This is a genomic window from Acinetobacter rudis (genome assembly GCF_031157835.1).
Taxonomy (GTDB): Bacteria; Pseudomonadota; Gammaproteobacteria; order Pseudomonadales; family Moraxellaceae; genus Acinetobacter; species Acinetobacter rudis_A.
Window position 1 is genome coordinate 57,672 of sequence record NZ_JAVIDR010000010.1, and the last position, 47,524, is coordinate 105,195.

Genomic DNA, 47,524 nt, shown 5'->3' on the forward strand with positions numbered 1-47,524 from the left:
GTCTTAATTTACGGTATTGTTATTTTCACTTTGGCTAGTTTTATTGGGGGAATTGCGAGGTCAGGGGAAATACTCATCTTTGCTCGAGCATTGCAAGGTCTAGGAGCTGCTGTTCTTGCAACATCCCCTTTAGCTATTATTGTTACCGTATACGATATTCCTGTCGAAAAAGAACGCGCAATTCGTTATTGGGCAGCTTGTACTGCAATGGGGTCTGCTTTTGGCGTGTTTATTGGTGGCGTGTTAACGACTTATTTAAGTTGGCATTGGGTTATGTTCATTAATCTCCCAATTGGGGTGGTATTGTTTGGTTTGGTGAGATCATCTTTCAATAGTTCTCAGCATAGAAGCAAAGCTTATAAACTCGATTGGATTGGTGCAATTTCAAGTACAGTTGCGCTTATAAGTTTTTTATATGCAATTACTTATTCTAGTCATTATGGTTTGAACTCAGAAATGACATTAATGATGCTTTTGGTGTCCTTTATTTCAGTTGTCATTTTTATAAGTGTCGAGAAAACTGCTGATAATCCATTAGTTAAATTCTCTATTTTTAGATATAAAAAGTTTTCAGTCGGACTTTTTGTTGTTGCTATGCTTGGTATTTCACTGAGTTCATCATTATATTTTTTGGCATTAATGCTACAAATTAAAGATGGTTTTACCCCAATACAAATAGGCTTAAAGATTTTACCTATGGCAATTAGTCTAGCAATTGCTGCTCTCTTATCGAGTAAGTTAAAGCAAATAGGATTTTCACAATTGGCTTTTATTGGGAATATTCTTTCTAGTATTGGGTTTTTATTGTTATTTTTATTACCAGAATCTTATTCTTATTATGAGCATTTATTATTACCCGTTGTTTTAATTGGTTGTGGAAATGGACTAATTATGATGAATGCAACAAATCTAATATTGAGTGATATTCCTAAAAAAGATTCTGGTTTAGCCGCAGGTCTGCAAAATACAACTCGACAATTAAGTGGGGCTATTGGTATTGCTTTATTGAGTGGATTCTCTCAAGTAGTGATTAATGACCTTAATACCTCAGTTGCAGATAAAACTCAGGCCATTTTCATAAGCTATCATTATGTTTTTTTCATTCTCTTTGTAGCAAGCTTGATCGCTGGATTCTTTTGTTATCAATTACAAAGCTCAATTAAAAATTCTTTGTTGAATTAAATATAGTCTAAGCAGAGAAAGTAATATGGCTGGCTATTTATAGGTCCGCAATTCCAGATGCAGTGACGATAAAACTGACATCGCACTGGGCCTTGTAACTGTAGTACGATCCTAGAGAATCCTTTATTTGATACAGGTAATGCGATAAGAGAAGTATCATTGAGTACTGTAGGTATGTAGGTGGTATTATATTCAGAACAATATCGTATGCTATTTTGATTTGAATCGTACTGTGTTTAGTTTATGAGAATGGTTGGAAATATTGCCTAAAATTCAAATCAGTTTAGGCAATATTTCACTAATTTAATCTATTAAAATTAAGTTTAATACGTATTAATGAGATTGGACTGTTTTAGCCTCTTCAAGCTTTTTCTGATGTATTGCACCAATTTTACGTGGCGCTGTTTCTTTGATAAAAGAACTGATTATCATGCCCACCACAGTACCAACTAGACTAAGATAAAAAATATTTTGAATCCCGTAATGGTTCGCAACTAAGCCAGACAATACAGGGGCGATGCCACCACCAAAAATTTCACCTGCACCAACGACTAAACCAATTGAAGATGCAACTAGTCCAGCAGGTGCTGATTCTGCTGCAATTGGTCCTGAAAGTAGTGCAATTAAACCTAAGCTGAAAAAAGATAAGGCAAAAAGTAAAATAAATAGACTTGAGATAGATGCTGCTGAATTTGCAAATAAAACGATAAAAATAGTAGAACTAAGAAAACTCAATACAGCACTTAAACGACGACCAAACCAATCGGAAAAAGCAGGTACGAGGAATTGACCGAGAAATCCACCAAAACCAATTGCAGACACCACAAACCCCATTTGTTGTACATTCAGTTTAAGGTAGTTTTCTAGGTATAACGGCACCATCGCACTGATTACAAAAACACAAGACATGGTACAGAATAAGCCGATCATACTTAACAGAATATTGCGAGTTTTAAGGATTACTGACCAATTGACTTTTTCTTGTTTGGTTGCTTTTCTTTCAGTGATAAGCAGTTTGCCACCCTGAGTTTGTTCAGGTTCTCGCAAAATGAAAAATAAAAAAATGACGAGAACAAAACCAGGGATCGCCACAACCCAAAATACCTCACGCCATGATGGCAAAATTAACATTAATTGTGTGGCGATAATGGGTCCTAAACCTAGACCAAACAATGCAAATCCACTTTGTTGTAAGCCTTGTAAAGTCCCACGGCGCGAAGGTTTTGCTGCCACAGCCGTTGCTGCAAAACTGGTTGGACAGAATGCACCCTCAGAAATACCCATTAAAGCACGGATCAGAATTAAACTGCTTAGACCCATTGCAGCACCTGAAAAACCAGAAGCCAACGAAAAAATCACTAAAGAAATTAGTAGAATTTTACGATGTCCAATTTTGTCAGAAAGATGCCCTGAGAAAATCGAGAAAATGCCCCAAGTAATACCCAATGCACCAAAGATTAAACCGACATGCTGATAATTAAGGGAGAGGTCTTTCATGATTGAAGGCAGGAGAGGTGCAATGATCCAACGATCTAAACCGACCAAACCAAAACCTAATGTCAGCAGTAAAACGATCTTCCATTCATAGGAAGTGTCCCATTTTTGAATATCCATATGTATTTCCTAATTATTATGAGTAAGTATTCCTGTTACTCATTTACGTTTTTCTCGGAAATCGATTATAGAAAGATATTTTGTGCTTGATTGTTTGAAAATAACGAACATTCATGTCGAAAAAGTGCTTATTGTTCATTCGTTAAACATCCCTTAATTTTGAAATAGGAAATTTGCAAAGGGAACAACAAATGACTGCCTACACAACAAAATTTGGTAGTTTGAAAGACTATGAAAAAGGATCAATTCAAATTGTTCAGGGTGAAGCAAGCAATTACGCTTTTTCAAATGTATTTGAAGTTGCTGAGCATGCAACAGCCTATGACAAAATTGTGGTGGGTCTCAATCAAAAATATGTGATTGAAACTGTGCGTGCTGAAGGTCAGTCAGTATGGTACACCGCTTCGCATGATGAGTTCGTGGTGGTGATGGATGGAGAAATTCGTGTTGATTTCCTTAAGCTTAAAAGCACAGTAAATGTTGAAATAGAAGGAACACAGCTTGCTGGTGAACAACCTGACGGTATACCGATGGGTTATGTTGTACTCAAAAAAGGTCATCAAGCAATTCTGCCCGCAGGTTCAGCTTATCGTTTTGAAGCAAATGATCCTTCAGTTTTATTAATCCAAACAATCAAGGGGCCATTATCGTTAGAAAAATGGTCAGAAATTTGTTTGAAATAATTATATTCAAGGAAGAACACTATGAATCAAATCGCACACATCGATCAAGTTGAAGTAATAGGCAAAGATGCTATTACGGGTTATCAGGCATTTAAACTTGGCAACTTCGCTATTACGCGTGATGAATATTTTGCCAAAGTCACATGGATGGCGAAAGGTCAGGAACATTCTCATCTTATGTCTGTAGATGCCTTTTTACGTGCCATTATGCGTGATGTTGCATGGGGTTTTTTCTATGGTTGGGTGAATTTTGATCATGTCATTGGCACACAAAACCACTATGGTAGTGTGGATTTTTACGCAGGGACTTTTAATGGTGTTTTAAAAGATGCTGGTGTGGATTATGTGGAAAACTTTGCCACACCTAAAATCATGGCAACTTTTAAAGCTATTTTACATGATTGGGTGAATGCGGGTTTTGATCCATTTGCTGCACCTGAAGAAACAGGTTCTGCTTTTGGTCGTAAAAATGGTGAAAATATTGAAGCCATTGATCGTTATCGTATTGCGACTAAACGTATGCCAAGTCTAGAAGGGGATTCGCCACTTCGTGATGATCTGGATATCAATCGCCAGTTTGCTGACGTAAATCAAGATGAGCCATTAATTCATTGTGAACCTGGTTTTGAAGGTCAATTGGGTGGTTTTAATTTATTTAAGTACTTGTCGCGTTCGGATGTAACTTGGAACCCATCGGTGACCTCTGTGTGTAAAGCAAGTTTGTTTTGCCCAACCACTGAAGAATATATTTTACCTATTTTCCATGGCAATGATCGCGTTGAATGGTTTATGCAGTTCTCTGACGAAATCACTTGGGATATCGGGGATAAAGTTGATGGCGCGCCAATCGCTCGTATTGTAATGAAGCCAGGTGATATTTGTGCAATGCCAGCGAATATTCGCCACCAAGGTTACTCAACCAAACGTTCAATGTTATTGGTTTGGGAAAATGCAACACCTGATTTACCAGAAAAATTTGCATCAGGTGAATTAGCACCTTATCCAGTGGCGTTCTAATCTCTCCATTCCAATTCAAAACAGGGCGTATTCTCGTCCTGTTCTCTCAAAATTTAGGTCAAATATGAATAATCAATTATTTATTAACGGGCAATTTGTGCCTGCAAAAAGTGGCAATACTATTGATGTATTAAACCCTGCCAATGGTGAGTTGATTACCAAAATTGCAGCAGCAGAAGCCGAAGATATTGATCTTGCTGTTGAAGCTGCTAAAAATGCATTTCCTGCATGGTCCGAAATGCCCGCTGCTGAGCGTGGACGTTTATTATTAAAACTGGCTGACTTAATTGAAGAAAACCTAGAAGAACTCGCGCAATTAGAGTCTTTGGATACAGGTCATCCAATTCGTGATTCACGCCGTCTGGATGTTCCACGTACTGCAGCATGTTTCCGTTATTTCGGTGGCATTGCCGATAAAATTGAAGGTTCGGTCATTCCAGTTGAACAAGGCTTCTTAAACTATGTGGTGCGTGAACCAATTGGTGTTGTTGGGCAAATTGTGCCTTGGAACTTTCCATTGATGTTTACCAGTTGGAAGCTTGGGCCTGCTTTGGCTGCTGGAAATACAGTGGTTTTAAAACCTTCTGAAATTACGCCACTTTCAACATTAAAAATTGCTGAACTGATTAAAAAAGCAGGTTTTCCTGATGGTGTGGTGAACGTCGTTCCTGGTTATGGGCAAACAGCAGGACAAAGCCTAGCCGAACACCCAGATGTTGGGAAAATTGCGTTTACAGGTTCAACTCGCACAGGGCAAGGCATTATCAATGCATCAGCTTCAAACTTAAAACGTGTTCAACTTGAGCTTGGTGGTAAAGGTGCAAACATTGTGTTTGAAGATGCCAATATTGATGCGGCTGTGAATGGTGCCGCATGGGCGATTTTCCACAATCAAGGACAGGCATGTATTGCAGGTTCACGTTTGGTATTACATGAAAATATTGCTGACGAATTCTTAGAAAAATTCATTAAGCTGGCAGCTTCTATTCGTTTGGGTAATCCAATGGATCCAAATACAGAAATGGGTCCTTTAACTTCTGAAGTGCACCGTAATAAAGTTTTGTCTTATACCCAGATTGCTAAAGAACAAGGCGGTAAAGTACTACTTGGTGGCGAAGCTCCAACTGATCCAGCCTTACAGAAAGGTTTCTATGTGATGCCAACAATTGTTGAAGCTCAACCTAATGACCGTGTGGCGCAAGAAGAAGTCTTTGGTCCATTTGTTACTGTACTTCGCTTTAAAGATGATGCGCAAGCACTCGAAATTGCTAACTGCACAGAATATGGTTTAGGTAGTGGTTTATGGACGCAGAACATTCACCGTGCGCATAGTTTTGCTCGCAAAATTAAAGCTGGAATGTGCTGGATTAACAGCTATAAACGTGTGAATCCAGGTAGTCCATTCGGTGGTATGGGCAAATCAGGTTACGGTCGTGAAATGGGCTTTGAAGCGATTCATGACTATACCGAAGCGAAATCAATTTGGGTCAATGTGGATGCCAGCATCCCGCCACATTTTCAGCGAGGTGAATAATGCAGATGTTTAATTACAAAGCATTGCCGGTTAATGTCCATTTTGGGCGCGGACGTGCCAAAGAAGTTCAAGGTATTCTCACAGAATTTAATTTTCGTTCTGTAATGGTTATTACCACGCCTGAACAACAATCAGATGGACAAAAGTTAGCTGAACAACTGGGAAGTCTTTGTGTCAGTGTTTATCCCAAAGCAGTTATGCATGTGCCTGTGGAAGTGGCTGAGCAAGCCATTCTTGAAGCCGAACGTTTAAATGTGGATTGTTGTCTGGCAATTGGTGGTGGTTCAACCATTGGTTTGGCAAAGGCGATTGCTTTGAAAACAGCTTTGCCAATTGTAGCGATTCCAACAACCTATGCAGGCAGCGAAATGACCACTGTGTATGGTATGACGGAAAATCGTTTAAAAACTACAGGTAAGGACATTAAAGTTCTGCCTAAAGTGGTGATTTATGATCCTGAGCTAACACTGACGCTACCTGCAAAAATTTCAGCTTGTTCAGGTATGAATGCTATGGCACATGCAGTGGAAGCATTGTATGCACAGGATAAAAACCCAATTATTAGTCTAATGGCATTGGATTCGATCCGTGCTTTGAAAGATGCTCTCCCAGCCATTGTGCAAGATCCGACTGATATGGCTGCACGTGAAAAAGCAACTTATGGTGCTTGGTTAGCGGGTATTTGTTTGGGGTCTGTTGGCATGGCGATTCATCACAAAATTTGCCATAGCTTGGGTGGAACTTATAACTTACCACATGCTGAAGCACATGCCATCACTTTGGCATATTCAGTTCATTACAACCGTAATGCAGATGTTAAAGCAATGACACAACTGGCACAGGCTTAAGGCGGTACAAGCCATGAGCAAGTGGGACAATTGATTTATGAGCTCAATCAAAAACTGAATATTCCAATGGCACTGAAAGACATTGGTTTGCCAGAAGAAGGTCCACAAACTGTAGCGAAAATCGTTTGTGATAGTCCGTACTACAACCCACGTGCATATGACTACGATGAGCTTGAGCAATTAATGCAACGTGCTTATTTAGGTTTACCACCAAATTAATTTGGTGGTCATGACAAGGAGAGTGTCATATGTATCAGTTAACGCAAGATGTGATTGATAGTTTTTCAAATATTGAAAATGAACGACAAAAATATTTAGTTACGACGTTGGTTAAAAAACTTCATGAATATATTGAAGATGTGCAATTGAGTCAGCACGAGTGGGAAACCGCGATTGATTTCCTCACACGTACTGGACAAATGTGTCATGGACAGCGTCAGGAATATATTCTGCTTTCTGATGTAATGGGGGTTTCTATGTTGGTGGATGAAATTAATCATCATCAACATGAAAGGCAAACACCAAGTACCGTTTTTGGTCCTTTCTTTATTGCAAAAATGCCAGTCCGTGACTACGGTGCTTCCATTGTTGAGCATGCAGATGCGGCACAGCTACCGTTACTCATTACAGGTCACGTTGTTGATTCAGATTTAAACCCGATTGAAAATGCCAAGATTGAAATTTGGCAGACTGCCGAAAATGGTATGTATTCAGGTCAGGATGTAGCACAGCAATTAGGTAATTTAAGAGGCATCTTCTACAGTCAATCTCAGGGAGAATATGCAATACAAAGCATTATTCCTGTGAGCTATCAGATCCCATCTGATGGGCCTGTAGGTGAGTTATTGAATTTTTCAAAACGGCATTTTTGGCGACCTGCACATATTCATTTCATGATTACGGCAGAAAATCATCACCGTTTAGTCACACATTTGTTTTTGAAAGATGATCCATATCTTGAGTCAGACACTGTATTTGGGGTGAAAGATGCATTGATTGTTGATTATAAGCGTTGTGAGTATTCAGCAGAAATGGAGCAAAAATTCAATATTAATTCGGCCTATTACAAAGTGGATTATCAGTTTGTATTGGCAAAGGAGCAGGGATGATGTCAGCAAAAATTGCATTATGCCAAGTGCAAGATTTTGAACATGAATCCGTCAAGAAAGTTGTACATCCCTCGAAAGAGGGGCTCTATCTTATCCTGATTAAAAATGATCAGGATTTTTATGCTTATCATAATATCTGTCCGCATTTTTCAGTGCAATTGGATAACGCCAAAGGGCAGTTTTTTACCTATGATAATCAATGGATTATGTGTGCCCATCATTCAGCGATGTTCGAGATCAAGACAGGTTTATGTATAGATGGGCCATGTAAGGCAAACAGTTTAGTACAAGAATCTGTTTATATTGAAGATGGGAATATTTATCTAAAAAATTGTTCGAAAAAGATGAACATTTAATTCGTTTCTTTGAGATTTTGTTCTGATTCAATTTTGATTACATTGACGTTTAGCAAGGATTTTGCTTAAACCTTACCCTTATCAAGGATATGCTATGGTCATTAAAAAGTTTGCATTAGCTGCTGTATTTGTTCCCACTTTATTGGGTACCACATTGGTTCAAGCTGAAGCTGTTAAAAAACCGAATGTATTGGTTATTGTAGCGGATGATTTAGGTTTTTCAGATACTGAACCATTCGGCAGTGAAATAAAAACCCCGAATCTTAAAAAATTGGCAAAAGATGGTGCGATCTTAACTAATTTTCATGCTGGTCCGACCTGTTCTGTTACTCGATCAATGTTATTGACCGGAAATGACAGTCATCAGGCTGGTCTAGGGACTATGGCCGAATATTTACAGCCTGAACAAAAAGGTAAGTCTGGATATGAAGGTAAACTGAACCAGCAAGTGATGACTATACCAGAGATTTTAAATGCTCAAGGTTATATCTCATTTATGGCAGGTAAGTGGCATTTAGGTGCAACAGAAGATAGTAATCCTAAAGCACGTGGATTTACTAAATCATTTAGTCTAATGCCAGGTGGTGCAAGCCATATGGATGCCAGCCCAATGTTCCCAGGCAATTATAAGGCACGTTATATGGAAGATGGTAAAGATGTAACATTGCCTAAAGAGTTTTACTCGACAGATTTCTATACAGACAAAATGCTGTCTTATCTGAAAAATGACCGTAAAAAAGATCAGCCATTTTTTGCTTATTTGGCATATACCGCACCACATTGGCCATTACAAGCACCAGATCAGTTTTTAGCAAAGTATAAAAACTCGTATAAAGAAGGTTATGAATATATTCGTAACCAACGCTTAAAACGCCAAATTGCTTTGGGTGTTATGCCTAAAGGCACTGAAATCAATAATCCGATTGCATCAGAGTTTCCAGCTTGGGATGAGTTAACCGCAGCACAGAAGGCGGATCAAATCAAGACTATGCAGGTGTATGCAGCCATGATTGATAGTTTGGACTATAATATTGGACGTGTTGTGAACTATCTGAAAGAAACGGGTGAGTTGGATAATACCTTTATTCTATTCATGTCTGATAATGGCGCTGAATCAGCAACACCTGAATCATTAGGAACCACAGAAGATAAAAATGGTATCCGTGAATGGGTCGATGCGAACTTTAATAACAGCATTGAAAACATGGGTAAAAAGGGCTCATATGTAAACTTAGGCCCTCAATGGGCTCAAGTTGCTTCAACACCACTTCCTTATTTCAAGAGCTTTGTTGCCAACGGCGGTATTCGAGTTCCTGCAATTGTCCGCTATCCAAAAATGGTGAAACATGGCCAGATTAAAACTGATTTGGTGCATGTGAAAGACTTTGTACCAAGTGTGTTGGAACTGACAAAGACGCAACGTCCTAACAGTTTTAATAATCATTCAATTTTACCTTTAGAAGGGATTTCATTTCTACCGATTTTCAATCAGCAAAAATTGCCTGAACGCTCATTAGGTTGGGAGTTTAATACGCGCCGTGCCTTGTATCGTGGAGATTGGGCTTTACAAATGCAAGCACCACCATATGGGACAGGGGATTGGGAGTTATATAATCGTACTCAAGATCAAAGTTTTATTAAAAATCTTGCGGACCAACATCCTGATATTGTGAAACACTTAGCCGATGAATGGGATAAATATGCTCAGCATGTGGGGGTGGTTGAAGCACCAGTGCGCTATAAATATGGTCAAATGAACTGTTTTTATGACACTTGTATCGGGCCTGAGTTCCTAAAAAACTTAGGTAAATAAGATGGAAAGTGGTCATTAAACTAAGCGTTTCAGAGATTAATGACCATTTATTTCTATTTATCAGAAATCTACGTTGTAGTCTAAATGATTGAAAATTGAGATCAAGGATGATGAATATTTTTAAATTTCTCATCGTACCAACGGTTGCATTGGTACTCAGCGCTTGTGGTGGAACACCAACCGAAACACAGGATGTGAAGTTAGGTGGAAAAACACAATGCCAGCAATACTCTGGCTTACCACACAATTGGTTGAAGCAATCGGAAGCCGGCATGGTGAAAATTTCAGGGGGGACTTTCCAGATTGGAAATAATCAAAGTTACCCGGAAGAACGTGCCTTGTATAAAAGTGAGCGTACAGTCGCTGATTTCTGGATGGATGCAACAGAAGTAAGCAATGCACAATTTGAAAGCTTTATTCAGGCTACAGGTTATATTACTGAAGCTGAAAAACAAGGTGAAGGTGCTGTATTTATACCCCCACAAGGGAAAGTCAAAGAGTTGGCATGGTGGTCATTGGTCAAAGGCGCATCTTGGAAAAAACCTTGGGGACCAAATGCAAGTCGCCAAATTTTACCGAATGAACCTGTACGTATGATTACCCTGAAAGATGCCATAGCATATGCAGATTGGCTTGGACATGAGCTTCCTACGGAAGAGCAATGGGAATATGCGGCGAAAGGCTTTACTCAGGCAAGAGATGTAAGTGCAGATATGGAACATATCGATGCTAATGTCTGGCAAGGAGAGTTTCCTTATCAGAATGATAACAAAGATGGTTTTATAGATGTTGCGCCTGTCGGATGTTTTAAAGCAAATGCCTTTGGTCTATACGATATGATTGGCAATGTCTGGGAATATACCAATAGCCCATTTACAGGCACGCATGATGATCATATGGGGATGCATCAGCTAAAGTCCGAAAAAGCGCCTGTATTTAATCAATACACCATCAAAGGTGGATCATTTCTGTGTGCATCAAATTACTGTATGCGTTACCGAGCTTCTGCAAGACATCCACAAGAAGCTGATTTAGCTATTAGTCATGTTGGTTTCAGAACTGTGAAAAATATCAAATAACTGTAAAAATAATTTAATGGATTAAACATGAACAAACAGATGACTGTGCTATTGCTCATTGCAATAGCTGCAGGGGCAAACTACGCCTCAGCAAAAGAGATTAACTTTGACGTGACCTTTAAAAATTTATATGCCAAACGTGACTTTGATGCAGCCTATCGAGCTTCGATTGGGAGTTGGAGTCAAGGTGTTATTGCTCGAGTAAATGGTCAGCATGAATTCAGCGATGAAACAGCACTATTGTATACGGGTTCATTGCAATACGCGCAGCGCCTCAGTGAAGATAAGCATAGCAACGATATGATTATTCCATTTGATACTCATCTTCAAGAGCAGGCATCTGAATACAAAAAAATAGCAGGATCAATAGGTTTAAAACACAAGCAACATCAAATCAGTTGGGGTGAACAATGGGTAGATACTCCTTTAGCTACGACTGATTATAGTCGACAGTTACTCACGATTTACCAGGGCTGGTTATATTCAGGGCAATTGAATCCACAGCTAAAAGTTGACCTGGGCTATTTAGACAAATTCTCACCAAGAAATGAAGAAAAGTTTAGAAAAATCACAGTAAACAATCAGGAATCAGATGGACTGACTTATCTGGATTTAAAGTTTAAAACATTGCAAGATAACTTACAGACGCAAATTTTCTTAAGCGAATTAGAAGATCTATATAATCAATATTCTCTTGGTCTGCAATATAAGACACAGGTGGGTGATTTAAGATTCAAGAGTAAATTCAGATATTACTATACGGCTGAAAATGGCGCTGAATATTTAGGAAAAATCGATAATCAATATTTTGGCGTATTGCAAGAAGTGGCTTATGGTCCGAATACTTTCGGAATCGGTATACAAAAAATAGAAGGTAAAAGTGACTTTCCAATGTTGGATGGAGCTGTACCTGTGCTCAGCTATGTTAACTGGACACAAGGTACTTTCAACAAAGCCAATGAATTGTCTTATCATTTCACTTTCAACCATGATGCCAGTTGGTTGCTTCCTGGCTTAAGCGTGATAGCACGTTATGTCGATGGGCAAAACTATATGATCAAAGGACAAAAAGGTTATGATGAAAGTGAATTTGATTTTATTGCAAATTATCGAGTGAATGAAGGTATGTTGAAAGGCTTAGGTTTTCAATGGCTAAATCTGAACTATAAAAATGATGTTCAGGGTAGTTATCAAGAAAATCGTTTCTTTACCACGTATACGCTGAAATTTTGAAGCATTGCTGTTTTTAAATAGAGGGGGACTCCCTCTATTTTTATTTGATTGGTGTTGGTTGATAGGCAAACAATTTAACGGCATTGGTCGTCTTGTTCCAAACAGATAAAGTCCGATTTTTTAACTGCATAGGTGAGCCTTGCAATAACAGGCTGGCTTCAAATACAGCAAAAACGAGCAGACTATCAGAATATTCCACAACATTTTCAATTTTATAATCAATGGCTTGATAAATATAAAACTGATTTTCTAATTTATCTATATAGCTTTGCAGTGTATCCACTCTAGCACTGCTGTGTACATAAGTTAGAGCAGGATCACAAAACTTTTGAAAAGCAGTATAGTCCTGATCGATCAATGCTTGGAAACGATCTTGTTCTGCTTTTTTAACCATCTCAATATAGTTCATTCCATTTCATCCTATATGTGAAAAAAGCGTATTTTATTGGAAATCAGCAGATTAATTTGTACTTAAAAAGGAAACAACTTGTTTGTAGAAACAGGATAATGAGAGTCGCTGAATTAAATATACTGATATTCAGTTTTAGATTGTAGACACATGGATATGATTGATAAAAGTGTAATGCCTTTAAAAAAGGTACTCTGCCAAATTAAAAATGGTTCAACCATCATGATTGGTGGTTTTGGTACGGCAGGACAACCTGCTGAACTGATTGATGGCTTAATCGAGCTAGGAATCAAAGACCTTGTGATTGTCAACAATAACGCCGGCAATGGCGACTACGGTCTGGCTAAACTGCTTAAAGCTGGTGCTGTAAGTAAAATCATTTGCTCTTTTCCACGTCAATCTGATTCTTGGGTGTTTGATGAGATTTATCGTGCTGGCAAAATTGAGCTGGAACTCGTACCACAAGGTAACTTGGCTTGTCGTATCCAAGCTGCAGGCATGGGCCTAGGACCCATCTATACACCTACAGGTTTTGGGACTTTGCTTGCTGAAGGCAAACCAACCTTAAACTATGAAGGTAAAGATTATGTTTTAGAAAATCCAATTAAAGCTGACTTTGCACTGATCAAAGCACAACAAGGTGACCGTTGGGGCAACCTGATTTATCGTAAATCTGCGCGTAACTTCGGTCCAATCATGGCAATGGCGGCAGATGTGACCATTGCACAAGTGTCAGAAGTTGTAGAGTTAGGTGCTTTAGACCCTGAACATATCATCACACCAGGCATCTTTGTACAACACGTTGTGCCAGTGAAACCTGCTCAATAATTGGCTATGGAGATTTAAACATGAATTATACCAAATTAAGCCGTGATCAAATTGCTGAGCGTGTGGCACAAGACATTCCTGATGGTGCTTATGTCAACTTAGGTATTGGCTTGCCAACAAAAATTTCAAGCTATTTACCAAGTGATAAAGATGTATTTTTACATTCTGAAAATGGTCTCTTAGCTTTTGGTCCATCGCCTGCTGAAGAAGATCGTGATCCTGAACTGATCAATGCAGGTAAAGAATTTGTCACTTTACTTGATGGTGGTGCTTTTTGCCATCACGGTGACTCATTTGCCATGATGCGTGGTGGTCACTTAGATATCGCGGTACTTGGTGCTTTCCAAGTCGCTGCAAATGGTGATTTGGCAAACTGGCATACAGGTGCACCTGATGCGATTCCTGCGGTTGGTGGTGCAATGGATTTGGCTGTAGGTGCGAAAAAAGTATTTATTACTACCGATCATGTGACGAAAAAAGGCGAAGCTAAAATTGTCGCTGAGCTGACTTATCCGGCCACAGGTTTGAAATGTGTAGACCGTATTTACACGGATCTATGTGTGATTGATGTCACTGCTGAAGGTATGAAAGTAATTGAAAAGGTTGCAGGTCTTTCATTTGAAGTGTTGCAGTCGATGACGAGTGCGAAACTGATTGATGCAACGACATAAATAAAAGAAAGTCTCCCTTTGTAAAGGTGGATTTATAGGCATTCAGGAATGAATTCTCATTGTTGAATCCTTCCTTACACAGTAATACTGCTTACCCTTTAAAAAAAGCAGGAACTTTCTTATAAGGATTTAAAAATGAAAAACGCATATATTATTGATGCCATTCGTACACCATTCGGTCGCTATGCAGGTGGACTCGCGTCTGTACGTGCAGATGACTTAGGCGCATTGCCAATCAAAGCTTTAATTGAACGTAATCCATCTGTGAATTGGGAAAAAGTCGATGATGTGATTTACGGTTGTGCTAACCAAGCTGGTGAAGATAACCGCAATGTCGGCCGTATGTCTGCACTCCTTGCTGGTGTGCCTTACCAAGTGCCTGCAACCACAATAAACCGTTTATGCGGTTCATCTCTAGATGCTGTGGCAATTGCAGCACGTGCAATTAAAGCAGGTGAAGCAGATTTAATTATTGCAGGTGGTGTAGAAAGCATGTCGCGTGCTCCACTTGTCATGGGTAAGTCTGAAGGTGCATATGGGCGTGCTCAAAAACTCGAAGATACCACCATGGGTTGGCGTTTTATCAATCCAAAGCTGAAAGAAATGTATGGTGTTGAAACCATGCCACAAACTGCGGAAAATGTGGCTGAGCAATTCAATATTAATCGTGCTGATCAAGATCAATTTGCATTAACCAGTCAGCAACGTACTGCTGCTGCACAGGCAAAAGGTTTCTTCGAAAAAGAAATTATTGCTGTCACCATTGCACAACGCAAAGGCGATGCGATTGTTATCGCAAAAGATGAACACCCACGTGCAACAACGATTGAAGCCTTAACTCAGTTAAAACCTGTGGTTAAAGCTGACGGTACAGTGACTGCGGGTAATGCTTCAGGAATTAACGATGGTGCAGCAGCGCTATTAATCGCTTCTGATGATGCTGTTGCAACCTATGGTTTAAAAGCTCGTGCCAAAGTAATCGGTGCAACAACTGTTGGGGTTGAACCTCGCATTATGGGCTTTGGTCCTGCACCTGCAATTAAGAAATTACTGGCTCAAACAGGTTTAAGCCTTGAGCAAATGGATGTGATTGAACTGAACGAAGCATTTGCCGCTCAAGCGTTGGCAGTCACTCGTGATTTAGGTATTGCCGATGGTTCAGAAAAAGTCAATCCAAATGGTGGTGCGATTGCCTTGGGTCATCCACTTGGTGCATCGGGTGCACGTTTGGTGACTACAGCACTGAATCAGCTTGAAACAACAGCTGGCAAATATGCGCTTTGCTCAATGTGTATTGGTGTTGGTCAAGGTATTGCGTTGATTATTGAAAGAGTTTAACTTTTTCAGACAAATGTTGGGCTTTAATCAACTCAATATCCCATGTAGGGATAGTGTCTAAACGAGCTAGTAAAAAGTCTAAAAGCTTCCTGATTTTAGATAAGTTTTTTGAGTTAGATGGGAAGACTGCGCGTAAGCTATAATTCAATAAAGGATATTCGGGTAAAATAGTGACTAGTTGTTGATTCATTATATGCTTATGTGAAACTAAGGTTGGGAGGCAGACCATGCCTCCTTCACTTAGAGCAAAATCACGTAATAAATGCACAGAAGATGAAAGAACATGGATATTGATTTCCATATCTTTAAATCCGCTACCTTCTAAATATTGAATACGATTACGTGTTGGATAGCCAGAATAATAACCTAATGGCTGGTCTTTTAATTGTTTAGGATGTTGGATTGGTTCAATATTTTTGAGATATTCAGGTGCACAACAAATAACTCGATTGACATTAAACAGTTTTCTTTCGACTAAGCTTTCACCTGTAGGTGGAAACATTTGAAAAACAATATCAAAACCTTCAGCAATTGGGTCAATAATTCGGTCATTTACTACGATATCGATATTTAACTCAGGGTATTCCTTTAAAAAAAAGGTCAGTAAGTGACCAAAATGATCAATCGCAAAACCTGGTGCCATATGAATGCGTAATCGACCTTGCATTTTAGAGGTGGCATGTGCCATTTCATCTGCTAAAATTTCAAAACGTTTAATAATATCAGCACATTCATGATAATAGCGCTCACCAATATCAGACAAACGTACAGAGCGTGTACTACGATGAAAAAGAGGGGCTTTAATAAAATTTTCTAGCTGTTGAATACGACTACTAATAACGGAACGAGTAACACCCAATTGTTCTGCTGCCTTTATAAAACTTCCACTTTCAGCCACTCGTACAAATGCATCCATGCATTGTAACTTATCCATTATTTATCCCTTGTAAATTAACATGTTATAATACACGATATTCAACTGAAAGTTGAAATGAATAGTATTTAAAATTTTATTGATTTGAATTGAAATTCTAATTTTTTTTAAATATTATATGTTATTAAAAGCAATTAAATTCAGGGGCTGTAGAGATTTGTTTGTTGCCTAAAAAGATGGCGAGATAATAAAATTAAATCTCCAAACCCGATTTTAGACTCACTATACCTTGAACAATGCTGAATGATCAACACTGCTTTAAATTACCTGTTATTTCCCGTAATTTTTATAGCTATTTCAAATTCTAATTTGAGAAATTTTATCGAAGCTTATACTTTATAGAATAAGAGCTGGCTGTCCTTGGCATGATTTTCTACAAGAATTTGGCTCATATGATTTAATATCCAGAGACTTACATGAGTAGATGACAGCAGATTTCGTTTGTAATACTGAGTATGGCAATTTGCAATCATAAGCCTTCTTAAGACTTTATTATTTAGCCTTTCTTTACGGAATTAGACCGAGCTCTTACCTAAGTTGAGTCTTAAATTTGGATGGTGTGGAAAAATTTTAACATTTAAATCTTTGTGCTACAAAGCCCCATCAAATACAAAATTTATGCTACAGAATTAAATAAATTAGTACAAAGCTTTATTTCAGGTGAGCTTGATGTTACGGATTTTGTTTCCAAAGAAGCTGTAATGTGACAGTCAGTATGAAATTATTTAAAAAAATATGGGGGATCAAAGAGCATCAAAAGTCGTAAATTCAGATTATTTTATAATTGTTGCAAAGAGTGATTGTAAATTATACAGTTTGGGCATATTTTACCATTTGTTAAAAAATAAGTAAGGTTGTGGCATAGCAATTGGAATAGGGATGTTACTTAAAAAATTACACAGGGAAGAGGTATGCGTAATTCAATGAGCCTAGGTGGGGCATTTATTGGTGTAATGGCTGGGGTAGGATTTGCTTCAGGCCAAGAGATACTACAATTTTTTGCAAGTTATGGTTGGAACGGTCTTGTAGGGCTAATCATTGCTACAGTATTAATGTCCTTTTTTGTAATGAACCTATATACGATAGGAAGTAAATTACAAACCAGCTCGCATCAAGAAGCAATATATTATATTTGTGGTCCAAAGTTGGGCAGTGTTGTAGATATTATTTTAACTTTCTTTTTATTTGGCATTATTGTGATCATGATTGCAGGTGCTGGTTCTTCTGCACAGCAGCAGCTTGGTATATCTGCATATTTTGCAAGTGCAATAGCAGCTGTCATTACAGTTTTATTGGTTTTTTTAGGTTTAAAACGGGTGATGGCAATTTTAAGTTGGGTTACACCTGTACTTGCATTGATGATTTTTATCATTGCCTTATATGCTTTTACTCATATTCAACGACCATTTTCTGACTTGATCCAAATTGTTCAGACACAACCACAAGCAAGTCATCATTGGTTGCTTAGTGCTTTACTTTATGTTTCTTATAATATTGCAGGTTTAACTGCAATGCTTGTTGTTATGGGGGGACGAATTAAAAATTTAAATGATGCAAAATTGGGGGGTATTTTAGGTGGACTGGGGGTGGGTATTTTAATTGCAATGATGACCTTAGTACTTATTGCATCTGCAGATCAAACTCAGCATGTTGATATTCCCACTTTGTTTTTGGGGAATGCTTTAGCACCATGGTTTGGCAATTTTGTTCTTGTTTTCCTACAGATTAAGTTGATTTTTACATGTATGGGGTTAGCTTATGCTCTTGCTGCACGCTGTGAAGCTTATGGTCTAAATTTTAAGGGCGCGATCATTGTTTGCATGATTATGGCATATATTGCTAGTCAGTTTGGTTTTGTCAGCTTAGTCAGTTATGTCTACCCAACGATGGGCTATTTAGGTTTTATTTTAATGATTTGTATTTCAATTGCTTGGTTCAGGTCAAAAAAATTGAGTTTATCCCAAGAGCCTGAAGAGTCATTGATGGTTCAAAAGTAAATTTGCTATTGTCCATTTAAAATCATCATCCAAACAAGTGTGAGGATGTTTCAACTACTGGGAAATAAAATGAAATTTGATGTTTTGGTATTGGGTGCAGGAATGGTCGGTGTAAGCTGTGCTCTACATCTACAACAGAAGGGTAAATCGGTTGCTCTATTTGATAAAGGTTTACCTGGTGAAGAAACATCATTTGGTAATGCAGGAATTATTCAACGTGAAGCGATAGAACCTTATGGTTTTCCTAGAGATTTTTCTACAATTTTTCAAACAGCATTTAATTCGAGATTAGATGTTAGATATCACTTTTCTGCTTTGACCAGTCTAATTAAACCACTTGCAACGTATTATCATAATTCATCGCAAAAATTTTATCCTAAAATCTGTAAAGAATATGAAAGCATCATTGCACGTTCAATTGAGACACATATTCCATTTATTGAGCAGGCTAATGTTGAGCATTTAGTAAATAATCAAGGCTTTATGGAGGTATATCGTACACAAAAAGCCTTAGACACCTCTGTAAAAGCGGCTGAAAGATTACAACAGCATGGCGTTCACCATAATGTTTTAAATGTAAAACAAATTCAAATGGAAGAGCCTGCTTTACGAGAAAATTTTGTTGGTGCAATTCATTGGACTGATCCAATATCAATCCGTAATCCTGGTGGATTAGTAAAAGCTTATGCAAAATTATTTGAGCAACGTGGTGGTCATTTTTATCAAGGGAATGCATTGGATTTACAACAGTCGGCAACAGCTGAATGGGAAATCTTAGATATCAAAAGCGATATGATTCAAGCAAAAGAAGTTATTATTGCTTTGGGACCATGGAGTACCAGTCTGACGAAACGTTTTGGATATACGCCTCCATTATTTGTTAAGCGTGGTTACCACATGCATTTTTCAAATTCGGGTAGTGTTCCATTAAATAAAACAGTATTAGATGCAGAGCGTGGCTATCTTGTTGCACCGATGGAACAGGGGTTAAGACTAGCAACGGGAGCAGAGCTTGCACATTTAGATGCACCATCAACACCAAATCAATTAGATGATGCAGAACAGATTGCTCGAAATGTCTTTCCATTGGGTAAAAGGTTGGATGCTGAAGCTTGGAAAGGGGCCCGTCCTTGTATGCCAGATATGAAACCTGTAATTGGAGCATTACCTCATACCAAGGGCCTCTGGTGTGCTTTTGGTCATGGACATCAGGGCTTTACTCTTGGGCCTGCTACTGGTGAATTACTTGCGGATATAATGGTTGGTGATCAACCTAAGATTGATCCTTTACCATTTAGCCCTTCACGTGAATTTTGGAATTCATAATTTTATTTTCAACACCTCTAAAAGGACATTACGATGCAATTACCATTTTCAAAGTCACTAGAAAGCAATGGCTTTATTTTCTTATCTGGCGAAATTCCATTTGATAAAAATGGAAATATTCCAGAGGGTATTGAAGCACAAACAGATTTAGTATTAGAAAATATTAAAGCAACGCTTGCAAAACACGGTGCTGGTATTGAAGACGTGGTGAGTGTAACTGTTTACTTAACAGATAAGGCTGATTTTCAGAAATTTAACCAAGTTTATGAAAAACACTTGGTTTCTCCTTATCCAGTGCGTAGTACAGTAATTGCTGATTTAGTCATTGATGCAAAGGTAGAGATTACTGTTATTGCGCAAAAGAAGTAATGAACTATATTTCATAGTCGTAAAGTGATTTGTGTTATAGCAAATTATTTTTAATTTAAGTGATTCATAGTCATTACATATTGAGCAATTAAAAGTTATTCGAACGACCTCAAATAGAGGTCTTTCGCTTATTTTTAAATTGCTTTTATTTGCCTATAAAAGCTTCTTTAATTTGGTTGATAAGCCAAGTTTGCGCGCTGTTGAGTTCTTGTTCTTTTAATGAAAAAACTTGAACTTCATATTCTGGAACATGAAAGGGTAATTCAAATAGTGTAATAGGATGAATCTCTTTAAGAATATTGGCTGCTTTATATGGTAATGTAATTATGAGATCTGAGTTTTCTATCATATAAGGACTACTCATAATATTGGGCAGCTCAATTACTATATTGCGCATGAGTCCAAGATTTTTCAAAGATTGATCAATAACTCCATTATGTTCGTGCCATGTACTAATTCTGATGTGATTTGCTTGTATATATTCATCTAAAGACATTGATGTATATTTTCCTTTTGGAGTAACAACAACATATCGATCAGTGAAACATACAAATGAATCTATATTTTTAGATAAAGTCTCCTCATACTCTGAATAACCAATTGTAAAATCAATTTTTCCTAATTGTATATTTTTAAAAGAATTATTTTTATTTTCATGAACGACTTTAAGGCTTACATGGGGAGCCAAATTTCTACATCGCTGTATGAGCAAGGGTAATACACTAAAGAGTGTGTATTCTGTTGCTGCGATTGAAAATTCATATGCAGCATTTTTATTATCAAATGGTGCATCGCTGAATAGTTCCAATGACAAAATTTCTAGACTTTTTATTATGGTTGGAGCTATTGCCTCTGCCTTCTTTGTTGGCTGCATTTTCCCGTCTATACGTATAAAGAGAGGGTCATTTAATACTGTTCTCAGACGATTTAAAGCATGGCTAAAAGCAGATGGACTGATATAGAGTGATTCAGCAGCTTGAGTTACATTGCGGAACTTATATATCGCATAAAACACAGAGATAAGGTTGAGATCAAAGCCATGAGGAATTAAATGCATTATATTCATTTTAAGATAGAATATATTGCATTATATACACTTAAAAAATAATTTAGAATTGTTGTTTTAGGCTTTAGTCCATAGGGAAATTCATATGAAGACATTAATACGTCAGGTAAAATTGAATGATGTCGATCGCTGCTTTGAAATAGAGTCAGCAGCTTATCCAGCTGATGAAGCCGCAACATTGGAAAAAATCCGTATACGAGCAGAGCAGTACCCAGAAGGTTTTATTGTTTTAGAATTAGAACAAAATATCATTGGCTTTATTAACAGTGGTTGTGCAGATCAGGTGGTTATGTCAGATGAAAATTTCAAAGCACTCGTAGGTCATTCATCTGATGCTTCAAATATTGTTATTATGTCAGTAGTGATTGATCCTCATTTTCAAGGTTTAGGGTATTCTTCCCAATTAATAAAAGCGTTTATCCAAGTAACAAAAGATCTCCACAAAAAAGAAATTCATCTAATGTGTAAAGACCAGTATCTAACGCTTTATGAAAAATTTGGCTTTAAATACAGTAAAATTTCTGAGTCTAGTCATGGTGGTGAAAAGTGGCATGAGATGTTTTTAGTTCACTCAGAATAATCAGTTTATCCAATAGATGATATTCGTTGAACGGTGGGGGAAGCTTTTAGTTCTTTGTCCTAAGAAAAATCTTCCCCAAAAGCTATCATTATTGACGTAATCCAATAGCTAAACGATTAAAAGCACTCATTAAACTTACTGCGATGGTTAAATCGGAAATTTCAGTATCTGTGAAGTGTTGTTTAAGTGGATTAAAAAGATGATCTGGAGCATAAGAGTAATGAATATTAACTAAAGACTCAGCCCAGGCCAAAGCCACTTGTTCTTTAGGGGAAAAATGATTGCTTACTCTCCAGCCAGCTAGCGTATCAATTTTTTATTACTCACACCACTTTTTCGTAATGAACTTGTATGCAGATCTAAACAAAACGCGCAGCCATTCATTTGTGAAATGCGAAGATAAATTAACTCTAGTAAATCTTTTCCTAAGCTACTTTCTTGCAAAGCATTTTTACAGTCAATTAAACCTTGATATGCTTGGGGGGAAAGTGTGCTATAGGGTAATCGAAGTGTGTGCATTAAAAACTCCTAATAAAATGATGAATAGCGGTAATTGCATTTTGTCGTTGAATAGAATTCTCTTTTAAACCTTCAAGATAGATAAATGTACTTTGTGTGATGCCTAGCCAAGTATTGTATTTCCACGATCATGATCTCTTTTAAATAATTAAATTTATTGTAAAAATCAGATGACATACAATAAAGAGGCAAAAAAATAAATTTTGACTAGGACAAGATATGGCGGATTTATCTTTTCAATTAGATGCTAAACTGGAAGAACCTTTATATATTCAGATTTATCAACGCTTTGTATCTGCAATACGTAATAAACACTTGTCTGCCTCACAACAAGTTCCTTCTATTCGCTCTTTGGCAAGCGAACTTAATATTTCTCGTGGAACCGTAGAGTTAGCGTATCAAATATTAATAAATGAGGGTTTATTTGAAGCCAAAGGATCTGCTGGTACATTTATTAGTTCAAAGGCAGGTGAACTTATTACGATACAATTAAGTAATTTACCAACTCAACAGAAAAATAATATACCTCAATCAACAGAGATAAATCCTTTGCAATTGGGTACACCTGCACTTGATGCTTTTCCTCTATCTTTATGGAATAAATTATCTGCTCAAACAATGAAGAGGCAAAATGCTCAAGATTTGAATATGCAAAGTCCACAGGGGGATGAAGATTTACGTCAATCATTAGTTGGATATTTAGCTATTGCTAGAGGTATACAGTGTTCAGCCGAGCAAGTGTTTATTACTTCAGGATATAGAGCCAGCCTATTCTTAATTTCAGCGTGTTTATTACAAAAAGGTGATCAGGGATGGTTTGAAAATCCGGGGTATTTTATAGCACGGCAGTTTTTAAAGCACTTAGGAATGCAGTTAACTCATATTCCGGTTGATCAAGAGGGGATCTGTGTAGCACAAGGAAAAGTATTCGCTCCGCAAGCAAAATTTGTTGTAGTGACCCCAACACATCAAAGTCCATTGAATGTCACACTAAGTTTAGAGCGTAGAATAGAGTTGTTAAAATGGGCAATACAAGCACAAGCATGGATCATAGAGGATGATTATGATAGTGAGTTTTATTATCAAGGACGTATACAGCCTACACTAAAAAGTTTAGACCACAAACAACGTGTGATTTATTGTGGCACATTTAGCAAGACATTATTTCCATCACTAAGATTATCGTATATCGTTGTACCCTCAACGCATGTTCAAGAATTTCAAAATATTGCAAAAATATTAGGGAGTTTTCCAGCGCATTTGCCACAGAAAATTACACATCAATTTATATGCGAAGGGCACTTTGCTAGACATTTACGAAAAATGCGCAACTTGTATCGAATACGCAGACAGTACTTGATTATGGCAATAGAACAAGAGTTATCAGGAATATTAGAAATAACTAAACATACTGGCGGTATGCATATCGTTGCAACACTATTAATATCCCTGCCAGTTGGGGAATTCATTAGTAGATTACGCACAATAGGTATAGAGATTCAATCTATGGATCATTGGTATGCAGAATTATCATTAGAAAAACATGTATTGTTGGGCTTTACCAATATAGTCACAGCAGAAATGGCATCCGATTTATGTCAGCAGATAAAAAAAGCAGTATTCAGTTAATTCTATTTTTTGGTCTTTAGATAAATTAAGTATGATGAGTGTTAGGTTTAATGCTTTGCTTTAAATATAAGGGGCCTTTGGAGTAGTTTTAATTTACTAATTTATGGAGAATAAAATATAGATGGTTGTTTATAAAAAACAGTGCATTATTTTAGTTATGAGTGCTTTATATGCTTTTTTAGTGCCTAATCGAGCATTAGCATGTATGCCACTGACTGCTAATGATGTATTCATTGCTCGTTTTGATTCAATTCAAACCCAACCATCTACTCATTCTATAAATGTATATGATGTAAAAATGAAGCATGTAACATTTCCTTTTAGAAGTTTTAAAACATGGTTTACTTATGCTGAGCCATATCAATGGGCAAGTAATTTTAATATTTCAAATATCCGTAGAGATGATTTAATTATTGGCTTAGCCTATACCTCAGATGGAAACAAAGTACATGATTATTCAGTAGAGACACTTTCATTATTAAAATGTCAAAATGATATACTGTTTATCGAGAAGCCAATTGTTTATTTTACTGCTTGGGATAGGTCAAAAGGACGTTGTCATGATATGTCTTCTCATGCTGTAGGTTTATTAGATGGGTTTATAGAACATGATCAAGTTTATTATTTAAAGAAGTTACAAGAAAAGTATCCTACATGTAATTCATTGTATTCAACATTTCCGCAGATAACTCCAAATCATCAAACGTATTGGGCACAAATTCATGATATTTTTATACGTATCAAAACCTGGTTGCTCAATATGATCTTCTGAAATGTATGCTATCGGACACGTTTGAATGCATTGCATGGAATGTGTTCTGATGCAGTCTTGCTATGGGTTGTTTCATTTAGATAAAAAAATACCCTTCAAATTGAAATGTTCAACTCGAAGGGTAGAGTTCAAAAAAGTAAAGTGAGCCCTAGTAATTTTGACTACTTACTTAAATCCATTTTCTAAAATATTAATTTTGACATCAATGACATCATTTTTAACTCTTTCATGATGATCTTGCATATGTGCTGTTAAAAGATGCTTATCTAAATGTTGCATACTTTGCCATTGTTCGATCATGATGATGGTATGAGGTAAGTGTGTTTGATAAGATGCTTGGCTGTCATGGTCAATAAGTAGATTGTAGGCTAAACAACCTTCCTCTCTTAGAACTATGGGTGTAGTCTTTTTAAAAGAGTTAATGACATTTTCAAAGTGGGAATGATCAGGTTTTATTTTAATCTGAGCAATAATCGTTAACATTTTATCCTCCCACTAAAAAGAAAAATTATTTATTAAATGCTCACGATATTGTTGTTCAACCAAATGAACATTGGGCGCTTTAATTACGTCTGTAGCTAGGAATGTTTTCATTGGTTGCATGCCTAGAAATTGATTCGCTTTATGAAATGGCAAGTACACTCCATCAATTCCGATTCCCTCAAAGAATTGGGTTTTATCTGTAAATGATTCTTCTGGAGCATTCCATGTTAAAGAAAGCATATATTTTTTATCTTTAATTAATCCGCCTGAACCATATTTCTTTGTTGAATCTGAGCGTGTACGCCCATCATTGGCATATAAAGACCCATGGCCCTCTGTAAATACATCATCTATATATTTTTTCACTGTCCATGGAGCACCCATCCACCATCCTGGCATTTGATAAATGATCACATCTGCCCAAAGAAATTTTTCAACCTCATTTTTAGCTATGTAGGCGCTATCAGCTAAAGAAACATCAATGGAATGTCCTAAGTCACTCAGTACTTTTTGAGCTAGTACTGTGAGCGTATTGTTTAATTCGCCTTTTGAATGTGCAAAATCTTTTGCGCCATTAATAATTAGGATATTACTCATATTGCACTCACTTATAAATTCATGACTGCAGTGTAGTTGAGGTTTTTCTTGAGATAAATGCAACTTTTATCAAATTATTAATGACTAAAAATCAATAATATTTAAATCAACTTGAGTATTTTATTGAAAATAATTTTCTAATTCTTCCCAGTCTGGTAATTCTAAATATTCTTTATTTGCAGAGATGAAAGGTGCCCAGCTGCTTTTTGAATTCAGGCAAAAATTTAGTCTTTGAGTAATGGTGGGTTGTTCATCTAATAAACCGAATGGAATCCAAATAAATGTGCTTTTTCCAACTTTGTTTGGAACTGGGGAGCCGCAGCTTTTGCAGAAACAAGAGGTAAAACCAGAGTCCTTTTTGTATGTGCTAATAAAATCTGTACCCGAGCACCAACCAAATACTTTTTCATCCACTAGGGTGGCAGCATTTGCACCAGTACCACTTTGCTTGCGGCATAAACTGCAATGACAGTGATATATGACCTGAATATTCTTGTGAACTAAAAAGTGAATTTTTCCACACAAGCAATGACCATTTATTGCCATAATTTTAAACCTATTGGAATAGATATCAGTTTCTAATCATAGTTAATATTTTGTTCAATACTGTAAAATAAACTATATAAAGCTTAATTAACGACTAACATTCCATCCTTACTAAAATAATTTCGACTTAAATTAGCTCTATTCATGCTCCAAATTCTATCAGGAAGGTAACATGGGCCAATAGCCAACTTGGTATTGCCATATTTTTTATGTATTGCCTCATAAGCTAACATTAATTTTTCATTTTTTTTAGTATGATGGGTTTCAATCAGTAAATCAGGAGTGTATGAGTTTTTATCAATAAGATGATTAAAAATCACCCCGCACTTTTTAAATTGAATACCTTCTTTGTAGATGGATTCAAGTAGTTTGAGTGCTATTTTAATCAAGTCCATTAAATTGTCGGTAGGTTCAAATAGCGTGATGCTTTTTGACGCGTTATAAAAAGGAATATTAGGGTTAAATGGACTCGACTGGGCAAATACAATGACACAAAAACAAAGTGTTTGATTGGCTCGCATACGTCTTACACCATCTTGTACATATTTTGCTAAGGCTTCTTTGAGGTCATTCAATTCGGTAATTCTTTCACCAAATGATCGACTAGCAATAATTTGTTTTTTAGGTGCAGGTTCATCCTCAATTTCAATACATGATGTTCCTTGTAATTCCATGATGGTTCTAGCCATGACCACAGAAAATAGCTTTTTCATATAATAATGATCTGTGTAAACTAAGTCTAAAACAGAGCTGATCCCCATGTTTTTAAGTTTTTTAGCATGCTTCCTACCCACGCCCCAGACTTCACCTACATCTATATGTTGGTAGTAAAGTTCAGTTGAACAGGGGTCCATATCAACCAGATTGCATACACCATTTAGGTGTGTATTTTTTTTGGCAAGATAGTTTGCAATTTTGGCTTCCGTTTTACTTCTTCCAATACCCACACAAATCGGTAAGCCTAGCCATTTTAAAATACGTATTCGCATTTCTTGGGTATAGCTTGTTAAATCGAATGATTCATAAAATGTAGATAAATCTAAAAAACATTCATCGATGCTGTAAATCTCTTGATCATCAGGACCAACAAATTCCGCTAAAATCGAGTGAAAGCGCATAGACATTTCAGCATAAAGGGCATAATTACTTGATAAAACCTGCACATTGTATTTTTGTACAATTTCTTTGATATTAAAAAAAGGTACAGCCATCTTAATACCTAAATCTTTTGCTTCCTGAGATCTAGCAATTACACAACCGTCATTATTGGATAGTACAATGACGGGGATATTGTTGAGTTTTGGATTAAATACACGTTCACAGCTTACATAGCAGTTATTTACATCTATGAGGGCAAAGATTTTATTTTTTTGTTTCATCGGAAATTTTTTATGACACGTGTAACAACACCCCAAATAATGAGTTCTTGCCCATCATTAAAGTGTAAATCATCAAAGTCCGGATTTTCTGCTTTAAGCCAATATACACCAGCTTCAATCATTAAACGCTTAACAGTAAAGTCATTATCAATTACAGCAATCACAATATCACGATGCTTTGCTTCTAGGCTTCGGTCAACAATAAGTTCATCATTAACATCTAAACCAGCATTTATCATAGATAGAGAATTGACACGAACAATAAAGCTTGCATGAATATTACGAATTAAATGTTCATTGAGATCAAGTTTGTTATCAATATAATCTTGTGCGGGGGAAGGAAAGCCTGCCTGAATACGTTCTAAGGCTAATGGAATTTCAATTTGAGTCGTGGGTTCAATTTGTCGAATATTCATAACTTCCATGGTTTTTTTTGTTTTATGAAGGAATTCTTTAATTTCTAAAACACGTGACTCAGGTACACGTATAGTTTTCGTGGCTTCATTGTATTTAAACTTTCTACCTGCACCTTCACGTTTACCACCATGAGTGTTTTTGGGCATACCTATTACTCGAATATGTTGCAAAATCAAATTGTATGTTTATTGTTCATAGTAGTCAATCAAAAGATAGTTATGAGTTTAATTAAAAATGTCTTAAATAGGTAATAGATAAGTTAGAATTTGATAATGATTTTTAAAAATTGAATAGAGTCTCATTTGTTTTAATCAATTATATGGAATATAAAAACCCTATATTTAATATTGAACGATTAATTATAGGGTGAGAGTTTAGTATAAGGCTTATTATTGTATCTATCTGTATAAAGCTATAGATCGTAGATATTTTTAAATATCATCTTTTGTGGTCATATATTAATACTCTCTATTGGCTATCTCCATTTGTACTGCAATTTGATTATATGACCAGTTTTTATTGTAGCTAATATTACGTTTTTCAAAATATTTAATAATTGCCTCCTTAGTTTTTGGTCCAATTTTTCCATCTACAATAATTTCAGGATTATCATTTCTAAGAAAAGTTTGAATTCTACTTTTAGGGTCCATGATAAAATATGTGCGATCTGAAAATTGATTCATATCAACAAAGTATTTGGATCTACAAATAAGCTTTTCATTACTATAGTAGGAGTATGTGTTGTCACGTTGACAGTATTTATGCACTAATTGATTGGGTATAATGTAACTTGCTGATTTAAACAAAAAATTTAAGAGCGTAGGGCCAGCATGTGGTAACCATGTTTTATTGTATGCAGTATAGCCGTAGACGCCCATTATGATAACAAGAAATGAGCCAGCAAAAGCGGTAGTAAAAAAAGGTTCTTTATTTCTTATTTTTTGACGAAACTCAGTAGGGACATTTCGACTTTTATAAGTACATACAGCGACACTAAGAAGAAAGGTTACAATACTGTATAGACAGTAATATAGTAAAGTGAAAAATAGAAAAGAAATAATTCCGAGAATTAAACTCCAGACTCCATTAATAACGGATGTCTCAAACAGATATTCAATATATATACCTGCTGATATGAAGTAAATGAATGCAGCAATGCTCCAAACAATTCCGCTATATGCAGGTGATACTTTATCTAAAATAGCATTAATCCCATTCGATAATCGTTGGGCTGAAAGCTGAGTAATAAAATAAGAACATAGCTCTTGAATCATTGCCGTATGATCTTGTGATGTTGAAGTACGATGTTTCGCTACACCACGAAGAGAGCGTTCGAGTACAGGCTGTCCAGAAAACTCGTTAAAAAATTTTAGCGCTTTTTCTTTTGAAATCTTTTTTCCTGTATCTTGATATTGCTCAAGAGCAGTAATTTCTTCGATAAATAATTGATCAAATATTCCAGAGCGAATAAACGGCAATGGTGGGTTACTATAGCCAACTATATGGTGTTGAGTGGAACGTAAGTTAGCAAAAATTTCTGTGATAAAGCTATCACCATAATATGTAAACCTTTCATAAGATTGACCATTTGGCTCATAATTAAAACCATTAAAATATATTTGTTGATATAAATGTTCATGATTACATTCTGAAAGATAATCGATTAACTCTTGTGCATGTTTTTGGCAGTTAACACTATACTGATTATAAGGAATAGCAACTAAATAAGAGCTACGATAATAAGTAAAATAGCCATATCCAGAACAAGTCGAACATTGTTGGCGCCCAGAACCACTACAGTTGTAGCATGTAGTTCTTCCTCCGCCGTGGCAATGACCACATGATACATATCTTAAACGTTGTTCATAGTTCCTATTTGAATAATTATATTCCGTATAAGTTTCTTGGACTTGTCCTGTACCCCAGCAATGATTGCATTGTTTTTTCCCACTTCCTGTGCAATTTGAACAGTTATATTCACCATGTCCTCTACATTGATCACAATGATATTGATAAGAATGGGTAGGGTACTCATGAATTGTTTTATTTTGATTGTAAACTAACCCTCTAGATCCAGCATTTTTATAATCATTAATAAAATCTAAACGTCTAATCTTATTATTTGTAGCATCATCAACATGATTTTCGTGTATAGCTTCAAAATGGTTTAAGTCTTTACCGCTATGTACTGCCGCAGGCTTTCCTCCTGCAATCCACTCATTGTTCCATTTTAAAATAAAATTCCAATCTATCGTTACTGTCAGCTTGAAAGGAAAAACTGCTGAGTGATCAAGAGTAAGTTCTTTACCCTTAACATGATTTCCATGAATGATGTTCTGTACAGATGTCAATAAAATTTGAGGAAGTTCTTTTTCTAACTGCTCTTTCAACATTATATTAAGGGGGTAGCTTTAAAAATATTATAATCATTATATATTAACCAACATTTATCAATGGCTTAAATTTCCACTTTATTTTAAATTAAAATAATAAGTTAAGTTAAATTAATATAATTTTAATAATATTTTTAGATGAGTTGTATTGTTACGTGCATTTTTGTTTGGTATTAATGTTATATAAGTACAGGGACTATTCTGATTTTTAATCTATATGATATTTCCTAAAAATGAAAATAGCCAAATAACTTTAGAGAGCGTATCTTCTATGCAAAACATAAGAGTTCAACCTGTTGTCAATCCGCCAGGTGAGAATGCTGTATTTATTACTTTAACTATTAATAGTGATGTTGCTGCATTAGATACAATACGCAGCTTTGCTGGTAATTTCACAGCACTAATTAGAAGTCTTACGAAGCGATTTTTAAATAGTCACTTTAATGCCATTATGGGGTTTAGCTCAAGTGCTTGGGACCGACTTTTTCCTAATCAACCAAAGCCTAAGGAATTAGTTCCTTTTGAAGAAATCAGAGGTGAAAAACATACTGCGGTATCAACACCTGGCGATATCTTTTTTCATATACGTGCAGATAGTCAGGATGTTTGTTTTGAGCTTACATCGATAATCCATCAACAATTGAGCGATTGTACAACGACTATTGATGAAACCCATGGTTTCCGCTATTTAGATGGTCGTGCAATTATTGGTTTTGTTGATGGTACTGAAAATCCAGAAAGTATGATTGCCTCCGAATATGCCGTTATAGGAGATGAAGATCCAAACTTTAAATATGGAAGCTATGCTTTTTCCCAAAAGTACCTACATGACATGCAAAAGTGGCAAGCATTATCTACGGAAGAACAAGAAAAAGTAATTGGGCGTCGTAAATTTAATGATATGGAATTGGGAGATCATGAAAAGCCGGCTACTGCACATAACAATGTAAGCAAGGCCTATGATAAAGATGGCAATGAAATGAAAATTTTACGTGCTAATATTGCTTTTGCTCACCCTTTAAAAAATGAATATGGTACTTATTTTATTGGTTATGCACGTTCTTTTAGTGTGACAAAACAAATGCTCAAAAATATGTTTCTTGGTAATGAAGATGGCTATATAGATCATCTTTTAAATTTTAGTACGCCAATATCAGGAACGTTATTTTTTATACCGACTTATGATTTTCTTGATAGTCTGACTGCCGATTAACACATTATTATATTTGATTAAACTGTATTGGAAATATGGTTTTAAAACTAATATTTAACAATTTGAAGTTTAGGTAAATTAATTCTAGTAGTGGTGTGATTAATATGGGAGTAAAATCTCCCATTTAAAATTTTAATGAATTGTTTTTATTGAAAATTTATCTTTTTTCCATAAGAAGATCAATGGTGATCATTAATTTTGGATTTTTCTAAATTTAGTAAGTGAAAAGATTAAATACCATTCATATAGGTTTAAATAGCTTGCTTTAACTTAGCATTTTAACATCTCATCGACTTATCGATGAGATGTTAGGGAAAGTGATTGCTGTAAAGTATTTAGTGCCATTTTCCATTCATCACTCTGATTTAAAGAAAATCCATTTTGATCTAATGGTGGATTTTTAATAATAAAATCATATAACTTCTTTTTTGCTGTAAAATCTAATAGTTCAAGTGTGAGTGGGTTCGCCACAATATTTACATTAATAGCGGTTAAAACTTCATTTTTATCTTCTGTATTTTTTTGATTAAGTAACTTAATTATATTATCTATTTCTTTACCATTTAGAACTGTGGATGCTAAATACCCAGCCGTATTATGGCTAATTGAACTACTGTTCATTAATGATTGCACCATGTTATGTGTATCTTCTATAGAGGGATTTGTTGTGGCATAACAGCTTAGAATGACATCTTGAGTATTGGAAGATAATTGGGGATTTTGAAGTAAATTTCTAATTGCAGGGGCAATTTTTTTTCGTTGGGTGTCATTTTTAGATATGAATCTTTTTTGAATTAACTCTGAATCAGTTAGTATCATTGCATTATTTAATGCTCCAATAGTTGCTATTTGGACACTTTCATCTTCATGATTTAAAAAAGGCAGTATTTCTTCAATCACCTCAACAGGATTAAGTTGGCCTAAATTAACCATAATTTCACGAACAGCAATAGGATCATTTTTATTTTTTTCTAATAAATTGGAAAGTTCTATAATTTTTCTATCACGATTAAGTTGAAGGTTGGAATTGATATGAAAAAGAGAGTTGAGCCATTGCACGGTATTTGTATTGTCTACATATTTAACATCCATATCTACCTGATCTTTATTATTTATGATTTTTTGATTGGTGACTAAAAAATCATTTTTTACTTCTGTGGGTGTTGGGTTTTGGATTGATTTTGTAAGAATATAGCTTAAAGAACTAAGAATAAACAGACTAGCTAGAAATAAGACAAGTTTATTTTTTTGCATTTAAAATTACCTTTGGACTACTATGCTAGAGGAATATGACTTTGATTATATTAAGAATATGATGACATATTTATATTGTAATACTATTTGGAAAATATCCAAAATGTAGATAATGAGGATCAGATTTGCTGTGAGCTACCTGAGCTATAGATATTGATCTAGTTGGGATAAATATCATTTTATCAAGATATTAGATGATTATAAAATAAATTTAAATTTATTAAGATCTTAGTCTTGAAGTAAATATGAGTTGACTCTGTAACATTTAAAATAGTTTTGGACTGAATGAATAGAAATAAGATATTTATATATCAATATATTGAATTCAGATGACTTATATTAAGAATATGGTCATAATTATTTAGTATAATTACTCTAAAAGTTGGAGGTTGGCATATGAATAACAAGGCACTTTTAGAAAAATTAGAGCGCGCAGATAAAGAGCTTAAAAGATTACATGTTGAAGAAGAGCTTAGTCGACTACGCAATGAGAATGAACAATTATCTAAGACTGTAATTGATGCTACTGATAAAATTAAAGCGGCAGATGATACTGCTGAAAACTATCATAAAATGTTTGATCAATTACTGCATGTTATCAGGTCTAGATATGATGCAGATTTCAAAATTGAAGATTTATTAGCAAAATGAAGCTGAATTATAAACTTGACAGATTCTAAATTGCAGTCATATTTTTTGCATTATGGTTTGACTTTTTCGAATCACTGTAGCAAATGAAATTTAGATAATATTGTTAAGAAGGATTGAGAATTTAATTAAAATTGATATTAAATATGCACAAATTTGTTAAATGATTGAAAATGAAATTCGCTTTATTATTTTTTTTACTTATTTTTCCTTTAACAGTGTATGCATTTGAAGATACAGAGCAATATAGGCAATGTTTTGATTCGAATGAAAAGAAGCATCAAAGACCTTGTCTCGTATCTTACGGAACGAGTATTTATGGTACATACTTAGAGTTGAGTTTTAGCAATAGAACGTATCGTATTAAACAGTCTGCGAAGTGTAATAGAGGGGGCTGTGGCTTTGAGATGGGAGAAAACTTAGATAATCTTACTGGAGTACACATGTATTTTTTGAGTAGTGAACTTAATAAGGTAGATAAGAAATCTAAGGTAAAAACATGGACATGCTTTAAGAAAATTCATAGTAAACATAGAGTTTGTTTCAAATCTATTTAGTATTTAACCCACTTCAGTGAGTTTTTTAATGCACTATATTATTTTCACTCTAATCAATGTGTTTTATGCAGCGATTATTATAAGTCCTGACAATATTAACCTTTTAACTGGTTTTTATGGGCTAATTTTATCTGTAAATATGCTCTTTGCTAGAATTATGAGTAAATTATCAACTTTTTTTAAAAAAATTAGACGATACAATATAATGAGTATTTCATTTAACGCGCCATACTATGACCAATACAGTATCTAGGAAAATACAATTGGGTGGTTGCATAAACTCAATTTAAATAAGGTATGGGCAAAATGAAGCAAGCAGTAATTTTTATATTGGATGAATATGCAGATTGGGAAGCAAGTTACATTGCGAGTAGATTGAATGTAAATCCTGAATGGCAAATGAAAATAGCTTCACTGCAACAAGGAGTTTGTACATCTATTGGTGGATTTCGAACGCTTGTGGATTGTGACTTAGATGAAATTTCTCAAGAAAATGTGGATTTATTTATTTTAATTGGCGGAAATAGTTGGAACATAGAAAATAAGAAACTAAACAACTTAATTCACCAACTACTTGAACAAAATATTCTAGTGGCAGCCATATGTGGAGCCGTTGATTTTCTTGCGAGGCATGGACATTTAAAAGGATATAAACATACGGGCAATGCTTTAGATATTTGGAAGGATTATCAAGGCTATAAAAATCATAATGATTTTTTATTTCAACAAGTGGTGGTGGATAAAAATTTGATTACAGCAAATGGAACAGCAGCGATTGAATTTTCTGAAAATATATTGAAATTGTTAAACTTTTCTGCAAAAAATGAAATTGAAAAAGAGCATAGATTATTCTCAATAGGATATTACGCCTACGTTGAGAAATATGGAAATCCTTTTGCTTGAGTCACATTTTTTCATGGTAATAAATAATTATTAATTGTATGAGCCTAACCTTAATTTGACACAAATTGTGAAGAGGAGAGGTTGCTGATTTTGATTAAAGCTATTCTAAGTTTAATCACTAAAAGTCCTGATTTTTTAATCAAGACTTTTAGTGTGAAAGTAAATCTTTATTTACGACAAATCATTAATAGCTACTGAAGGAGTGGAGCTGAAATTTTTACGAATTTTATGATAACCATATGCTTGAATGATGAACCATAAAACCTCTAATACGGCAAAAAGTACAAGAACTGGGTGGGCTTGGTAAAAAACAATGTTGTAGAAAAACCAGGTTGAAAATAGAAGTCTACCTATTGAATCATAAAATCCATACAATGGTAGTGGTGAGCGAATTCTTAATATTGACCATACAATGACTATTGAACCGAATAGATTCACAAATAAAATATGTATTGGGTCAAAATGAGGGACTGGTGATATTGTATTTAATGTCTTATGTAGTACTAAAAATGTCCATGGTGTTAAAAATGGTAATGTAAAAATAAAATCATAAAGTGCAGATACCCTTACGATCTTCTGATATTGCATAATATTCATAGATATTCTCCAAGATAGAAATTTGTTTAACTAATGAAAAACTTATCCTAAACTTTGGAGTTAACTCTAAAGTCAATATTAATCTAGATCGGAGTCGGGTATGAATATTGGTGAATTAGCCAAAAAGTGTGAAGTATCAACTGATACAATACGTTATTACGAAAAAGAAGGGTTGATGCATAGCGTATTGCGCCAAGATAACGGGTATCGGCTATATTCTGAGATAGATGTTGCTCGACTTCAGTTCATTCGAACTGCAAAAAAACTTGGCTTTACATTAACTGAAATTCGTCTCTTTTTACCGGAAATTCAGGGAGGGCAGTTTTATAAGGGAGACTTAGAAAGTAAACTAAAACAAAAAATTATCCAAATTGATAAAAAAGTTAATGATCTACAAGCACTTAGGTTAAGTATAGTAGATATATTTCAGCTGCTTAAGTGTGGCTCTGATGCACCTCTAAATTTAAATAAATTAAGAGATTAAATTTATGAGTATGAGACCTAAACCTTGGATCGAAGATAGTGATCCCTTAAAACCCTATTATGGGAAATGGAGTAATCAAGAATATACTAATATTTCTCAGATATTTACTTTATGGATCAATCATCGTCCTTATCTTGATCCTTTAGTCATTTCTAAAAATAAAAAAGTAAATTTATTAGACTATTCAAATTATTACAACCAGCAATGTAGTCAAAGCCTATATAAGTTGTTATGTGAAACTTTAGAGCAAACAGATGGTTTTCTATATTGGATGCCTATAGATAATAATGAAAAAACTGCAAATGTCTTTGCAGCTTATTCTCCAGCAATGATTGCTAAGACTCCCATTGGAGTTGAGTATTTAGACTATACGTCTCGATCTTTCTTACAAATGCTAAATGGTAGTTATGTCATCATTGAAAATAACCAAAATTTTATAGCTTTGGTTGTTGATGGTTATTATATGCAAGTAGCATTAGATTCAAACCTCATTAATAGTCAATTTCAAAAATATATAAGGAATTGGAATGATATAGAAAAAAATCTCGATAAAATTACAGCACAATGCATTAATTTTGTGGTCACTTAATACAGTGATTAAATATTAAATACAGCGAATGTCAGGAGAAGCATAAGGCTATTGTGAGTACTTTCGAATAAGGGCCAGTTAAAAATTAAGAAAATATTCTTTAGTTTTGTATGGAAGAGTTAATGTGTAAAAAATTTTAGATTTAAAGTGAATGATCTAATTTGATTCATCTTGGAAGATAACCTCAATTGATAGGTTAAAAACTTTTGAAAGCTTAAATGCCAAGGGGAGACTTGGGTCATAACGACCTTTCTCAATAGCATTTACAGTTTGACGAGAGACATGTAATAGCTCAGCAAGTTGCTGCTGTGACCATCCTTGTTTAGCTCTTAACTCAGAAATAATATTTTTCATCTATATCGCCAAATCCCAATTGCAACACCTACACCCCATAAAGTTGCCATTACAGGCCATACCATAAAAATAGGAAAGTGAGGAAATCCAATATTTTCTAAAAAACCATAGCTAAAAGTAGTTAATGCTGTTCCTGTGAATGCAAAAGCAAGTGCATATAACTGAATTTGGCGCTGTAATTCATCTAATTGAGTGATAAGTCTAATAACACTCATAACAGTAAGCAAGCAGGGTATTACTGGTAATAAAGTAACAATAATTTGGAAAGTGTAATCAATATTATCTTTCTTAAGATAGGCTAAGGATAATGTAAGTACTATAAAATATAGTATTAGGCTTATAGCTATTTCTAACGGATAACGAAAATTTTTCATATGATTTATATGTCAAGGAAACTTTACATACACTAGTTTGTTTTGCATTTAATGTAAAGGAAACTTTACATTTTTGAAGACTTCTATTTATACAGCCAAAAGCCGTATGTCCACAGCTCCCCGTGAGACCATTATTAAGTACGTCAATACCAGCTCAGACATACTCAAAGAGTGCATCGCTGAATATCGAGAAATGGCAGAAGCAGCTGATGGACACGCAGTTGATGTCGGACGATTAAGTGATGGATGGCCTGAGTAGATTTTTATAAAGAAAAGCCTTACTCAATGGAATAAGGCTTTTAAAACCAACTGTATGATTTTAAATAATTGAATATTATAAATTTATAATATAAGTATAATATGAACTTAGTTTTAAGTGAACATAAGTTAAATTCAGGAAAGCTTAAATAGATATTATTTGGTATTATTGATAATTATTCTTACTTATAATTTTTTGATGAAAATATTAAACAAACTCCTTAGTCTTGAATTAGCAATTGGTTCTTCATTAAGTCAGAAGACTAATTTAATTCTCTCTTTTTTATTTGCTTTAATTTTTACAGGAATTGCTCTTTCTATTGAGAATAAAACTTACATATGTATTTTTGCAGGAATGCTACTTTTTTGGCAAAGATACGTTGTTTTAAGATTAAGAAATAAAGAGCTAAAGTAAATGAAATTAGTAAAAAATATTCCTTACCCTGATTTGCAGCAATTAGAATCAGGGCAGGCTCGAAATCGTGTGATTTGAGCCATATTCAGCATATCAAGAAAGAATTGCAGCAGTCTATTCTAGCTTTGAATCAGATACGTTTAGTCGAGAGCAGGTAATATTGGGAAGAATTTAGAAGGGATAGATCATCCATTATTTGGTCTAGGATCAATCTTTTCTAAAAGAAAATACAAAAAAATTATAAAATAGGTTGAAAAAAATACTTTTATAAAGATATGTCTTAAACTTTCTTCAAAAAATATGGGATAGGCTATTCTTATAGAAAAAGCAAAAAATAGTGAAAAAGACATAAAAATTAAAATGAAAAATAATTTTGAAAACATGATGTGGTTTTGAGAGGTATGTTCTTTATTAAAAAAACCCAAAAAAAAGCTTGTTATTTTTTTTGTGAAAAAAATAGAGGACAGTGAGGAAAATATACCATAAATAAAACTAAACAATAGTACATTAAACATTTAATAATCCTGCTTTATAAATAATTCAATTTTGGTACACCATTACTAAATTATGAAGTACCAAAACAATATAATTTATTTCTTTATTACCACCAAGTATTGTTATCTATGTGATTTTGGAAATTTGAGCTACGGTCTGAATGGATCTGTATAAAGTGAAATCATTATCAACCAATGCAATAACCACATCGCGATGCTTAGCTTCAAGACTTCGATCAACAATCAATTCGTCATTAACATCTAAGCCAGCATTAATCATGGAAAGGGAATTAACGCGAACAATAAAGGTGGCATTTACATTACGGATTAAGTGTTCATTCAAATCTAGTTTCTTATCAATATAATCCTGAGCAGGAGAAGGGAAGCCTGCTTGAATACGCTCAGATGCTAAGGGTATTTCAATTTGAGTAACTGGATCAACTTGGCGAATATCTGAAATCTCAGTCGATTTCTTTCGTTTGTTAAGAAAGTCTCGTATTTCTAAAATACTGGATTCAGGAACACGAATAGTTTTGGTGGCTTCATCATATTTTTGTTTTCTGCCAGCACCTTCACGTTTGCCACCATGGGTGTTTTTCATCATTGTTACTCGAAATTGTTACGCAATCAAATTGTATATTTATTAGTCACCTGTTTCAATGAAATTATATTTATAGGCTTTAATGAAACTTGGATACTATTGGAATGAAAGATTAAGGCTTTAATAGATTTTTTAGCACTTATTTCGTTTGCTTACATAGTGCTTACATGGAGAGCAGAAACAAAAAAGGACTTTCCGCATTTTAACGTAAGTCCTTGATATATATGGTGGGCCCACCGTGACTTGAACACGGGACCAACGGATTATGAGTCCGCTGCTCTAACCAACTGAGCTATAGGCCCTTATTGCATGAAAGCATTTAATATCAATGCCTTTAGTGCGAAGCAATACTAACTAATATTTAATAAAGTATCAAGTATTTTCTTCAAGTAGACGCATAGTAGACTGTAGAAAATAGTGTGATATATTGTCATGTATCGCAATACGTAGTGATTCTATATATGTCAGCCCAAAGAGTAAAGCTCACAAAGTCATTTATTGATCAACTGGAATTAACCCCTGCGATCTATAGAGACAGTGACTTAATTGGATTTGCTGTACGTGTAAATAACTCATATAAGACATATATAGTTGAAAAAAAAGTCTTAGGCCGTGCTGTACGGTCTACTTTGGGTCTACACGGAAATATCACCCTTGCTCAAGCTAGGGAAATGGCACGTGAAAGACTTCTAGAGATGTCAAAGGGGATTAATCCTAATGATGCGAAGAGACAGAAAATTTCCGATAATGAACAGCAATTAAATGCCAAGAAACAAAAACCAACGGTTAAAGAAGCATTTGATAACTACATGGTGCATAAAACACTTAAACCTAAAACAGTTAGTGATTATACGATAGTCATTGATAAGTATTTTGATGACTGGCATAGCATTAAGTTGGATGAAGTTTCTCGGAAAATGATTCAAGAGAAGCATCAATTACTTTCAGAAAGCTCTAAAGCTCAAGCAAATATGGCTATGCGTGTATTTCGGGCTGTGTATAATTTTTCAATAGAACATTATTTAGATCATGATGATCAACCAATTCTAATCCCATATAACCCTGTAAAGACATTAAGTGCAAAAAAAGCATGGAATAAAATTAAAAGAAGAAAGACGTATATTAATGAAGACCAGATACCTGATTGGATTAATGCAATTTTTACTTATGAGGATCGTGGGCAATCACTAGAAACCAATAGGGACTTTTTGCTTACTTTGGTTTTAACAGGATTTAGGCGAGAGGAGTGTGAGACGTTATCCTGGGGAAATATAGATTTGAAATATGGAACCATTACATCTCTAGACACTAAAAATGGGGAATCACACACATTGCCAATGGGGGATTTTCTTCTTGCGTTAATGAAAAAGAGAAGACGTCAAATTCATGGTGAGTGGGTCTTTCCATCGGCAAAATCAGCATCTGGTCACATTGTAAATATTTCAAAGGTTAGATCCAAGATTAACGCTATCTGTAAAATCAGATTTACATTCCATGATCTTCGCAGAACATTCGGATCTGTTGCTGAAAACCTAGATTATGGACATTACACAATTAAAAGATTGCTTAATCATAAGAATGATGATGATTCAGGCGATGTAACATCAGGATATATTCAAATCAGCGATAAGAAGTTACGTGAAGCAATGAATTTAATTGAGGACACTATATTAGGTGAACATAAGGCTATCCATATTGCACAAATGGAAAGCCAATAATATGCCCACACAGTGGTGGGCAGGTGCAACTTAAGCTGTATGAGATAAGCGGTTGTCATTTACATAGTTAATGACATCGCATTTTTTATATAAAACCATTTTAGATGTTGGTTTAAAGAAAGGTATACCGTTTCCCTCACACCGTTTTTTCTGTAACCATGGTAATGAGAAGCCATAAACTAAAGCTAATGCTTCTGGTGGAAAATCCGCATCATCAGGAGCGTTACGGAAGTCATTAATTAGACGAGATTTTTCATCGTCAGTCATGCGATCTAATTTTGTTAATCTTGACATCTATTTACCCTCCGCAGCTTCGATCATGGTTTTATAGTCAACCTTAAATTTATTTGCCATGTTCTTGCAGTAATTAAGGCGTACCTTTTCAAACTCAAAAGTATTTAAATCACTATACTGAAACAACAGGAGTGTTTTATTTACTTCCCATTGATTCAAGGCTAGATTGTCTGCAGCGCCGTCACTCAATTCTTTCGGCACCAAAACAAAACCTTTTGGTGCGACTTGGGCAACATGCTGCCAAATTTCCCATTTTTCCTGCATTTCAGCGCAATAGTATTTACCTTCATTGCTATCACAGTCACCAATTCGTGCAGGATCGTATTTTTGAAAAAGGACTTTCTTGCTAGCAAAAGGTCTTTTTTGAAATTCAAATTCCTCAAAAGCCTCACGACCATGTTCTTTCTGAATATTCATCACACCACCTCACTGAGCAATATCATAATTAACAACATCTATTCCAAGCTCTCGCTCTATGCACTCCATTTCATGCGAGTAAAAGTGTGTAAGCAGGGCATGCGTGTTTAATAAAACAGATTCAACACCTTTTTTATTTAATGCTTGGTTTCTGCAAAATAGAGCATCCGCATCTGTGAAAAATTCAACAACACCAATTTGATAATGTTTACCAGCAATGATGATGTGTGTTTCTTCAGCTGCATCAGTTAGGGTAATTAAGGCAAATGGTTTTTGATTTTTAAATTTAGACATCACTTCACCCCAACTAACTTAATATCAAAGTTAAATCGATATTGTTTGGCTAAAGCCTCTATCCAATCCTTACCGTTCTTCAACCACAGTTTTAAAAACAGATTCCAACGCTTTTTAAGTGATTGGTTAAAAGACCCATCAAAATTAAGCTGTAGAGTAGGAGAACCATCACGAACATATGAAACACCTTGTTTAGTTTCCACTGGTTGATAACCATCATTCAGCAGGAAAACTACGAATGCTTTTTGAGATTTCATCTTTAACTGTTCTCCAACTCAAAGCGGCGTTTTACAACTTCTGCCATTAATACTTTTTGCATATCAGGGGCACGTGAACTCACATCAATTTCAAGTGCATCAAGCTCTGTTAAATCTTGGGCATTTTGAATGTCACGCATGAGAGAAGGTGCTGGATCCGTAACGCTATCTTTATTCAATTCAGTTAGGCGTTTGCTGATTGCTCTATGTAGTGGTGCAAGTTGCGCCTCAGTCCAGCCCTTTGTATATCTGATTTGTGCATTTGCTTCTGCTGGTGTTTCAGCAATTGATGCTCGATACATTAGATTTTCAAGCTTTTCATTGTACTCAGCATTAACAATATCTTTTTTACGAAGATCACCCAATTTAAGAAGGTCTGCTTTATCTTCTTGTGTTAAATCTTTATTTTTATTAATTGAGCTTATGACATTTTCAACGGTTAAAACATTTTGAGACCTGGATAGTTCAGTCTGAAAGGAAGCTTTTAAGGCCTTTGATTTAACCTGATTTTCAGTTAATGCTTCTTCTGCAGCTAAAGTTAGATCTTTAAGTTTATCTATATCGAGACTTTCAGAAGCTTTAAGCTTTTGTGACTTTTGCTCATAAGCAGTCATTACTGTATGACCAGATTCACCATGTAACTTTTTAAGCTCAGGTAATAGGGCTTCTAAATCTTCAATTTTTTCAGCTGCAGCAATTCGATCACGTAAAGACTTTTCAGTCTTCATGTCAGCTTTTACAGAATCAAATGAAACGATATTGTCTTCACTGGCAGTCGTCTTACCAACGGCAGTAATTTGAATATTGCTTTGAGATGTCTTTTCCACAACATCATTTGATGTTGAGTTATGGGCATCTGTCTCTACAACAGTAGTGGTTTCCTTTTTAACCCTTGGTTTGCGTGTCGATTTTGGTTTTTCATCACCAGTCATGTATGAGTTAAAATCAACGGTTTGATGTGTAATATCATGGGTAACACCAAGCATCGAATGTATAGCTTTCATTTGCTTTTCAGCATTATCTGCATCGCGTTGTACAAAGCCATTTTGAATACACAAAATTAAATCAGCATATTCAGGGATAAACTTACCTTGAGTAATCTTTCCTGTATTGCTTACCAAGAAGATTTCTTGATCCTTTACCACTTCATCCAGCGCCAAAGGCTTAGTAAAAGTAATACCAGCCACTTCAATAGTTTCAATCTTGATGCAGAATTCATAACCAGGCTTAGCAAAGATAGTTGCAGGGAATTGATCAAGATCGTCAAAGTCCATCAATTCACCTACAGCACGGCAAAGCACATGCTTGCCGGCTACAACTGCGTTAAATGCTTCTTGAGCAGAAATTAGATTTTGCATTAACTATTTCCTCAATGACGTACTTGGCTACTGGCTTGGTTTTGATTTTGGTTTACTGGTGGGGTAGACCAACCCATCTGATCTGCACGAGCGTTACATGCTCGTTGGATGGCAGCAGCATATTGAGTAGGTCCAAATGTACTAATCGCCTTATTTAAAGTGTCTATCTTTTTAGCCGAAGCAATTGCTTTAAGGGCATCTTGATAGCGTTGAGCTATGGGCTTTTCTTGATTAGCAACTGGTTGTTGTACTTGTTGCTGATTTCCTTGGTTATGATGTTCAGCAGCATATTCTCGATACTTACAGTCATCCCAAAGTCCTGAGAAGATATCACCAGCAAAGCCCAAGAAACTCATTGCTTTAACCATGGCATCTGTTACGGATTTTTTAGGAGCATCTTCATCATATGAGAGACCACTTTTTGTTTTATACATAGCTTTGGTGCCACCCATGTGCTCAGTTGAACACTTAACCCCATCTTTCATATACCAGAAAATGACAGTAGCCCAATGCATGATGTTTTCAGCATCAAGTTGCTGATACCCTTGAGCTTTAACCTCAATTCCCCAACCTTGACCACAAGGGCCGAATTGCTCAGTAGCTCGCTGTACAAGCCAATACGGTTGTGGTGAATTGCCTTTATATTGCTTTCCAGTAATTGGTTTTACTTTGCTAGGATCTGTAATACTCAACTCAGACCATAATTTCATGTTTGGGTTGTTTGAATTAACCATTTGAGCTCACTCCTACGCAAAGAAACGATTTTGTTTACGACGTCTAGATTCAATTGCAGAGCGCGCATTAGATGCAGCATTTCTGCGAATAGCTTGAAAAATATTGCTTCGAATCCAAGGGTATTTGGCATGAACTTCATCAGAAACTAGGCTTAGCTTTTTGTTAAAACCTAATTTGAAAATTTGATGATTTTCATCCATGACATAAGTAACAGGGTGATCTTTACCAAGACTAACCATATGGCGGTTTTCATCATCTCGACCGCGGTGCATAGCGAAAAATAGTTGAGCCATTTACACGCCCTCCACTAAATGATGCTGCAAGATATAACCAACGATCATTGCGTTGATTTGCTGGTGGTCATTTGCATTTGTGAAGTCACGGAACTCTGTGCCATCAAGAGTTCTGATCTTAATTTCTTTAAGTTCTGAGACTTCAACGTTAGTGAACTCAGTACCATGAGAGCCATAGCTATCAGGTACAGTTATATAGTCGAAATCAACATTTAGAATGAAGTCATCAAGCGTGATGATCGCCGTGCCAGTTGTAGGGCTAGTTAGCTTTAATGACTCAAGGCCATAAGTTGAAGGTGTATAAGCCGAGATAGCAGGAGCACTGACTTGCTGATTAACCTTACCGCTGTAAATGAAAAGAGCTGTAGTTGGCAGCGCAAGGGCTAAAACAACCATGCTAAACGGTCTGCGTAACATAAGACCTATAGTACTGGGATTGATTGATGGGTTTTTTACGTTCATAATTCACCTGTTGTTGAGAAAAAAGCACATTTGATTTGACCGTCGGGTGTGCTTTTTTGTTGTTCGGTGAGTTGATAGTAAACACCATGTTTACTAATGTCAATATTTTATGTTTATTTTGTTTGCTTTAATGTTTTTCCACAAATTAAAAAAGGCCGCTATTAGCGGCCTAGTTTTCATTTTGTTTACTTTTATGGTAAAGGGTTTTGCACATTAAATGCGTAAGCTACGACACTAAATTCTTGATCTCTCATATCTTCAAATGTAAGCACCTCTTCTGGATACTCTTCTTTATTTGCACTAACAATGCGAACTCCACCTTTAGGCATTCTGTATAGGTATTTAAATTTAAACAATCCACCATGGCTTATCGCATAAATACGACCATCAATTATACTGGTTTTACCCATATCAACAAATACAGTAGCTCCATTATTGATCACAGGCGCCATGGAATCACCAAATGCTGTTAAAGCATAGGCATTTGATTCGTAAACCCCATATTTACGCAGGGTTGATTTGCTTAGCCGTAGCTTTCTTGTTTCTTTACCTACAATTTCTACGAGGCTGCCATTACCACATGAGATTAGAGTATCTTTATAAAATGGAATCTCAACATCTTCGTCATCAAGGTCAGTATCATCTGTCCAACTATCAACCTTTGCAACTTCAATTTTCTGATTATCATCATGCCCACTAAGTATCCAGTTTGCAGATACTCCAAAAAGAGCAGCACCCTTTAGGGCTCCTGATTTAGATACACCTCTACGCTTCCAGTTAGTAATAGTTTGGGGGAGTTCATCTAATTTTCGCGCTAATTCTTCCTGATTTAATCCACCGCTAACTTTGAGCAGTCTCTCTAGTGACGCATGCATTTCCATAACTCTGTTTAGATATCCTGAATATTATCTCAAAAGTAAACAAACTGTGTTAAACATGATGATTGACACAAGAAAACACAGTGTTTACTATGTGTTAAACATTTGTTTACTGGGGTTAATATGTCTGTAGCAAAAGATAAAGAAATAATCTTAGCTCTTGGTGGCTCAACCAAGGTGGCTGAATTATTAGGTTTTAAGAATAAACAACGTGTCCAGAATTGGACTACTAGGGGCATTCCAGCAGGAATAAAGCTGAAATATCCTCATTTATTTTTAAATCCAAATATTCATAACAGTAAATTTACTGCGGCCTAGGAATAACCATGAGTAGAGTATCTATTGAATTGTCTGCAAGCGCACGCAATAACGAATCGTTGATATTGCATGCGCTTGATTCAAGTAGTCAAAAAATAATTGCAGAGTCACTTGGTGTGGATGCAAGTACTGTATCCAGAATGAAGACTGATAAAAGAGATAACAATAACTTAACGCAGGTTGAGTTTATAAGTGCATTTATAGATGCACTCCGATTGAAGATTGTTCCTGAGAACGATGTTTATTGCTCACCAGAAATTGCGGAAGCAACAAGAGTGATGTTAGCTCACGCCTTTACATCACCTGAATACATGAGAATTTTATTCAAATAAAAACCGCTTTTCACTGGCATGAAAAGCGGTCAGTAATTCATTAATTTTAGGACCAATGAATATGCAATCAAATATACCAAAACAGCCCACACTAGGCAATCAACAAGACACCACTGATCAGGATTATGCGATTGGTGATGTGGTTGTCTATGTGGATGGAATCATAGCCTCATTCTCACTTCAAACAATTGAAGCCTACCAACCAAATGATCATTACTGGCTGGCAGGTGGACAATTGGTTCATGTAAGCCATATCCGTCCAGCCACTACAGCCGAACTTAAAGCCAAACGTCGCCTTTCTGAAACTGAGCAATCATTAGCGGAGGTTTCATGAGCGCAGATAAACAAAGTATCCAGTCTTTCTTTGAGCCTGCTTTGCAGGTTCTTAATCAATTACACGACCACAAGCGTAAAAACTTACGCTCTAAGGGTTATGACGAAAATAATGCAGCAGCTACACGTGAAGAATTTTCACAAGCCATGGCACAGCGTTTTCGTATCAATCAATGGTTAGCAGGGCAGATCGTTACTGGTTTGGTTAATGCTGGTTTAGTTCAAGCATTTGGCGGGTATGTTAAGCCTAAGGTGGTGACAGTATGAGTTTATTTAGTACTGGTCACGATGTTGTGGATCAGGTTGGTAGTGTCCATCTAGAGGGCAATATTTTGCCTACAAATTGGTTTAGCACTTTCGTTTTGGATAGTGG

Annotated in this window: 57 protein-coding genes, 1 tRNA gene and 1 pseudogene (1 of these 59 running past the window's edge); 32 read left to right on the forward strand and 27 right to left on the reverse strand. The window is 35.6% G+C overall.

Annotated features, from left to right (window positions below):
* On the forward strand, positions 1 to 1,182 hold the 3' portion of the coding sequence (locus RFH42_RS10300) for an MFS transporter (RefSeq protein ID WP_308975505.1). The gene continues 261 nt to the left of window position 1, outside the view; 1,182 of the gene's 1,443 nt are visible here — the last part of the coding sequence; its start codon lies beyond the left edge, outside the window; its stop codon occupies positions 1,180 to 1,182.
* 333 nt (positions 1,183 to 1,515) lie between these two features.
* Here RFH42_RS10300 and RFH42_RS10305 read toward each other — a convergent pair whose 3' ends face one another.
* Entirely contained in the window at positions 1,516 to 2,796 is a 1,281-nt protein-coding gene (locus RFH42_RS10305) for an MFS transporter (RefSeq protein ID WP_308975506.1), read from the reverse strand.
* 191 nt (positions 2,797 to 2,987) lie between these two features.
* Here RFH42_RS10305 and RFH42_RS10310 point away from each other — a divergent pair, with 191 nt between their 5' ends.
* From RFH42_RS10310 to RFH42_RS10355, 10 genes are all read left to right on the forward strand, one after another.
* Positions 2,988 to 3,479: a hydroxyquinol 1,2-dioxygenase gene (locus RFH42_RS10310; RefSeq protein ID WP_308975507.1), complete on the forward strand. Its 492-nt coding sequence runs from the start codon at positions 2,988 to 2,990 to the stop codon at positions 3,477 to 3,479.
* A gap of 21 nt (positions 3,480 to 3,500) precedes the next feature.
* Entirely contained in the window at positions 3,501 to 4,496 is a 996-nt protein-coding gene (locus tag RFH42_RS10315) for a hydroxyquinol 1,2-dioxygenase (protein WP_308975508.1), read from the forward strand.
* Between the two features lie 64 nt (positions 4,497 to 4,560).
* Positions 4,561 to 6,030 (forward strand): aldehyde dehydrogenase family protein, encoded by a 1,470-nt coding sequence (locus RFH42_RS10320; RefSeq protein WP_308975509.1) that lies wholly within the window; start codon positions 4,561 to 4,563, stop codon positions 6,028 to 6,030.
* Between the two features lie 5 nt (positions 6,031 to 6,035).
* Entirely contained in the window at positions 6,036 to 6,878 is an 843-nt protein-coding gene (locus tag RFH42_RS10325; protein WP_308975510.1) for a maleylacetate reductase, read from the forward strand.
* 21 nt (positions 6,879 to 6,899) lie between these two features.
* Entirely contained in the window at positions 6,900 to 7,097 is a 198-nt protein-coding gene (locus RFH42_RS10330) for a hypothetical protein (RefSeq protein ID WP_308975511.1), read from the forward strand.
* Between the two features lie 29 nt (positions 7,098 to 7,126).
* Positions 7,127 to 7,987 (forward strand): dioxygenase family protein, encoded by an 861-nt coding sequence (locus RFH42_RS10335; RefSeq protein WP_308975512.1) that lies wholly within the window; start codon positions 7,127 to 7,129, stop codon positions 7,985 to 7,987.
* Positions 7,984 to 8,343: a Rieske (2Fe-2S) protein gene (locus RFH42_RS10340; protein WP_308975513.1), complete on the forward strand. Its 360-nt coding sequence runs from the start codon at positions 7,984 to 7,986 to the stop codon at positions 8,341 to 8,343. The genes RFH42_RS10335 and RFH42_RS10340 overlap by 4 nt, the downstream gene beginning before the upstream one ends.
* 94 nt (positions 8,344 to 8,437) lie before the next feature.
* Positions 8,438 to 10,156, forward strand: coding sequence for an arylsulfatase (locus tag RFH42_RS10345; RefSeq protein ID WP_308975514.1), 1,719 nt, complete (start codon positions 8,438 to 8,440; stop codon positions 10,154 to 10,156).
* Positions 10,157 to 10,263: 107 nt separating this feature from the next.
* Positions 10,264 to 11,235 (forward strand): formylglycine-generating enzyme family protein, encoded by a 972-nt coding sequence (locus RFH42_RS10350; RefSeq protein WP_374990829.1) that lies wholly within the window; start codon positions 10,264 to 10,266, stop codon positions 11,233 to 11,235.
* A 27-nt stretch (positions 11,236 to 11,262) separates the two neighbouring features.
* On the forward strand, positions 11,263 to 12,468 hold the full coding sequence (locus RFH42_RS10355; RefSeq protein ID WP_308975515.1) for an OprD family outer membrane porin: 1,206 nt from the start codon (positions 11,263 to 11,265) through the stop codon (positions 12,466 to 12,468).
* Positions 12,469 to 12,508: 40 nt separating this feature from the next.
* On the opposite strand, the gene RFH42_RS10360 is transcribed toward RFH42_RS10355, so the two are convergent.
* Positions 12,509 to 12,877, reverse strand: a complete 369-nt coding sequence (locus RFH42_RS10360; protein ID WP_308975516.1) for a nuclear transport factor 2 family protein — start codon at positions 12,875 to 12,877, stop codon at positions 12,509 to 12,511.
* 156 nt (positions 12,878 to 13,033) lie between these two features.
* Here RFH42_RS10360 and RFH42_RS10365 point away from each other — a divergent pair, with 156 nt between their 5' ends.
* The 3 genes from RFH42_RS10365 to pcaF all read left to right on the forward strand — a co-directional run bounded on the left by RFH42_RS10365 (position 13,034) and on the right by pcaF (position 15,714).
* A complete protein-coding gene (locus RFH42_RS10365) occupies positions 13,034 to 13,705 on the forward strand; it encodes a 3-oxoacid CoA-transferase subunit A (protein WP_308975562.1) in 672 nt (223 codons plus the stop codon).
* Between the two features lie 20 nt (positions 13,706 to 13,725).
* Positions 13,726 to 14,376 carry a 3-oxoacid CoA-transferase subunit B gene (locus RFH42_RS10370; protein WP_308975517.1) on the forward strand — a complete coding sequence of 217 codons (651 nt, stop codon included), beginning with the start codon at positions 13,726 to 13,728 and terminating at the stop codon, positions 14,374 to 14,376.
* Between the two features lie 135 nt (positions 14,377 to 14,511).
* The gene (gene pcaF, locus RFH42_RS10375; protein ID WP_308975518.1) at positions 14,512 to 15,714 is read left to right on the forward strand and encodes a 3-oxoadipyl-CoA thiolase; all 1,203 of its coding nucleotides are present in this window, start codon (positions 14,512 to 14,514) and stop codon (positions 15,712 to 15,714) included.
* On the opposite strand, the gene RFH42_RS10380 is transcribed toward pcaF, so the two are convergent.
* Positions 15,698 to 16,648 (reverse strand): LysR family transcriptional regulator, encoded by a 951-nt coding sequence (locus RFH42_RS10380; RefSeq protein WP_308975519.1) that lies wholly within the window; start codon positions 16,646 to 16,648, stop codon positions 15,698 to 15,700. The genes pcaF and RFH42_RS10380 overlap by 17 nt on opposite strands.
* 236 nt (positions 16,649 to 16,884) lie before the next feature.
* Between RFH42_RS10380 and RFH42_RS10385 the strand changes: the two are divergent.
* The 4 genes and pseudogenes from RFH42_RS10385 to RFH42_RS10400 form a co-directional block, all read left to right on the forward strand.
* A pseudogene (locus tag RFH42_RS10385) lies at positions 16,885 to 17,036 on the forward strand (IS5/IS1182 family transposase); the annotation flags it as partial.
* A 523-nt stretch (positions 17,037 to 17,559) separates the two neighbouring features.
* The gene (locus tag RFH42_RS10390; protein WP_308975520.1) at positions 17,560 to 18,645 is read left to right on the forward strand and encodes a YkvI family membrane protein; all 1,086 of its coding nucleotides are present in this window, start codon (positions 17,560 to 17,562) and stop codon (positions 18,643 to 18,645) included.
* Positions 18,646 to 18,714: 69 nt separating this feature from the next.
* The gene (locus RFH42_RS10395) at positions 18,715 to 19,971 is read left to right on the forward strand and encodes an NAD(P)/FAD-dependent oxidoreductase (RefSeq protein WP_308975521.1); all 1,257 of its coding nucleotides are present in this window, start codon (positions 18,715 to 18,717) and stop codon (positions 19,969 to 19,971) included.
* A 33-nt stretch (positions 19,972 to 20,004) separates the two neighbouring features.
* A complete protein-coding gene (locus RFH42_RS10400) occupies positions 20,005 to 20,340 on the forward strand; it encodes a RidA family protein (protein WP_308975522.1) in 336 nt (111 codons plus the stop codon).
* 145 nt (positions 20,341 to 20,485) lie between these two features.
* On the opposite strand, the gene RFH42_RS10405 is transcribed toward RFH42_RS10400, so the two are convergent.
* Positions 20,486 to 21,397, reverse strand: a complete 912-nt coding sequence (locus RFH42_RS10405) for a LysR family transcriptional regulator (RefSeq protein WP_308975523.1) — start codon at positions 21,395 to 21,397, stop codon at positions 20,486 to 20,488.
* Positions 21,398 to 21,491: 94 nt separating this feature from the next.
* Between RFH42_RS10405 and RFH42_RS10410 the strand changes: the two genes are divergently transcribed.
* Positions 21,492 to 21,986: a GNAT family N-acetyltransferase gene (locus tag RFH42_RS10410; RefSeq protein ID WP_308975524.1), complete on the forward strand. Its 495-nt coding sequence runs from the start codon at positions 21,492 to 21,494 to the stop codon at positions 21,984 to 21,986.
* Positions 21,987 to 22,074: 88 nt separating this feature from the next.
* Here RFH42_RS10410 and RFH42_RS10415 read toward each other — a convergent pair whose 3' ends face one another.
* Positions 22,075 to 22,245, reverse strand: coding sequence for a hypothetical protein (locus tag RFH42_RS10415; RefSeq protein ID WP_308975525.1), 171 nt, complete (start codon positions 22,243 to 22,245; stop codon positions 22,075 to 22,077).
* Between the two features lie 41 nt (positions 22,246 to 22,286).
* Positions 22,287 to 22,505, reverse strand: coding sequence for a carboxymuconolactone decarboxylase family protein (locus RFH42_RS10420; RefSeq protein WP_308975526.1), 219 nt, complete (start codon positions 22,503 to 22,505; stop codon positions 22,287 to 22,289).
* A gap of 219 nt (positions 22,506 to 22,724) precedes the next feature.
* On the opposite strand from RFH42_RS10420, the gene pdxR reads away from it, so the two are divergent.
* Both pdxR and RFH42_RS10430 read left to right on the forward strand, forming a co-directional pair.
* A complete protein-coding gene (pdxR, locus tag RFH42_RS10425) occupies positions 22,725 to 24,134 on the forward strand; it encodes a MocR-like pyridoxine biosynthesis transcription factor PdxR (RefSeq protein WP_308975527.1) in 1,410 nt (469 codons plus the stop codon).
* Positions 24,135 to 24,255: 121 nt separating this feature from the next.
* The gene (locus tag RFH42_RS10430; RefSeq protein WP_308975528.1) at positions 24,256 to 24,906 is read left to right on the forward strand and encodes a hypothetical protein; all 651 of its coding nucleotides are present in this window, start codon (positions 24,256 to 24,258) and stop codon (positions 24,904 to 24,906) included.
* A 165-nt stretch (positions 24,907 to 25,071) separates the two neighbouring features.
* Here RFH42_RS10430 and RFH42_RS10435 read toward each other — a convergent pair whose 3' ends face one another.
* From RFH42_RS10435 to RFH42_RS10460, 6 genes are all read right to left on the reverse strand, one after another.
* Positions 25,072 to 25,389, reverse strand: coding sequence for a putative quinol monooxygenase (locus RFH42_RS10435; protein WP_308975529.1), 318 nt, complete (start codon positions 25,387 to 25,389; stop codon positions 25,072 to 25,074).
* A 12-nt stretch (positions 25,390 to 25,401) separates the two neighbouring features.
* On the reverse strand, positions 25,402 to 25,986 hold the full coding sequence (locus RFH42_RS10440) for an NAD(P)H-dependent oxidoreductase (protein ID WP_308975530.1): 585 nt from the start codon (positions 25,984 to 25,986) through the stop codon (positions 25,402 to 25,404).
* A gap of 120 nt (positions 25,987 to 26,106) precedes the next feature.
* Positions 26,107 to 26,532 carry a GFA family protein gene (locus RFH42_RS10445; RefSeq protein WP_308975531.1) on the reverse strand — a complete coding sequence of 142 codons (426 nt, stop codon included), beginning with the start codon at positions 26,530 to 26,532 and terminating at the stop codon, positions 26,107 to 26,109.
* An 83-nt stretch (positions 26,533 to 26,615) separates the two neighbouring features.
* Positions 26,616 to 27,911, reverse strand: coding sequence for a Y-family DNA polymerase (locus tag RFH42_RS10450; RefSeq protein ID WP_308975532.1), 1,296 nt, complete (start codon positions 27,909 to 27,911; stop codon positions 26,616 to 26,618).
* Entirely contained in the window at positions 27,908 to 28,474 is a 567-nt protein-coding gene (locus RFH42_RS10455) for a LexA family protein (protein WP_308975533.1), read from the reverse strand. The genes RFH42_RS10450 and RFH42_RS10455 overlap by 4 nt, the downstream gene beginning before the upstream one ends.
* Positions 28,475 to 28,786: 312 nt before the next feature.
* Entirely contained in the window at positions 28,787 to 30,721 is a 1,935-nt protein-coding gene (locus RFH42_RS10460) for a hypothetical protein (protein WP_308975534.1), read from the reverse strand.
* 271 nt (positions 30,722 to 30,992) lie between these two features.
* Between RFH42_RS10460 and RFH42_RS10465 the strand changes: the two genes are divergently transcribed.
* Entirely contained in the window at positions 30,993 to 31,934 is a 942-nt protein-coding gene (locus RFH42_RS10465; RefSeq protein WP_308975535.1) for a Dyp-type peroxidase, read from the forward strand.
* A 294-nt stretch (positions 31,935 to 32,228) separates the two neighbouring features.
* Here the strand turns inward: RFH42_RS10465 and RFH42_RS10470 are convergent, their stop codons facing one another.
* Entirely contained in the window at positions 32,229 to 33,188 is a 960-nt protein-coding gene (locus RFH42_RS10470) for a HEAT repeat domain-containing protein (RefSeq protein WP_308975536.1), read from the reverse strand.
* A gap of 396 nt (positions 33,189 to 33,584) precedes the next feature.
* Here RFH42_RS10470 and RFH42_RS10475 point away from each other — a divergent pair, with 396 nt between their 5' ends.
* Complete coding sequence (locus RFH42_RS10475) at positions 33,585 to 33,839, forward strand: hypothetical protein (RefSeq protein WP_308975537.1); 255 nt, start codon at positions 33,585 to 33,587, stop codon at positions 33,837 to 33,839.
* A gap of 860 nt (positions 33,840 to 34,699) precedes the next feature.
* Positions 34,700 to 35,296, forward strand: a complete 597-nt coding sequence (locus tag RFH42_RS10480) for a type 1 glutamine amidotransferase family protein (RefSeq protein WP_308975538.1) — start codon at positions 34,700 to 34,702, stop codon at positions 35,294 to 35,296.
* 171 nt (positions 35,297 to 35,467) lie between these two features.
* Here RFH42_RS10480 and RFH42_RS10485 read toward each other — a convergent pair whose 3' ends face one another.
* Positions 35,468 to 35,893 carry a hypothetical protein gene (locus RFH42_RS10485; protein ID WP_308975539.1) on the reverse strand — a complete coding sequence of 142 codons (426 nt, stop codon included), beginning with the start codon at positions 35,891 to 35,893 and terminating at the stop codon, positions 35,468 to 35,470.
* Between the two features lie 100 nt (positions 35,894 to 35,993).
* Between RFH42_RS10485 and RFH42_RS10490 the strand changes: the two genes are divergently transcribed.
* On the forward strand, positions 35,994 to 36,377 hold the full coding sequence (locus RFH42_RS10490) for a MerR family transcriptional regulator (protein ID WP_308975540.1): 384 nt from the start codon (positions 35,994 to 35,996) through the stop codon (positions 36,375 to 36,377).
* A gap of 4 nt (positions 36,378 to 36,381) precedes the next feature.
* Positions 36,382 to 36,966 (forward strand): hypothetical protein, encoded by a 585-nt coding sequence (locus tag RFH42_RS10495; protein WP_308975541.1) that lies wholly within the window; start codon positions 36,382 to 36,384, stop codon positions 36,964 to 36,966.
* Between the two features lie 156 nt (positions 36,967 to 37,122).
* Here RFH42_RS10495 and RFH42_RS10500 read toward each other — a convergent pair whose 3' ends face one another.
* A complete protein-coding gene (locus RFH42_RS10500) occupies positions 37,123 to 37,320 on the reverse strand; it encodes a helix-turn-helix transcriptional regulator (RefSeq protein WP_308975542.1) in 198 nt (65 codons plus the stop codon).
* Positions 37,317 to 37,694, reverse strand: a complete 378-nt coding sequence (locus RFH42_RS10505) for a hypothetical protein (RefSeq protein ID WP_308975543.1) — start codon at positions 37,692 to 37,694, stop codon at positions 37,317 to 37,319. Before RFH42_RS10505 ends, RFH42_RS10500 begins: the two co-directional genes overlap by 4 nt.
* Before the next feature lie 73 nt (positions 37,695 to 37,767).
* On the opposite strand from RFH42_RS10505, the gene RFH42_RS10510 reads away from it, so the two are divergent.
* Complete coding sequence (locus RFH42_RS10510) at positions 37,768 to 37,953, forward strand: hypothetical protein (RefSeq protein WP_308975544.1); 186 nt, start codon at positions 37,768 to 37,770, stop codon at positions 37,951 to 37,953.
* A gap of 1,035 nt (positions 37,954 to 38,988) precedes the next feature.
* Here RFH42_RS10510 and RFH42_RS10515 read toward each other — a convergent pair.
* Together RFH42_RS10515 and RFH42_RS10520 are read right to left on the reverse strand one after the other, a co-directional pair.
* Entirely contained in the window at positions 38,989 to 39,462 is a 474-nt protein-coding gene (locus RFH42_RS10515; protein WP_308975563.1) for a LexA family protein, read from the reverse strand.
* Positions 39,463 to 39,687: 225 nt separating this feature from the next.
* A tRNA-Ile gene (locus tag RFH42_RS10520) sits at positions 39,688 to 39,764 on the reverse strand.
* 159 nt (positions 39,765 to 39,923) lie between these two features.
* On the opposite strand from RFH42_RS10520, the gene RFH42_RS10525 reads away from it, so the two are divergent.
* The gene (locus RFH42_RS10525) at positions 39,924 to 41,180 is read left to right on the forward strand and encodes a tyrosine-type recombinase/integrase (RefSeq protein WP_308975545.1); all 1,257 of its coding nucleotides are present in this window, start codon (positions 39,924 to 39,926) and stop codon (positions 41,178 to 41,180) included.
* Positions 41,181 to 41,210: 30 nt separating this feature from the next.
* Here RFH42_RS10525 and RFH42_RS10530 read toward each other — a convergent pair whose 3' ends face one another.
* The 9 genes from RFH42_RS10530 to RFH42_RS10570 form a co-directional block, all read right to left on the reverse strand.
* Entirely contained in the window at positions 41,211 to 41,474 is a 264-nt protein-coding gene (locus RFH42_RS10530) for a DNA-binding protein (protein WP_308975546.1), read from the reverse strand.
* A complete protein-coding gene (locus tag RFH42_RS10535; RefSeq protein ID WP_308975547.1) occupies positions 41,475 to 41,891 on the reverse strand; it encodes a hypothetical protein in 417 nt (138 codons plus the stop codon).
* 9 nt (positions 41,892 to 41,900) lie between these two features.
* Positions 41,901 to 42,185, reverse strand: coding sequence for a hypothetical protein (locus RFH42_RS10540; RefSeq protein ID WP_308975548.1), 285 nt, complete (start codon positions 42,183 to 42,185; stop codon positions 41,901 to 41,903).
* Positions 42,185 to 42,442 carry a hypothetical protein gene (locus tag RFH42_RS10545; protein WP_308975549.1) on the reverse strand — a complete coding sequence of 86 codons (258 nt, stop codon included), beginning with the start codon at positions 42,440 to 42,442 and terminating at the stop codon, positions 42,185 to 42,187. Before RFH42_RS10545 ends, RFH42_RS10540 begins: the two co-directional genes overlap by 1 nt.
* A 2-nt stretch (positions 42,443 to 42,444) precedes the next feature.
* Positions 42,445 to 43,800, reverse strand: coding sequence for a hypothetical protein (locus RFH42_RS10550; protein WP_308975550.1), 1,356 nt, complete (start codon positions 43,798 to 43,800; stop codon positions 42,445 to 42,447).
* 11 nt (positions 43,801 to 43,811) lie between these two features.
* The gene (locus RFH42_RS10555) at positions 43,812 to 44,534 is read right to left on the reverse strand and encodes a hypothetical protein (RefSeq protein ID WP_308975551.1); all 723 of its coding nucleotides are present in this window, start codon (positions 44,532 to 44,534) and stop codon (positions 43,812 to 43,814) included.
* A gap of 12 nt (positions 44,535 to 44,546) precedes the next feature.
* The gene (locus tag RFH42_RS10560) at positions 44,547 to 44,828 is read right to left on the reverse strand and encodes a hypothetical protein (RefSeq protein ID WP_308975552.1); all 282 of its coding nucleotides are present in this window, start codon (positions 44,826 to 44,828) and stop codon (positions 44,547 to 44,549) included.
* Positions 44,829 to 45,245 carry a hypothetical protein gene (locus RFH42_RS10565; RefSeq protein WP_308975553.1) on the reverse strand — a complete coding sequence of 139 codons (417 nt, stop codon included), beginning with the start codon at positions 45,243 to 45,245 and terminating at the stop codon, positions 44,829 to 44,831. It lies immediately after the preceding gene.
* Between the two features lie 236 nt (positions 45,246 to 45,481).
* Positions 45,482 to 46,165: a S24 family peptidase gene (locus RFH42_RS10570; protein WP_308975564.1), complete on the reverse strand. Its 684-nt coding sequence runs from the start codon at positions 46,163 to 46,165 to the stop codon at positions 45,482 to 45,484.
* A gap of 126 nt (positions 46,166 to 46,291) precedes the next feature.
* Between RFH42_RS10570 and RFH42_RS10575 the strand changes: the two genes are divergently transcribed.
* The 4 genes from RFH42_RS10575 to RFH42_RS10590 all read left to right on the forward strand — a co-directional run bounded on the left by RFH42_RS10575 (position 46,292) and on the right by RFH42_RS10590 (position 47,418).
* Positions 46,292 to 46,486 carry a hypothetical protein gene (locus tag RFH42_RS10575; protein ID WP_308975554.1) on the forward strand — a complete coding sequence of 65 codons (195 nt, stop codon included), beginning with the start codon at positions 46,292 to 46,294 and terminating at the stop codon, positions 46,484 to 46,486.
* An 8-nt stretch (positions 46,487 to 46,494) separates the two neighbouring features.
* Complete coding sequence (locus RFH42_RS10580) at positions 46,495 to 46,818, forward strand: XRE family transcriptional regulator (protein ID WP_308975555.1); 324 nt, start codon at positions 46,495 to 46,497, stop codon at positions 46,816 to 46,818.
* A 61-nt stretch (positions 46,819 to 46,879) separates the two neighbouring features.
* Positions 46,880 to 47,152 (forward strand): hypothetical protein, encoded by a 273-nt coding sequence (locus RFH42_RS10585; RefSeq protein ID WP_308975556.1) that lies wholly within the window; start codon positions 46,880 to 46,882, stop codon positions 47,150 to 47,152.
* On the forward strand, positions 47,149 to 47,418 hold the full coding sequence (locus tag RFH42_RS10590) for a hypothetical protein (protein ID WP_308975557.1): 270 nt from the start codon (positions 47,149 to 47,151) through the stop codon (positions 47,416 to 47,418). Before RFH42_RS10585 ends, RFH42_RS10590 begins: the two co-directional genes overlap by 4 nt.
* Positions 47,419 to 47,524: the final 106 nt, after the last annotated feature.

What these genes read in the sequence shown, in the direction of transcription:
- RFH42_RS10435 (WP_308975529.1), bottom strand. Translation starts at nt 25,389, where the DNA reads ATGTTAACGATTATTGCTCAGATTAAAATAAAACCTGATCATTCCCAC.
- RFH42_RS10500 (WP_308975542.1), bottom strand. Translation starts at nt 37,320, where the DNA reads ATGAAAAATATTATTTCTGAGTTAAGAGCTAAACAAGGATGGTCACAG.
- pcaF (WP_308975518.1), top strand. Translation starts at nt 14,512, where the DNA reads ATGAAAAACGCATATATTATTGATGCCATTCGTACACCATTCGGTCGC.
- RFH42_RS10475 (WP_308975537.1), top strand. Translation starts at nt 33,585, where the DNA reads ATGAATAACAAGGCACTTTTAGAAAAATTAGAGCGCGCAGATAAAGAG.
- RFH42_RS10555 (WP_308975551.1), bottom strand. Translation starts at nt 44,534, where the DNA reads ATGGTTAATTCAAACAACCCAAACATGAAATTATGGTCTGAGTTGAGT.
- RFH42_RS10585 (WP_308975556.1), top strand. Translation starts at nt 46,880, where the DNA reads ATGCAATCAAATATACCAAAACAGCCCACACTAGGCAATCAACAAGAC.
- RFH42_RS10440 (WP_308975530.1), bottom strand. Translation starts at nt 25,986, where the DNA reads ATGAGTAATATCCTAATTATTAATGGCGCAAAAGATTTTGCACATTCA.
- RFH42_RS10575 (WP_308975554.1), top strand. Translation starts at nt 46,292, where the DNA reads ATGTCTGTAGCAAAAGATAAAGAAATAATCTTAGCTCTTGGTGGCTCA.
- RFH42_RS10485 (WP_308975539.1), bottom strand. Translation starts at nt 35,893, where the DNA reads ATGAATATTATGCAATATCAGAAGATCGTAAGGGTATCTGCACTTTAT.
- RFH42_RS10450 (WP_308975532.1), bottom strand. Translation starts at nt 27,911, where the DNA reads ATGAAACAAAAAAATAAAATCTTTGCCCTCATAGATGTAAATAACTGC.
- RFH42_RS10405 (WP_308975523.1), bottom strand. Translation starts at nt 21,397, where the DNA reads ATGCATTTAATTCCTCATGGCTTTGATCTCAACCTTATCTCTGTGTTT.
- RFH42_RS10310 (WP_308975507.1), top strand. Translation starts at nt 2,988, where the DNA reads ATGACTGCCTACACAACAAAATTTGGTAGTTTGAAAGACTATGAAAAA.
- RFH42_RS10430 (WP_308975528.1), top strand. Translation starts at nt 24,256, where the DNA reads ATGGTTGTTTATAAAAAACAGTGCATTATTTTAGTTATGAGTGCTTTA.
- RFH42_RS10540 (WP_308975548.1), bottom strand. Translation starts at nt 42,185, where the DNA reads ATGTCTAAATTTAAAAATCAAAAACCATTTGCCTTAATTACCCTAACT.
- RFH42_RS10490 (WP_308975540.1), top strand. Translation starts at nt 35,994, where the DNA reads ATGAATATTGGTGAATTAGCCAAAAAGTGTGAAGTATCAACTGATACA.
- RFH42_RS10545 (WP_308975549.1), bottom strand. Translation starts at nt 42,442, where the DNA reads ATGAAATCTCAAAAAGCATTCGTAGTTTTCCTGCTGAATGATGGTTAT.
- RFH42_RS10580 (WP_308975555.1), top strand. Translation starts at nt 46,495, where the DNA reads ATGAGTAGAGTATCTATTGAATTGTCTGCAAGCGCACGCAATAACGAA.
- RFH42_RS10390 (WP_308975520.1), top strand. Translation starts at nt 17,560, where the DNA reads ATGCGTAATTCAATGAGCCTAGGTGGGGCATTTATTGGTGTAATGGCT.
- RFH42_RS10470 (WP_308975536.1), bottom strand. Translation starts at nt 33,188, where the DNA reads ATGCAAAAAAATAAACTTGTCTTATTTCTAGCTAGTCTGTTTATTCTT.
- RFH42_RS10335 (WP_308975512.1), top strand. Translation starts at nt 7,127, where the DNA reads ATGTATCAGTTAACGCAAGATGTGATTGATAGTTTTTCAAATATTGAA.
- RFH42_RS10560 (WP_308975552.1), bottom strand. Translation starts at nt 44,828, where the DNA reads ATGGCTCAACTATTTTTCGCTATGCACCGCGGTCGAGATGATGAAAAC.
- RFH42_RS10365 (WP_308975562.1), top strand. Translation starts at nt 13,034, where the DNA reads ATGATTGATAAAAGTGTAATGCCTTTAAAAAAGGTACTCTGCCAAATT.
- RFH42_RS10465 (WP_308975535.1), top strand. Translation starts at nt 30,993, where the DNA reads ATGCAAAACATAAGAGTTCAACCTGTTGTCAATCCGCCAGGTGAGAAT.
- RFH42_RS10570 (WP_308975564.1), bottom strand. Translation starts at nt 46,165, where the DNA reads ATGCATGCGTCACTAGAGAGACTGCTCAAAGTTAGCGGTGGATTAAAT.
- RFH42_RS10315 (WP_308975508.1), top strand. Translation starts at nt 3,501, where the DNA reads ATGAATCAAATCGCACACATCGATCAAGTTGAAGTAATAGGCAAAGAT.
- RFH42_RS10345 (WP_308975514.1), top strand. Translation starts at nt 8,438, where the DNA reads ATGGTCATTAAAAAGTTTGCATTAGCTGCTGTATTTGTTCCCACTTTA.
- RFH42_RS10535 (WP_308975547.1), bottom strand. Translation starts at nt 41,891, where the DNA reads ATGAATATTCAGAAAGAACATGGTCGTGAGGCTTTTGAGGAATTTGAA.
- RFH42_RS10305 (WP_308975506.1), bottom strand. Translation starts at nt 2,796, where the DNA reads ATGGATATTCAAAAATGGGACACTTCCTATGAATGGAAGATCGTTTTA.
- RFH42_RS10355 (WP_308975515.1), top strand. Translation starts at nt 11,263, where the DNA reads ATGAACAAACAGATGACTGTGCTATTGCTCATTGCAATAGCTGCAGGG.
- pdxR (WP_308975527.1), top strand. Translation starts at nt 22,725, where the DNA reads ATGGCGGATTTATCTTTTCAATTAGATGCTAAACTGGAAGAACCTTTA.
- RFH42_RS10515 (WP_308975563.1), bottom strand. Translation starts at nt 39,462, where the DNA reads ATGAAAAACACCCATGGTGGCAAACGTGAAGGTGCTGGCAGAAAACAA.
- RFH42_RS10445 (WP_308975531.1), bottom strand. Translation starts at nt 26,532, where the DNA reads ATGGCAATAAATGGTCATTGCTTGTGTGGAAAAATTCACTTTTTAGTT.
- RFH42_RS10380 (WP_308975519.1), bottom strand. Translation starts at nt 16,648, where the DNA reads ATGGATAAGTTACAATGCATGGATGCATTTGTACGAGTGGCTGAAAGT.
- RFH42_RS10505 (WP_308975543.1), bottom strand. Translation starts at nt 37,694, where the DNA reads ATGAAAAATTTTCGTTATCCGTTAGAAATAGCTATAAGCCTAATACTA.
- RFH42_RS10480 (WP_308975538.1), top strand. Translation starts at nt 34,700, where the DNA reads ATGAAGCAAGCAGTAATTTTTATATTGGATGAATATGCAGATTGGGAA.
- RFH42_RS10460 (WP_308975534.1), bottom strand. Translation starts at nt 30,721, where the DNA reads ATGTTGAAAGAGCAGTTAGAAAAAGAACTTCCTCAAATTTTATTGACA.
- RFH42_RS10360 (WP_308975516.1), bottom strand. Translation starts at nt 12,877, where the DNA reads ATGAACTATATTGAGATGGTTAAAAAAGCAGAACAAGATCGTTTCCAA.
- RFH42_RS10410 (WP_308975524.1), top strand. Translation starts at nt 21,492, where the DNA reads ATGAAGACATTAATACGTCAGGTAAAATTGAATGATGTCGATCGCTGC.
- RFH42_RS10320 (WP_308975509.1), top strand. Translation starts at nt 4,561, where the DNA reads ATGAATAATCAATTATTTATTAACGGGCAATTTGTGCCTGCAAAAAGT.
- RFH42_RS10525 (WP_308975545.1), top strand. Translation starts at nt 39,924, where the DNA reads ATGTCAGCCCAAAGAGTAAAGCTCACAAAGTCATTTATTGATCAACTG.
- RFH42_RS10590 (WP_308975557.1), top strand. Translation starts at nt 47,149, where the DNA reads ATGAGCGCAGATAAACAAAGTATCCAGTCTTTCTTTGAGCCTGCTTTG.
- RFH42_RS10325 (WP_308975510.1), top strand. Translation starts at nt 6,036, where the DNA reads ATGTTTAATTACAAAGCATTGCCGGTTAATGTCCATTTTGGGCGCGGA.
- RFH42_RS10495 (WP_308975541.1), top strand. Translation starts at nt 36,382, where the DNA reads ATGAGTATGAGACCTAAACCTTGGATCGAAGATAGTGATCCCTTAAAA.
- RFH42_RS10420 (WP_308975526.1), bottom strand. Translation starts at nt 22,505, where the DNA reads ATGCACACACTTCGATTACCCTATAGCACACTTTCCCCCCAAGCATAT.
- RFH42_RS10350 (WP_374990829.1), top strand. Translation starts at nt 10,264, where the DNA reads ATGATGAATATTTTTAAATTTCTCATCGTACCAACGGTTGCATTGGTA.
- RFH42_RS10565 (WP_308975553.1), bottom strand. Translation starts at nt 45,245, where the DNA reads ATGTTACGCAGACCGTTTAGCATGGTTGTTTTAGCCCTTGCGCTGCCA.
- RFH42_RS10395 (WP_308975521.1), top strand. Translation starts at nt 18,715, where the DNA reads ATGAAATTTGATGTTTTGGTATTGGGTGCAGGAATGGTCGGTGTAAGC.
- RFH42_RS10400 (WP_308975522.1), top strand. Translation starts at nt 20,005, where the DNA reads ATGCAATTACCATTTTCAAAGTCACTAGAAAGCAATGGCTTTATTTTC.
- RFH42_RS10340 (WP_308975513.1), top strand. Translation starts at nt 7,984, where the DNA reads ATGATGTCAGCAAAAATTGCATTATGCCAAGTGCAAGATTTTGAACAT.
- RFH42_RS10530 (WP_308975546.1), bottom strand. Translation starts at nt 41,474, where the DNA reads ATGTCAAGATTAACAAAATTAGATCGCATGACTGACGATGAAAAATCT.
- RFH42_RS10550 (WP_308975550.1), bottom strand. Translation starts at nt 43,800, where the DNA reads ATGCAAAATCTAATTTCTGCTCAAGAAGCATTTAACGCAGTTGTAGCC.
- RFH42_RS10370 (WP_308975517.1), top strand. Translation starts at nt 13,726, where the DNA reads ATGAATTATACCAAATTAAGCCGTGATCAAATTGCTGAGCGTGTGGCA.
- RFH42_RS10455 (WP_308975533.1), bottom strand. Translation starts at nt 28,474, where the DNA reads ATGCCCAAAAACACTCATGGTGGTAAACGTGAAGGTGCAGGTAGAAAG.